Annotated in this window: 52 protein-coding genes (2 of these 52 only partly in view); 16 read left to right on the top strand and 36 right to left on the bottom strand. The window is 37.2% G+C overall.

The window, feature by feature from the left end:
- Positions 1-1,553: the 3' portion of a DNA topoisomerase IV subunit B gene (locus BM207_RS12320; RefSeq protein WP_090994398.1), read on the top strand. The gene continues 340 nt to the left of window position 1, outside the view; the window shows 1,553 of its 1,893 coding nt (coding positions 341-1,893); the start codon falls outside the window, past its left edge; the stop codon is at positions 1,551-1,553.
- Positions 1,554-1,789: 236 nt separating this feature from the next.
- A complete protein-coding gene (locus BM207_RS12315; protein ID WP_177217112.1) occupies positions 1,790-3,046 on the top strand; it encodes an ATP-binding protein in 1,257 nt (418 codons plus the stop codon).
- Here the strand turns inward: BM207_RS12315 and BM207_RS12310 are convergent.
- From BM207_RS12310 to BM207_RS12300, 3 genes are read right to left on the bottom strand one after another with little or no spacing between them, the layout of a single operon-like run.
- Positions 3,043-4,038 carry a YihY/virulence factor BrkB family protein gene (locus BM207_RS12310; protein WP_090994444.1) on the bottom strand — a complete coding sequence of 332 codons (996 nt, stop codon included), beginning with the start codon at positions 4,036-4,038 and terminating at the stop codon, positions 3,043-3,045. The two genes, BM207_RS12315 and BM207_RS12310, sit on opposite strands and share 4 nt — an antisense overlap.
- Before the next feature lie 7 nt (positions 4,039-4,045).
- Positions 4,046-6,337, bottom strand: a complete 2,292-nt coding sequence (tamL, locus tag BM207_RS12305) for a translocation and assembly module lipoprotein TamL (protein ID WP_090994394.1) — start codon at positions 6,335-6,337, stop codon at positions 4,046-4,048.
- A complete protein-coding gene (locus BM207_RS12300; RefSeq protein WP_090994392.1) occupies positions 6,324-11,324 on the bottom strand; it encodes a translocation/assembly module TamB domain-containing protein in 5,001 nt (1,666 codons plus the stop codon). The genes tamL and BM207_RS12300 overlap by 14 nt, the downstream gene beginning before the upstream one ends.
- A gap of 161 nt (positions 11,325-11,485) precedes the next feature.
- On the opposite strand from BM207_RS12300, the gene BM207_RS12295 reads away from it, so the two are divergent.
- Complete coding sequence (locus BM207_RS12295) at positions 11,486-11,977, top strand: cytidine deaminase (RefSeq protein ID WP_090994390.1); 492 nt, start codon at positions 11,486-11,488, stop codon at positions 11,975-11,977.
- Here the strand turns inward: BM207_RS12295 and BM207_RS12290 are convergent.
- Together BM207_RS12290 and BM207_RS12285 are read right to left on the bottom strand one after the other, a co-directional pair.
- Complete coding sequence (locus tag BM207_RS12290) at positions 11,974-12,987, bottom strand: Atu2307/SP_0267 family LLM class monooxygenase (RefSeq protein ID WP_090994388.1); 1,014 nt, start codon at positions 12,985-12,987, stop codon at positions 11,974-11,976. The two genes, BM207_RS12295 and BM207_RS12290, sit on opposite strands and share 4 nt — an antisense overlap.
- A 70-nt stretch (positions 12,988-13,057) precedes the next feature.
- Positions 13,058-13,777 (bottom strand): alpha/beta hydrolase, encoded by a 720-nt coding sequence (locus BM207_RS12285; protein ID WP_090994386.1) that lies wholly within the window; start codon positions 13,775-13,777, stop codon positions 13,058-13,060.
- Between the two features lie 104 nt (positions 13,778-13,881).
- Between BM207_RS12285 and BM207_RS12280 the strand changes: the two genes are divergently transcribed.
- Positions 13,882-16,836 (top strand): DNA gyrase/topoisomerase IV subunit A, encoded by a 2,955-nt coding sequence (locus BM207_RS12280; RefSeq protein WP_090994384.1) that lies wholly within the window; start codon positions 13,882-13,884, stop codon positions 16,834-16,836.
- 99 nt (positions 16,837-16,935) lie between these two features.
- On the opposite strand, the gene BM207_RS12275 is transcribed toward BM207_RS12280, so the two are convergent.
- Positions 16,936-18,783, bottom strand: a complete 1,848-nt coding sequence (locus BM207_RS12275; RefSeq protein WP_090994382.1) for a Xaa-Pro dipeptidyl-peptidase — start codon at positions 18,781-18,783, stop codon at positions 16,936-16,938.
- A 115-nt stretch (positions 18,784-18,898) separates the two neighbouring features.
- Positions 18,899-19,933, bottom strand: a complete 1,035-nt coding sequence (locus BM207_RS12270; protein WP_090994380.1) for a hypothetical protein — start codon at positions 19,931-19,933, stop codon at positions 18,899-18,901.
- 228 nt (positions 19,934-20,161) lie between these two features.
- On the opposite strand from BM207_RS12270, the gene BM207_RS12265 reads away from it, so the two are divergent.
- Together BM207_RS12265 and BM207_RS12260 are read left to right on the top strand one after the other, a co-directional pair.
- On the top strand, positions 20,162-22,243 hold the full coding sequence (locus BM207_RS12265) for a TonB-dependent receptor plug domain-containing protein (protein ID WP_090994378.1): 2,082 nt from the start codon (positions 20,162-20,164) through the stop codon (positions 22,241-22,243).
- Between the two features lie 24 nt (positions 22,244-22,267).
- The gene (locus tag BM207_RS12260) at positions 22,268-23,326 is read left to right on the top strand and encodes an HmuY family protein (RefSeq protein ID WP_090994376.1); all 1,059 of its coding nucleotides are present in this window, start codon (positions 22,268-22,270) and stop codon (positions 23,324-23,326) included.
- 49 nt (positions 23,327-23,375) lie between these two features.
- Here the strand turns inward: BM207_RS12260 and BM207_RS12255 are convergent, their stop codons facing one another.
- The 3 genes from BM207_RS12255 to BM207_RS12245 form a co-directional block, all read right to left on the bottom strand.
- Positions 23,376-24,263 carry an RsmD family RNA methyltransferase gene (locus BM207_RS12255; protein ID WP_090994374.1) on the bottom strand — a complete coding sequence of 296 codons (888 nt, stop codon included), beginning with the start codon at positions 24,261-24,263 and terminating at the stop codon, positions 23,376-23,378.
- A 152-nt stretch (positions 24,264-24,415) separates the two neighbouring features.
- Entirely contained in the window at positions 24,416-25,168 is a 753-nt protein-coding gene (locus BM207_RS12250) for an ABC transporter ATP-binding protein (RefSeq protein ID WP_090994371.1), read from the bottom strand.
- Positions 25,165-25,899, bottom strand: coding sequence for an MlaE family ABC transporter permease (locus tag BM207_RS12245; protein WP_090994369.1), 735 nt, complete (start codon positions 25,897-25,899; stop codon positions 25,165-25,167). The genes BM207_RS12250 and BM207_RS12245 overlap by 4 nt, the downstream gene beginning before the upstream one ends.
- Before the next feature lie 131 nt (positions 25,900-26,030).
- On the opposite strand from BM207_RS12245, the gene BM207_RS12240 reads away from it, so the two are divergent.
- The 5 genes from BM207_RS12240 to ispG are packed head-to-tail and all read left to right on the top strand — an operon-like array spanning position 26,031 to position 30,994.
- Complete coding sequence (locus BM207_RS12240) at positions 26,031-26,726, top strand: SDR family oxidoreductase (protein WP_090994367.1); 696 nt, start codon at positions 26,031-26,033, stop codon at positions 26,724-26,726.
- Between the two features lie 18 nt (positions 26,727-26,744).
- The gene (locus tag BM207_RS12235; RefSeq protein ID WP_090994365.1) at positions 26,745-27,413 is read left to right on the top strand and encodes a PspC domain-containing protein; all 669 of its coding nucleotides are present in this window, start codon (positions 26,745-26,747) and stop codon (positions 27,411-27,413) included.
- A gap of 28 nt (positions 27,414-27,441) precedes the next feature.
- Complete coding sequence (locus BM207_RS12230; protein ID WP_090994364.1) at positions 27,442-28,398, top strand: LiaF transmembrane domain-containing protein; 957 nt, start codon at positions 27,442-27,444, stop codon at positions 28,396-28,398.
- Entirely contained in the window at positions 28,398-29,000 is a 603-nt protein-coding gene (locus BM207_RS12225) for an RDD family protein (protein WP_090994362.1), read from the top strand. Before BM207_RS12230 ends, BM207_RS12225 begins: the two co-directional genes overlap by 1 nt.
- Positions 29,001-29,026: 26 nt before the next feature.
- Positions 29,027-30,994 carry a (E)-4-hydroxy-3-methylbut-2-enyl-diphosphate synthase gene (ispG, locus tag BM207_RS12220; protein WP_090994360.1) on the top strand — a complete coding sequence of 656 codons (1,968 nt, stop codon included), beginning with the start codon at positions 29,027-29,029 and terminating at the stop codon, positions 30,992-30,994.
- Here ispG and BM207_RS12215 read toward each other — a convergent pair.
- From BM207_RS12215 to BM207_RS12205, 3 genes are all read right to left on the bottom strand, one after another.
- The gene (locus BM207_RS12215) at positions 30,991-31,413 is read right to left on the bottom strand and encodes a secondary thiamine-phosphate synthase enzyme YjbQ (RefSeq protein ID WP_090994358.1); all 423 of its coding nucleotides are present in this window, start codon (positions 31,411-31,413) and stop codon (positions 30,991-30,993) included. The genes ispG and BM207_RS12215 overlap by 4 nt on opposite strands.
- A gap of 15 nt (positions 31,414-31,428) precedes the next feature.
- Positions 31,429-32,280, bottom strand: coding sequence for a VOC family protein (locus tag BM207_RS12210; RefSeq protein ID WP_090994356.1), 852 nt, complete (start codon positions 32,278-32,280; stop codon positions 31,429-31,431).
- 218 nt (positions 32,281-32,498) lie between these two features.
- Entirely contained in the window at positions 32,499-32,690 is a 192-nt protein-coding gene (locus BM207_RS12205; RefSeq protein ID WP_218155053.1) for a hypothetical protein, read from the bottom strand.
- Between the two features lie 279 nt (positions 32,691-32,969).
- Between BM207_RS12205 and BM207_RS19275 the strand changes: the two genes are divergently transcribed.
- Together BM207_RS19275 and BM207_RS19270 are read left to right on the top strand one after the other, a co-directional pair.
- The gene (locus BM207_RS19275) at positions 32,970-33,518 is read left to right on the top strand and encodes a LacI family DNA-binding transcriptional regulator (RefSeq protein WP_245768092.1); all 549 of its coding nucleotides are present in this window, start codon (positions 32,970-32,972) and stop codon (positions 33,516-33,518) included.
- Positions 33,519-33,530: 12 nt separating this feature from the next.
- Complete coding sequence (locus BM207_RS19270; RefSeq protein ID WP_245768091.1) at positions 33,531-33,872, top strand: substrate-binding domain-containing protein; 342 nt, start codon at positions 33,531-33,533, stop codon at positions 33,870-33,872.
- A 135-nt stretch (positions 33,873-34,007) separates the two neighbouring features.
- Here BM207_RS19270 and BM207_RS12195 read toward each other — a convergent pair whose 3' ends face one another.
- The 16 genes from BM207_RS12195 to BM207_RS12120 form a co-directional block, all read right to left on the bottom strand.
- Positions 34,008-34,829: a metallophosphoesterase gene (locus BM207_RS12195; RefSeq protein WP_090994355.1), complete on the bottom strand. Its 822-nt coding sequence runs from the start codon at positions 34,827-34,829 to the stop codon at positions 34,008-34,010.
- 255 nt (positions 34,830-35,084) lie between these two features.
- Positions 35,085-35,450, bottom strand: coding sequence for a DUF2200 domain-containing protein (locus BM207_RS12190; protein WP_090994353.1), 366 nt, complete (start codon positions 35,448-35,450; stop codon positions 35,085-35,087).
- 2 nt (positions 35,451-35,452) lie between these two features.
- A complete protein-coding gene (locus BM207_RS12185) occupies positions 35,453-35,839 on the bottom strand; it encodes a hypothetical protein (RefSeq protein ID WP_090994351.1) in 387 nt (128 codons plus the stop codon).
- 89 nt (positions 35,840-35,928) lie between these two features.
- Positions 35,929-36,501 carry a dihydrofolate reductase family protein gene (locus BM207_RS12180; protein ID WP_090994349.1) on the bottom strand — a complete coding sequence of 191 codons (573 nt, stop codon included), beginning with the start codon at positions 36,499-36,501 and terminating at the stop codon, positions 35,929-35,931.
- Positions 36,502-36,864: 363 nt separating this feature from the next.
- A complete protein-coding gene (locus tag BM207_RS12175) occupies positions 36,865-37,446 on the bottom strand; it encodes a YdeI/OmpD-associated family protein (protein WP_090994348.1) in 582 nt (193 codons plus the stop codon).
- Complete coding sequence (locus tag BM207_RS12170; protein WP_090994346.1) at positions 37,446-37,787, bottom strand: hypothetical protein; 342 nt, start codon at positions 37,785-37,787, stop codon at positions 37,446-37,448. Before BM207_RS12170 ends, BM207_RS12175 begins: the two co-directional genes overlap by 1 nt.
- Positions 37,788-37,928: 141 nt before the next feature.
- Positions 37,929-38,501 (bottom strand): dihydrofolate reductase family protein, encoded by a 573-nt coding sequence (locus tag BM207_RS12165; RefSeq protein WP_090994343.1) that lies wholly within the window; start codon positions 38,499-38,501, stop codon positions 37,929-37,931.
- 19 nt (positions 38,502-38,520) lie between these two features.
- Positions 38,521-38,760, bottom strand: coding sequence for a hypothetical protein (locus BM207_RS12160; protein WP_090994341.1), 240 nt, complete (start codon positions 38,758-38,760; stop codon positions 38,521-38,523).
- A gap of 28 nt (positions 38,761-38,788) precedes the next feature.
- On the bottom strand, positions 38,789-39,253 hold the full coding sequence (locus BM207_RS12155; RefSeq protein ID WP_090994339.1) for a DinB family protein: 465 nt from the start codon (positions 39,251-39,253) through the stop codon (positions 38,789-38,791).
- 40 nt (positions 39,254-39,293) lie between these two features.
- Positions 39,294-39,881 carry a hypothetical protein gene (locus BM207_RS12150; protein WP_143095952.1) on the bottom strand — a complete coding sequence of 196 codons (588 nt, stop codon included), beginning with the start codon at positions 39,879-39,881 and terminating at the stop codon, positions 39,294-39,296.
- A gap of 248 nt (positions 39,882-40,129) precedes the next feature.
- On the bottom strand, positions 40,130-41,974 hold the full coding sequence (locus BM207_RS12145; protein ID WP_090994336.1) for a serine hydrolase: 1,845 nt from the start codon (positions 41,972-41,974) through the stop codon (positions 40,130-40,132).
- 55 nt (positions 41,975-42,029) lie between these two features.
- Positions 42,030-42,539: a succinate dehydrogenase/fumarate reductase transmembrane subunit gene (locus BM207_RS12140; protein WP_218155052.1), complete on the bottom strand. Its 510-nt coding sequence runs from the start codon at positions 42,537-42,539 to the stop codon at positions 42,030-42,032.
- A 171-nt stretch (positions 42,540-42,710) separates the two neighbouring features.
- Complete coding sequence (locus BM207_RS12135) at positions 42,711-43,277, bottom strand: hypothetical protein (protein ID WP_090994331.1); 567 nt, start codon at positions 43,275-43,277, stop codon at positions 42,711-42,713.
- 74 nt (positions 43,278-43,351) lie between these two features.
- A complete protein-coding gene (locus BM207_RS12130; protein WP_090994329.1) occupies positions 43,352-43,924 on the bottom strand; it encodes a Crp/Fnr family transcriptional regulator in 573 nt (190 codons plus the stop codon).
- A gap of 71 nt (positions 43,925-43,995) precedes the next feature.
- On the bottom strand, positions 43,996-44,763 hold the full coding sequence (locus tag BM207_RS12125) for a class I SAM-dependent methyltransferase (RefSeq protein WP_090994327.1): 768 nt from the start codon (positions 44,761-44,763) through the stop codon (positions 43,996-43,998).
- A gap of 374 nt (positions 44,764-45,137) precedes the next feature.
- Positions 45,138-45,491 (bottom strand): hypothetical protein, encoded by a 354-nt coding sequence (locus BM207_RS12120; RefSeq protein WP_090994325.1) that lies wholly within the window; start codon positions 45,489-45,491, stop codon positions 45,138-45,140.
- 210 nt (positions 45,492-45,701) lie between these two features.
- On the opposite strand from BM207_RS12120, the gene BM207_RS12115 reads away from it, so the two are divergent.
- Positions 45,702-46,058, top strand: coding sequence for a single-stranded DNA-binding protein (locus BM207_RS12115; protein WP_090994324.1), 357 nt, complete (start codon positions 45,702-45,704; stop codon positions 46,056-46,058).
- 83 nt (positions 46,059-46,141) lie between these two features.
- On the opposite strand, the gene BM207_RS12110 is transcribed toward BM207_RS12115, so the two are convergent.
- The 5 genes from BM207_RS12110 to BM207_RS12090 are packed head-to-tail and all read right to left on the bottom strand — an operon-like array spanning position 46,142 to position 52,354.
- Entirely contained in the window at positions 46,142-46,870 is a 729-nt protein-coding gene (locus tag BM207_RS12110; RefSeq protein WP_090994322.1) for an MIP/aquaporin family protein, read from the bottom strand.
- A 22-nt stretch (positions 46,871-46,892) separates the two neighbouring features.
- On the bottom strand, positions 46,893-48,386 hold the full coding sequence (gene glpK / locus BM207_RS12105) for a glycerol kinase GlpK (RefSeq protein WP_090994321.1): 1,494 nt from the start codon (positions 48,384-48,386) through the stop codon (positions 46,893-46,895).
- Positions 48,387-48,436: 50 nt separating this feature from the next.
- On the bottom strand, positions 48,437-50,494 hold the full coding sequence (locus tag BM207_RS12100; protein WP_090994319.1) for a TonB-dependent receptor: 2,058 nt from the start codon (positions 50,492-50,494) through the stop codon (positions 48,437-48,439).
- Positions 50,491-51,798 (bottom strand): PQQ-dependent sugar dehydrogenase, encoded by a 1,308-nt coding sequence (locus BM207_RS12095; protein ID WP_090994318.1) that lies wholly within the window; start codon positions 51,796-51,798, stop codon positions 50,491-50,493. The genes BM207_RS12100 and BM207_RS12095 overlap by 4 nt, the downstream gene beginning before the upstream one ends.
- A gap of 49 nt (positions 51,799-51,847) precedes the next feature.
- On the bottom strand, positions 51,848-52,354 hold the full coding sequence (locus BM207_RS12090) for a GNAT family N-acetyltransferase (protein ID WP_090994442.1): 507 nt from the start codon (positions 52,352-52,354) through the stop codon (positions 51,848-51,850).
- A 103-nt stretch (positions 52,355-52,457) separates the two neighbouring features.
- On the opposite strand from BM207_RS12090, the gene BM207_RS12085 reads away from it, so the two are divergent.
- Both BM207_RS12085 and BM207_RS12080 read left to right on the top strand, forming a co-directional pair.
- Complete coding sequence (locus BM207_RS12085) at positions 52,458-54,677, top strand: NADP-dependent isocitrate dehydrogenase (RefSeq protein ID WP_090994316.1); 2,220 nt, start codon at positions 52,458-52,460, stop codon at positions 54,675-54,677.
- 110 nt (positions 54,678-54,787) lie between these two features.
- Positions 54,788-55,201 (top strand): hypothetical protein, encoded by a 414-nt coding sequence (locus tag BM207_RS12080; protein WP_090994315.1) that lies wholly within the window; start codon positions 54,788-54,790, stop codon positions 55,199-55,201.
- Here the strand turns inward: BM207_RS12080 and BM207_RS12075 are convergent.
- Positions 55,191-57,029: a DNA polymerase III subunit gamma/tau gene (locus BM207_RS12075; protein ID WP_090994313.1), complete on the bottom strand. Its 1,839-nt coding sequence runs from the start codon at positions 57,027-57,029 to the stop codon at positions 55,191-55,193. The two genes, BM207_RS12080 and BM207_RS12075, sit on opposite strands and share 11 nt — an antisense overlap.
- A gap of 68 nt (positions 57,030-57,097) precedes the next feature.
- Positions 57,098-57,671, bottom strand: partial view of an AraC family transcriptional regulator gene (locus tag BM207_RS12070; protein ID WP_090994440.1) — the 3' portion only. 299 nt of this gene lie beyond the right edge of the window; 574 of the gene's 873 nt are visible here — the last part of the coding sequence; the start codon falls outside the window, past its right edge; the stop codon is at positions 57,098-57,100.

Raw genomic sequence — 57,671 nt, 5'->3', positions numbered from 1 at the left:
TGGGTACAAAAGCGGTAAATGCTTTATCAACAAATTTTGTGGTGCAGTCGTATCGTGACGGTAAGACAAAAAAGGTTGAGTTTTCTAAAGGAGAAATTCAGATCGACCATTCTATTATTGATACTACACAGCGTAACGGTACCGCGATTACATTTTATCCTGATGAGAGTATTTTTAGAAATTATCACTATATCCCCGATTTTGTAGAGAGCATGATTTGGAATTATGTTTATTTGAATACGGGGTTGACGATTAATTTTAATAATGAAAAATATTTCTCGGAGCGTGGTTTGTATGATTTACTTTCTAAGCAAAATAAGCCGGAAGAGTTACGCTATCCGATTATTCACCTGAAGGGGCAGGATATAGAGGTGGCAATGACGCACGGACAACAATATGGCGAAGATTATCATTCTTTTGTAAATGGGCAGCATACAACCCAGGGAGGTACGCATCAGGCCGCATTTAGGGAAGCGGTTGTAAAGACCATCCGAGAATTTTATAAAAAAGAATTTGAAGCTTCGGATGTTAGGGCATCGATTATTGCTGCAGTTTCGGTGAGGGTTCAGGAACCAGTTTTCGAATCGCAAACAAAAACTAAATTGGGCTCGCAGAATATGGGGCCGGAGGGGCCATCTGTTCGTACTTTTATCCTTGACTTTGTAAAAAAGGAACTGGATGATTATTTGCATAAACATACTGATGTTGCCGATGCACTGTTAAAAAGAATCATCCAGTCTGAAAGAGAGCGTAAAGATATTGCAGGAATTAAAAAGTTAGCCAATGATAGGGCAAAGAAAGCATCTTTACATAACAAAAAACTAAGAGATTGTAAGGTTCACTTTAATAGTACGCACGATAAAAGGTATGAAACCACTCTTTTTATAACAGAAGGCGATTCTGCATCTGGCTCAATCACTAAGTCTAGAGATGTGGATTGTCAGGCAGTATTTAGCTTAAAAGGTAAACCTTTAAATTGCTATGAGCTGACTAAAAAAGTGGTGTATGAAAACGAAGAATTTAATCTTTTGCAACATGCGTTAAATATTGAGGATGGGCTTGAAGGCTTGCATTATAATAATATTGTAATTGCAACCGATGCTGATGTGGATGGTATGCACATCCGTTTGTTAATGATGACTTTCTTTCTACAGTTTTTTCCAGATTTGGTAAAGGCGGGCCACGTTTATATTTTGCAAACTCCTTTGTTTAGGGTAAGGAATAAAAAGGAAACCATTTATTGTTATAGCGACGAAGAGCGAAGAGATGCTATTGCAAAATTAGGTAGCAAGCCAGAAATAACTCGATTTAAAGGTTTAGGGGAAATTTCTCCAGATGAGTTCGGTTTGTTTATAGGAAAAGATATTAGATTAGATCCGGTAATATTAAAGGAACAGACCATTAAAAAACTGCTTGAATATTATATGGGCAAGAATACTCCAGAGAGGCAACAACATATCATCAAAAATTTAAGAATAGAAAAGGATGATGTTAAAGAAGTTGAAGAGTTGACAAAAGAGGGAGTAGACGATGGAAATTTAGAGGTGGCATAAGTCGGCATCCTCTTTAAGCGTGATTTTCTCCCTTTCATGTTATTTGTGAGGTTAATTATATGAGAGACATAGTTTTTACAACTATTCTTGCTATATAAAAAAACTAATCTCATATGGTTGCCATCTCTTTCAAAAGTCCCTTCATTCGATACGGTTTAGTCGTATTTTTGGTGCTTTCGCTTTTTCTTAGTGCACTTTTTTTTTACCTCCGCAAAATTAAATCTGCAGATTCTCCATTGGATATTGATAAAATTTCCTTTAACATTATTTTACTTATTCTAATAGTCGCCCTTATCTTTTATAATCTATGGAAGATCTATCAAAACGAAAATGATCTAGTTATTTCAAATGATAAGGCTGCTGAATTCGCCGTGGCAAAAACTAGGTTTCTGACAACGATGAGCCATGAAATTAGAACTCCTCTTAATTCAGTAATTGGCTTTTCGGAACAACTTAGCCAAAGCGCACTAAGTAAGGATCAGGCCGCACAACTCACCGCAATACGAAGTTCATCCGCCATGGTGCTTGATCTGGTGAATGACATTTTAGATTTTTCCAAATATGAAGCTTATCGGGTAAATCTTGAAATCGCTCCGTTTAGCCTAATGGATTGTATCAGTGAAGTAGTGCATATTATGGCAATTCAAGCTGTCCAGAAAGGCATTGAACTAAAAACCGATATTTCATTTGGTAAGGATTTTTGCGTTGTGGGAGACACTCTTCGTTTGAAGCAACTCGTGATGAATTTGCTAAGTAACGCAATTAAATTCACTGAAAGAGGGTCAGTAAAGCTAAAAGCAGACGTTAAACTGACTAAGGGGAATCAATTGATATTGAAGGCATGGATTATAGATACGGGGATAGGGATAGATGAAGTTAATTTAGGTCGGATATTTGATGAGTTTGCACAAGTTAATTATCTGCCATCACAATTTAGACACAAAGGGACAGGCTTAGGCTTGGCTATTTGCAAAAAGATTGTTGAATTTCAAAATGGAGAAATCAACGTGGTGAGTGAGTTGGATAAAGGGTCAATCTTTAGTTTTTCAATTCCATATGAAATTTGTGACAACAAGATATCAGCAGTTGAAAGTCCACCCACAATTGATCTGGCAACACTTGTGGGCAAACGTATTTTGTTGGTGGATGATAATATAATGAATATTTTGTTGGCTCAAACGGTGATATCAAAACATCAGTTATTTGCTGATGTTGCCTATAATGGACAAGAGGCACTTGCATTATTTGAGCAAAATCAGTACGATCTTATTTTAACTGATATTGAGATGCCAATCGTTAATGGCGTTGTTTTATCAAAAGCAATTAGATCATGTAGTGACGCTGTTAAACGCAACACGCCTATCTTGGGGGTAACCGCTCATCTCTTAGCCGAAGATCGACTGCTTTATAAGAGCGCCGGCATGAACGATTTAATCTCAAAACCATTTTCAGAAAAGGAACTTATGGATAAGATCGCATTGCAATTTACTTAATCTTGGGGACAGTCGACCGTATCTTCTGGATGCTGAGGAGGAAGCACAGCTACCTTTTTCTCGACTACTATTGTTTTTAAATGTACCGCATATTTAGAGGGGGTAATGCCAGTGTCAAATTTCTCGGTATAGGCCTGCGTAAATTCTGCGCCGAAATATAAGATAATAGACGTGTAATAAACCCAAAGTAAAATTACAATGATAGAACTAGCAGCACCAAAGGCCGAGCCTGGTTCCCCTTTTTCAATATAGATACCAATCAAATATTTTCCCAAACTAAATAGTAAGGCGGTGAATAATGCACCTACGAGGGCTGGTTTCCACTTTAAATTTACATCAGGAAGAACCTTGAAAATAATGGCAAAGATCGTAGTGACGACCGCTAAGGTTAGCAAATTCGTAACGGCTAGCATTAAAAGTTCAGAAACCTGTTCTATCCCAACCTTGGCAGCATAAACTTCTAATTTACTTCCAATGCCAACTACTACACTGTTTATCACAAGCGATACCAAAAGTAGAAAGCCTAATGATGCGATAAGGGAAAAGGATAATAATCTGTTTGTAATGAGTTTCTTCCATCCTTTTTTTGGGACAGCTTTCACTTTCCAGATCAAGTTAATACTATCTTGTATTTCAATAAATATAGCAGTTGATCCGATAATTAGGGTGCCAATTCCGATGATTAACCCAAAGGAACTTTTGCCTGAAAGATTGGCGTTTTTAACAAACTCTCTAAGCTGGTTAGCTGCATTAGCACCGATCATTTCGCTGATTTCTCCAAATAATTTGGTATTGGGATCCATATTGTCGCCCAAGAACAAACTGGCGGCAGAGATAATAATAATGATGAGGGGAGTGAGCGAAAATATCGTGTAATAGGCAAGCGCAGCACTTAACTTCATTACGCGATCTTCAATAAAACCTTTTCCAGCTGCTAGAAATAAATGATATACGTGTACGGCAAAATTTCTGGTTTTCTTAATTAGATTTATCATTATGTTAAAACGGATATCCTATACCAATGTTTAAAATAAAATTTTCTCTTCTCCAAGTTTTACTTCCAAAATCTACTTGATTAAGGACCCATCTTTCACCGCTTGGCAAGTAGGGTTTGCGGATCGGAAATGCACCGTCCAGTCGAATTACAAAAATCGTTGCATCAATTCTTATACCTGCACCTGTGCCCACTGCTAACTCACTAAACGCATTTTTAAACTTGAAAGCAGAGCCAGGCCTATCGGGGTCTTCTTTTCTCAACCAGATATTACCAGCATCAGCAAATACTGCCCCGTGTATAATGCCCGAAATCTTAAAGCGTAATTCCGTGTTTAATAGCGCTTTAATGTCGCCGGCCTGATCAGCAAAGGTTTGCTCTTCGGGAACCTTATAGCTGCCCGGACCTAATGAACGAGCTCTAAACGCACGCACATCATTACTGCCTCCAGCAAAAAATTGCCGTACAAAAGGCAAAGAAGTACTATTGCCGTAGGCATGACCGTAGCCTAGATTTAGACGATTGGCCCAGATTAAATTTCTGTTAATTTTGTGGTAATTACGTAAATCGGTTTCTAACCTTACAAATTGCGTTAGCGGAATATCGAATATGGCCCGCTTTCCGTTTTCATCTTTTGACGTAAATAGACCCCACACATTACCTCCAGTTTCTAAACTTCCATAAAAATAAGTGTTATTTCTACGCGAATCTTCCATTTGGTTTGTAAAAGTGAAGTTATAGTTACTTCCAATAATGAACTGTTCCTGAAGAGTGTTTTCTAATCCTGGCGTTTTATCGTATAATTCCTGAAGATCCGCAGGGTCACGCTGGGTCGGTCTCACAAGGTTAATGGAAATGGGATTTAGATTGTGTTCTTTATATAGATTTTCTTTCCAATTATAACCATACTCAGCTTTAAACGAGTTCAATTTATATACAGTATCCCTACTTAATAGCTGATAGGACAGGGAGGCAACTGTTTTAGGAATGAAGGCGGTAGTACTTTCCGGTTTATAAAAAGGAACAATAAATTGGGGGAAAGTAAGTTTCCCTTCCGCTGTAAATGAATAGGAATTTATCCCTTTTGATTGTCCGCTATATTGTGTTTCAAAGCCCCCACTTGCGCTAACATCTAAAATTTCTGCTCCCCTGAATAAGTTTCTCGTAGTTTGCGTTATTTTTACTTCTGAACCTACGAAGTTGTTCGATTTATTAGTTCCTGTAACGGAAAAAGATAGCGAGTTTTTCTTCAATGGAGTGAGGTAAATATTGAGGTCTAGCTCATTGTTTCTAAAACTATCCAATGGTAAGAACTCTGCCCTTACATCTTGAAAAGCTCCAATGTTTACCATTCTATTCAAAGATTGATTGTGGTCTCTTCTGTTGTATTTTTCTCCTTTCTTAAAAAACACTAATCTCTCGAAAACTTTCGGTTTAAAGGTTTTACGGTTATCGTAAATATTAAAATCCTTATAAACAAGCGGTTCTAAGCCCCGCAACAAACTATCTCTTCTCAGATTATAACTTGGATAAATATTGATGTTTTTGATGGTATAAGGTTTTAATGCAGCAATAGGGGTAATGTCTTTAACCTTGACCCAGGTGTCTACTAAATTTTTTCCAATGGTGCTATCTACTTGAACAAGTAAATAATCTGGACTAAAATAGAAATATCCATTCTCTTTCAGGTCATTATCAATTCTTATGCGTTCACTTTTATAGGTTTCCAAATCGTAAAACTCGCCAACTTTAATGAGTGATTTATCTTTATTTACGTTTATATTGCGGGTAAGCGTTCCAGTATCTTTCGGGAAACTTATACTGTTAATTTTATATCGTAATCCCGTATAGGCGGTGTAAATTGCTTTACCTTTTTTATTTTTCACAAGGGTGTCACCTGTAACTTCGGCTTGTAAGTACCCCTGGCTAATTAAATAGCTTTTTAAAACGTTGTTATTGTAGCCGAGTTTAACTTCGCTTAGCAAAACGGGAGCCTCGCCGACTTTATTTTTCAACCAATTGCCCAAACCTCTTGGTTTTACCGTGTCAGGGGCCAGATTATAAAGCTGCAATTTCCATTTTATGCCCAGAAATGACTTATTAGGTCGAGGCCTAGTTTTAGTTTCAAGGGTGTTTTTGATATCTTTTTCCCGATCAATGCGCCCCGCCGAATCTGGATTTATTTTTACATCAGCACCGGTATATAAAACCTGACCAGGCTTTAGCCTTCTGGTTGTGCTACAGCTTGCCGCAATTAAACAAGCAAATAAAAGAAAGTAAATTTTAATTTGCTGCATTGGTTTGTTCTTGAGTTTGTCTTCTTTTTCTTCTTTCCTCGCGGATGGCTGCTCTATCTCTCTTCTTTCTGAATATTTCCTTGAACTTGTTGTAGTCGACAACCAAGGTAAATCCGAGCCCTGTTTCAATAATCTGCCCTTCAATTACTCCTTCATTCTGGTTTCGCCTGTATGCTCGTATGCGGTATCTTCCATCGGCAGACAGCGCATATTCTACATTCACGTTACCTGCAATATTTGTTGAATTTTGACCTGGCGTTTTCGGGCCCTCCAAACCAAACGAGCTACCAACAGTCACAATTAGCCGATCATTTAGTAGTTTTTTAGACAAGCCAACTTCAAGATCTGTTTTTTGTGCTAAGGCACCGGAAGAATAATCTTCTGATGAGTTGACATCGAAATTTAGATCTACGCCTTGAATTAAATCGGAGGCCAGGTTATTTAATTGCTCAGTTAATAATTTACTTACGCTTGATCGTGCCAGGGTAGAAACTCCTCCGCCTCCGCCAGCTAAGCTTTGGAAAGGATTGTTTGCAATAAATCTGTTCAACGCCAGTAAAGCAAAAACCTGTTTGTTCAATTCGCTTTCATCGCGATTTACCTTTTGTATTTGCGTATAAACAGTTCCTTCAAGTGCGCCGCGTTCGTTTTCTGGTAAATCAATTTTAAAGGAGATGGTGGGTTTTAGCAACTCATCTTTCATATATAAATAAACCTGAAATGGTAGTTTGGTTTTAGCCTGAACATTTCCCGGTTCATTGATCAAATCAATTGGCGCGGCATTAACTTCATATACTGCAGTTAAATTAACGGTCGCCGCCGTAGGTTCGCCAGTCCAAATGATAGTGCTGCCTTTTACAATCCTAAATTCTTTCTTGCCTAAGGGGCCGACGGATAAATTATAAGAACCATCTATGACTTCATAGCGTCCTGTCAAGCTAATTTTTCCACTCGGATCAACCGTAGCGTTTAAATTGGCATCGCCTTTAACCATCAGCGCATCACCGTTGGCTGGGTCAACGACTACATTTAATTCCGCCTCCGGATCAACGGTAATGTCGGCAACAAGATTTAAGCCCTTTAATGGTGCCCTACTCAAACTGTCGGCATTTAATGCTTTTTGTCCATTAAATGGAGGCGCATCTGCATCGATAAATTGGACAATGCCCTCCTGGTCAATCACTGATGGATCATTGATTGGTAAGGAGTAAAAGAATTTGGTTCCCTTATTTATCTTAACGTTCATATTTACATCAGGTTGATTCAGATCGCCCCTAACTTTTATGGTACTTGTTAGGAAAACAGTACCATAAATTATTTCATTATCTGCCGCCGTGGAATGGATTGCTCTGAAATTGTTTGTTCGAATATCTAGGGCGAACTTTACCGATTTAAAGTTCGTTGTATTAATCATTCCGTCTACCGTTGCTTTTTTACCCAGCGAGTCTATCAGTGTAAATTCATCAAATCGTATACCTTCATTCGTAAAATTTATTTCTTGAGTAGGCATGGTGAAATAAGAGTTTACATATGCAATGTTGAATGCTGCATCATTAAACTTTAGCGAGCCTAAAATTTTAGGCGCGGTTAATTCGCCTTTTACAGAAAGTTCGCCACTTAGTGTACCTTTTCCTTGCCTGATCTGCCCCAAGCTAACGCTCTCAATTTCCTTCAAATCAATCTTATCTATGTTTAGCGCCAGATTTAATGCACTTTGAGGTGCCGTATAATAATAGCCACTTGCCCTCAATTCGTGTACCCCTTTTAGTTGCGCGTTAACCTCAAAAGCATTTTCAGTATTGTTGTTCACTTTCAAGCTTAAATCACCAAACTCATCTTTTTGGTAACGTAGGTTGCTAACATTTAAGTTCGCTTCGAATTTCGGTGTTGTCATTAAATCTTTCACATCAACCGTTCCGTTAATAGTGCCTCCTACCAAAGTTGTATCTGTTTCGGCAAATTTGGTTAGCGTTTCGATTTCGAAATTTTTAAATTCTGCTCTTAAAGGAGAATTCGGCGTGCTGCTGATACTGTTGATGCTTAATAATTGCCCCCCTCTGCTTAAATTAAATTCGTTGGCAAGTATGCCCGACTTTCCAAATTGAATGTAATTTTGTGGTGAAACGATCCATTTTTCATAATCTAATAGGATTTTATTAGGATCGATGCTAAAGCTGAAATCTTGGTTCAATGATTTGAAAATTCCCCCTATTACATATTTGTCTTTTCGCTGCCTATCACGCAGGGATATGTTGACATCTAGCTGATTATTGGCTGCGGCACCGTTGATTTGAGAATTAAATAAGGCAATAGATGAACTTTGAACCGCCTTGACAGAAATATCGTAACTTAATTTTTGAGCAGTATTATTTACCGCTAATCTCGTGCTATCAATTTTGAAGTCTCCGTAAACTACTTTAGGGAAGTTGCCTTTTACAATCAAGCTGTCTTTTTTGGTGTCTAATAAACCATTGATGGTTGATGGAGTAAAAGTAGTCAACTCAGGTACAAGGTCTTTCAAAAACTTAGGGTTGTAGATGTTGATGGAAAATCTAATTCTTTGTGCATCAATAGGCACCACTTCCCCAAAACGATAGTATTTATTAATTTGATTGATGACCGCAGTGCCAATCTTGCTTAGTTGATATTTACCCTCAATTTTAATACTTACTAATTCGGATTTAAGGTCTATACTATTGGAAGTTGCCGTTGAAGCAGCATTTATCTGCACGGTGTCGACATTAAATTTTTTACCTTCTTTGACTACTTGTAGTCCGGTTGCGAGGACATTTCCGTTCAAATAATCAACATCAACTGTGGTCATATTTGCTTTAATATTGCCAGCAATTACGAAGGGAGTTTGACTAAAATTGAGTTTTTGGAGATCAATCTGCTTAAGTGCTATATCTCCTATAATCGATGGATATTTCCCCGCTAGATTTATTTGGGCATTTAAGTTAAAGTTAGCATTGCTGTCGGCCATGTTGCTTTTAACTGTAACTAATTGCTTAGCATAATTCCCGGTTATATCTAGGTTCCTATAATTATATTTATTATAAGTTGCACTTAATATTTTTGCGTTGAACTGGGCAGAAAGTGTTTTTGGGTCTAAGCCTGTTCCTGTTATAGCTGCTTTTGCAGAAACTCTACCTAAAGTCTTTTGTTGTTTTAAGAGTTTGCCTACATTGAAATTTACTAAACTAACATTTGCTGTATAGTTTTCTTTGCCTTTTGGTCCTTTCATATTGGCCACTATCGCCGCACCGCCCATATCTGTTTGGATGGTTAAATTTGTTCCGAAATTATTCATGGAGCCGGTGAATTTCCCTTTGGCATTTACAACATTTGGCAATTCGATGCTTGGAGGAAGTGATTTTTTTGGAACTATTAATAACACATCTTGTTTAGTGAGGAATAGTTTCTTGATGTTTAGATCTACATATGCCTTATTGATATCGGGCAATCCCTTGGCCTTTCCAGCAATGTTAATTTGGGTGTTCTTTAGTCCTGAAACTTGTAATTGAGCAATATTTAAATTGTTTAAATATCCATTGATATTGGCGTCGATTTTGATTTTTTCATTCCTATAATTCGAGGGGATTGCCTCACTAAAGAAAACGGCATCTTTTAAGCCAATTGTTGTGTTTTTAAAGTTTACGTTCATCCTCACTCTTTCCGGATTCTTAGTGAGGTCATCCAAAGAGCTGAAATTTAAGGCTGTTGAGTTATTAATAGTAGTACTTGGTGTTTTTAAAATTAATTTGGTCAGCTTAATTTGTTTGTCGCTATAAACAACGTCACCTTTCAATTCATTTAAAACCAATCCACTCTTATCTTTTAAGGATGCGTTGTTTAATTTAACTGTTATAGCTTTATCAGTAAAGCTAAACTCTTCTGCACCTAAATTTAAATTTGTGATATAGAGATGGTTAAAATCTAAACCTTTCGATGGTTTGGCTCCCAGGTTATCGAAACGCAGGCTATTGTCTTTAAGCTCTATGGCTTTCAATACTAAGCCAAAAGGCGATTCTTTTGATAGTACGGTATCTTTAACTGGGCTTAAGTTATTAGTAGGTGCTGGTTTGAATGCGAAAACTATTTTCGATTTACTGAGACTGGCTTTATCTGCCATGTATTTACCATTGGTTAAATCAACTTTTAAATTGACTAAGCCTAAGTCATTAAGGTTGGCGATTGCTTTTGTAGTTGTCAATCTATCATCGTAGTTGAGATTGACGTTGTTGAAAGTTAAGTCTTGAATTTCTATATTAGGTAGTTTGCCTGTCGATTTATGCGCGCTATCAATACTATTGGTTAAGTGCTGCACTAATTGTGTTAAAGGTTTTTGTTGTAAATAATTCAACGAGGTGTTTTTTAGGCTAAGCGTTTTAATTACATAATGTTGCTTAGCGAGCTCAAATTCTTTGATCTTTGTTTTTAATTCTCCCAGTTGCAGGCGCATGTCGTTTCCGGCAACGTCATCCCGGTAAGTAAGACCAATATCAGTAAATAATACTTTGTCTATCCTAAATTTAAGTGGAGCCGTTGTGTCTGCTTCTGGGTTTTTCTTCTCTTCTATCATAAATGCATCAACCAGAAAAGAAAAATTAAATGAAGTATCAGGATTGACTCTTTTAATGTTGGCACGTATGTTTTTTAGTTCAATATTGTTTATTTCAACGGTATTTTTTAAAAGTTTAAATAAACTTATGTCTACTTGCAGTTTTTCTGCAAATAGCAGGGTATCGTGTTTTAGATCTTCAATATAAAACTTATTAAGTACTACATCCTTGGGGAAGGTAATCTTTATACTTTCCAGGCTGACTTCAGTTTTAGTCTTGTTTTTGAGATAAGCGATTGCTTTATCTTTAACGAAGTTCTGGACTGCGGGAATATTTAACGAAAGCGCCAGCAGAATTACCAGCATAATAATGCTCGCAATAATCCATAAAAATATTTTTAAGCCTTTACGTAGATTCCTATTCAAGCAAGATAAATTTGAGGTGACTTATTGATCTAACCAATTCCATGCCATAAACATGTGCCTTTTAAACAAATGAGTGGTAGAAAAGTTCTATATGCCAGGGAAAAAACCTAAGGCATTCATCTTGCGTTTATATTGCGATAAATTATCTGTAAGTTTAGTTTATGAATACACAAGATTTTACGATTAGCTATGAGACCTATGATTGTATAGAGGAGCTATCGGAATTAGACAAAATGCTTTGTGAAAAAGCAGTGGAAGCATTGGCAACCGCTCACTCCCCTTATTCAAAATTTAGCGTTGGTACAGCCGTATTATTAGCTGATAATCAAATTGTTTTAGGAAGTAACCAAGAGAACGTTGCTTACCCTTCTGGTCTTTGTGCAGAGCGGGTGGCGTTGTTTACCATAGGTGCGAATTATCAACATGGCAGTATCAAAATGATGGCCATAACAGCACATACAGATAATTTTAAGATTACTAGTCCGGTTACTTCTTGCGGGGCCTGTTTACAAGTAATGATCGAAGCGGAGAAAAGGCAAAGCTCTCCAATCGAAGTATTATTTTACTGTATTGATGGAAAAATCTTAAAAGTGAAGAGTATTAAAAGTTTATTACCTTTTGGTTTTGTAGAAGACCGATTGGGGGATAATTAAATTAGCGCTTCTCTAATCTTAGGGGCAATTTTGGTTCCAAAGATTTCAATCGATTTCATCATTTCGTTATGTGAAGGGGCGCCAACATCCATATGCGCAGAGAAACGGGTTAGTCCGAACATTTCCTGCGCGGCCAATATCTTATCTATTGCTTCATTTGCATCACCAATAATTAAGGCGCCTGTTTTACCTCTCCCTAAATCAAACTGATTTTTTTGGAATGGTGGCCATCCGCGTGAGCGACCAACCCTGTCCATTTGGGCCGAATAAAGTGGGTAATAGTAATCGGCTGTTTCGGTACTGTCTTCCCCAAAAAAAGAATGCATGTGTACACCCACTTCAAATTTGGCAATATCGTGCCCGTTTTGTAGGTAAACAGCTTTATAGTACTCAAATAAAGGCTTAAATTGAGCAGGATTACCGCCAATTATGGCAAAAATAACCGGTAAGCCCAGTCTGCCAGCTCGTTCAACAGAAGCAGGTGTTCCGCCTATCGCAACCCAGATTTTTAACTGATCGTTTACAGCTCGAGGAAATATTTCTTGATTGTTTAAGGCGGGTCTAAATTTCCCTTCCCAGCTAATTTTTTGGTTGGCATTAATTTTCAAGAGTAGTTCCAGTTTTTCTTCATAAAGCTCATCGTAATCTTGCAGATTGTAACCGTATAAAGGGAATGATTCGATGAAGCTTCCTCTGCCAGCCATTAATTCAGTACGACCATTTGAAAGGAGGTCGACTGTTGCGAAACTTTGGTACAGCTTAACTGGATCTGAAGAACTTAATACCGAGACAGCGCTACCTAGTTTTATATGCTTAGTGACCGTTGACGCAGCGGCCAAAATTATCTCTGGAACAGAAACTGCATAATCGGGGCGATGGTGCTCACCAATGCCAAAAAAATCCAGACCGACTTCATCCATCAGTTTAACTTCTTCGATAATCTCTTGTAAACGTTGTTGAGTGGACTGACCAATTTGGAGGTCGCCGAACATTCCTATGCCTAGTTCCATAATCTGTTATTTTAAACAAAGTTAATACATTCTGGTTTCGGACAGCTTGATGTAGGATAAGAAAGTATGCCTATTTTTTTAGATATTGGTCCATCAGCTTTGAGTAATCAATTTTCATTTCTGCTGAAATCTCATGTCCAACTTTAGGGTAGGTAAATAATTTAATATTCATTTTATTGCCAATTTCCCCTACTTTCTTTTTAGTTAACAAATGAGGTATGATTTGATCACTTTCTCCCTGAAAAATATAAATAGGTTTTTTGATTATCGCTTGGTGTAGTAATTCTTTGTTGATAAAGGAATGAATTACTGCTGCGAATGGAAATGATGCTTGAATTAAATGGGGATAATGTTTTGCTAGTAGAAAAGAAATATCCCCACCTTGAGAAATACCACTCACCACAGCAACGGTATTGTACTTTTTTTCAATAGCTGCTACAAATTTAGCAATGCTATCTACCGATTTCATGGCTAAGTTATACTGGGTTAAGCTATCTTGTTGATAGTAATTTGTTGGGTAGTAAGAAAATCCACTTCGTTTAGGGAAGTTTCCTTTGGGGATGATTATACGTACTGCAGTTTTTAAAAGGTCATAATCTGCTAAAGTTTCGATTGGATTTCCTCCCGAATAATGAAAAGCGATAAGCAAGGGCATTTTCTTCTTTTTTCCGCCTTTTACAACATCAACATATTCATAGTTTGCTAGTTTTTCATAAACAGCAGTTTTTTCTTGGGCACTAGCAAGGTTTGTGAAAAAGGTAGTTAAAAATAAAAGTATACAATATTTCATCCGTAGTAAATATAAATAAATCTTAACCAACCTTTGTGTAAAACTTCTCTCAAAAATTTTAATTCCAACTGTTATATTTACGCATCCCAATACATTGAAAGCGAATGAGCGAAGAATTAGACAATAACTTAAATGAGACAAACCAGCCGGATGGCGTTGAACATAAACATACAGTTATTCCTATCAATGGACTGTATGAAAATTGGTTTCTCGATTATGCTTCTTATGTAATTCTGGATAGAGCGGTACCGCATATCCACGACGGCTTAAAGCCCGTACAGCGCCGCATTATGCACTCTTTGAAGGAAATGGACGATGGACGTTTCAATAAAGCTGCGAACGTGATTGGAAATACCATGAAATATCACCCGCATGGTGATGCTTCCATTGGTGATGCAATGGTACAAATTGGGCAAAAAGATTTGCTGATCGATTGTCAGGGTAACTGGGGAGATCCTATTACTGGCGATAGCGCTGCGGCGCCGCGATATATTGAAGCCCGCCTGTCTAAATTTGCCAACGAAGTAGTTTTTAATGCAGATACTACCGAGTGGCAGTTAAGTTATGATGGTAGAAATAATGAGCCAATAACTTTACCTGTTAAATTTCCACTATTATTAGCGCAAGGAGCCGAAGGTATTGCAGTTGGATTAGCCACCAAAGTAATGCCCCATAACTTTGTAGAGCTTTTGGATGCTTCTATTGAGATTTTGAAAGGGAATAAATCTAACATTCTGCCAGATTTTTTTACTGGGGGGATGGCCGATTTCTCTAACTACAACGAGGGAATGCGTGGGGGCAGAATTAGGGTGCGAGCTAAAATCACTGAAAAGGATAAAAAGACTTTAGTGATTACCGAAGTTCCGTATAGCACTACAACGGGATCTGTAATTGATAGTATTTTAGTTGCCAATGACAAAGGTAAGATCAAGATTAAAAAAATCGAAGATAATACGGCTGCTAATGTGGAAATTGTTGTGCAATTGGCCCCGGGTATTTCACCTGATGTAACCATAGATGCTTTATACGCTTTTACGGCCTGTGAAATTTCTATTTCTCCGAATACCTGTATCATCAAAGACGATAAACCACAGTTTTTAACTGTGAATGATATTTTAAATCAAAATACACTTTTTACCAAGCAGCTTTTAAAGCGTGAATTAGAAATTAGGCTACACGAATTGCAGGAAAAGATTTTCTTCAGTTCTTTATTGAAGATTTTTATTCAGGAAGGAATGTATAAAAATCCTGAGTACGAGAATGCAGCTGATTTTGAGGTGGTAAATACAGTTTTAAATATTTTATTCGAGCCATTTAAACCTTCATTATACCGGGAAATTTTACCGGAAGATTTCAAAAAACTAATCGATAAGCCGATGAGTAGCATCACTCGTTTTGATGTGAAAAAGGCCGATGAACAGATGAAAGCTTTGGAAGACGAAATTAAAGTTGTAAAAGGTCATCTCCGCCATTTAACTGATTATACCATTGCATGGTTTCAAAAATTGAAGGATAAATATGGTAAAGGTAGGGAGCGAAAAACTGAAATTAGATTGTTCGATAAGGTAGAAGCTTCAAAAGTTGCTTTGGCAAATGTGAAACTTTATATGAATAAAGAGGATGGGTTTATTGGCACAGGGTTGCGTAAAGATGAATTTGTTGGTGATTGCTCTGATATAGATGAGATTATTGTTTTTAGAGAAGATGGAAAGTGTATTGTAACGAAAGTTGCCGAAAAAACATTTGTTGGTAAAGGTATTATTCATGCCCAAGTGTTCAAGAAAGGAGACGAGCGAACCGTTTATAATCTCATTTATAGAGATGGAGCGAGTGGAACAAACTATATTAAGCGTTTTGCCGTATTAGGTGTTACACGAGATAAGGAATATGATTTGACCAAGGGTACAAAAGGGTCTAAAATTCTATATTTTACCGCCAATCCTAATGGAGAGGCAGAGGTAATCAATGTGCAGTTAAAACCTCATTCGAAATTAAAGAAATTGCAATTTGATGTTGATTTTGCGGATATTGCGATTAAAGGGCGTGCTTCTCAAGGTAATATCGTTTCTAAATATCCTGTAAAAAAGATAACACTCAAAAGTAAAGGTGTTTCTACTTTATCTGGTTTGAAGATTTGGTATGACGAGCTTTTGAAACGCCTAAATGTTGATGGAAGAGGAAAATATTTAGGGGAATTTGATGGCGATGATAAAATTTTGCAGGTGAATGCCGCAGGATGGTATGAACTCACCTCATTTGATTTGAGTAATCACTTTGATCCGGGAATTGTTTTAATGCAAAAATTTGATCCCCAAAAAGTATATGGCTTGGTACATTATGATACCAAGGCAAAAAATTATTATGTAAAGCGCTTTACCTTCGAAATGCAGCCTGCAGGTAAAGAAGTGAGTATCATTAGTGAAGAACCTGGTTCGAAGATGATTTTTATTACCGGTAAGCCCGATGCGCAAGTAAAGGTTGATGTAGAGAAGGGAAAATCAAAGACACCGGAAACGTTGATATTAGATTTGGCAAATTTAATTGATGTAAAGGGATTGAAAGCAAACGGCAACCGACTCTCACAACATGAGGTTAAAAATGTTAGCCTGGTTGATGCTGAATCTGAAATTGGGATTAAAGTTGTTGAATCAGTCGTTGTAGATGATGTAGAGCCAATAGCGGTTGAACAACATGATTTGGAACGGGCAGAGCAGTCGTTAATTAAAGAGGAAACAGTTAACGAGGTGATTATAGAGGAAGTTGTACCAGAAGTGGTGGAGGAATCTACATTGCCGGAAATTAAAACAACAAAAGAGCCTGTTGTGGAGTTGAAGAAGAAGCCTGTATTTAAGACGGAGAACAGGGGGTTGGAAAATCAGGAAGGCCAAAGTTCTAAACCACATCAGGAAGAACCGGTGCCAATCGTCGAACAACCAGCAAGCAGCAGTGATGAACCTAAGAAGAAAGAAGAACCTAAACCAGTAAAGAAGATAGATTTAGAGATTACTAACCCTGAAGATATTAAGATTGATGATAAAGGACAATTAGGGTTTTTCTAAGATTGTATGCGAATCCTAATCCGTCATTGCGAGGTACGAAGCAATCTGATTGTAAGATTGCTTCGTACCTCGCAATGACGGAAGTGCCAATAACCTGGTTTATTTTATAGCCTTGTCAAACGCACTGGCCCCGCCAACCACTGGTAAAGTAAGCGAAGTGCCGTTTAAGTCAATTGTTATTTCAGTACCTGCTTTAGGCCAAAGCGTAAATTCTCTATCGCTGGAGAAGATCATTAAAGCGATCTGTTTGCCCGCAGGAATAATTTGATCATCTGGCTGAAGGTTAAATTTCAATTCAACAAACTTACCTGGTGTTAAAGGGGAACTTTTGCTAATCGATTTGCTGTTCTGGGGATCTGCCCAGCCGCGTGTAATTACATTGTCCATTAACTTTACACCCGTGCCTTCACTCCAAGGTAAAGCTACCAACCACACCGAAAAATTCGCTGCAGGTTTACTACTGGCTAACTTCACAGTCAACTGAGCAAGACCGGACAAATGAATGGCTTCTTTTAAAATGGGACTAACATATAGCAAACGATGATCAGACTTTTCGGCTTTAGCCAAGTCTTTTCCTGCAAAAGAAACATCATCAATTAACTTTTCTGAAATTTGTTTCGCTGGTTTAGTTGTCGACAGATTCCCATGTGTATTTCCTCCAGCTCCAAGATATAATTTTACATCGCTAGCATTTGGGTTTGGATAGTTTGCGTATGAAGTTGGATTAGCATTTGTTTCTTTCTCCCTTACGATCCATGCTTTTGGATCTTTCTCAACGTCATTCTGAATTCCAAATAAGTAGCGTGTAAACCATCTGTTCATCATTTTCATTGGTGGTGGACCGCCGTGGCCACCCTGATGATAATAGATCTGTACTGGTAAACCTTTCGCTTCAGCTGCCTTGTAAATTCTGTAGCTATGCTCTGGCATTACATTCCAGTCGTTAAATCCGTGCGACATCAGTAAAGCTGCTTTCATAGGTTTCATGGCGTTTAGATAATCCCTACCAGCCCAAAAATCATTGTAATCTCCTGTTACGCGATCCATTCCTTTTGCCATTTCCTCATCTCTCACCGTTTTATTGTTATAGGCTCTTTTATCTTCTGCTCCACTATGGATGAAATCATATAAAACATCAATGTCCTCGCCTAAGTAACCTCCAGGGTTTCTAATTAAACCGTTTGAACGATAATAATGATAGTAAGAAGTATTTGGTGCAACTGGTATAATTGCTTTTAATCCTTCTACACCAGTAGTTGCAGCGGCAAGGGGAAGTGTGCCATTGTAAGACGTTCCCGTCATACCTACATTTCCAGTACTCCAGAATGCTTTCACTTTTTCATTTCCATCTGGACTAGTAAAGCCATTATCTTTTCCAGACAACCATTCAATTACCGCTTTTGGAGCAAGCGATTCATTAAGTCCGCCTACTGTCGGTGAACCTTGCGAAAGTCCTGTGCCCGGCGATGAAGAATGTACAATAATATAGCCTCTTTTAACCCATTCTCTAATTAAGGAGTTAGAGATAATTGGTCGTTTACCAATACGCTTTACGTCAGGGTGTATACGCGCAACTGGCGGTTTTTCGCCTACTTCATGTTTTACATCCCAAAAAGTGCCGGGTGCGGTGCCTGCAGTTCCGGCAAAATATGGACTTGTTTCGTAAATGATTGGAAGTTTTAATCCTTCAGTTTCTGTCTGAAATGGTCGCGTCACGCTCACATGCATACGATCTAGTTTTCCATCGCCATCGGTATCGAATGTGGTTTCAACCCAAAGGTCATGGCGAAGCCACTTATCGGGTGTATCAAAAGCAGGTACAATTTGAGCTTCTCCATCTTTAAATACAGGCTTTGCTTTTTCTTGTGCAATAGCTGAAGAAGTAGCGGCAATGAATAAAAGTGAAAAACAAATAGCTTTTCTGCTTCTTAATTTAATATTTATCATGTTTATGAGTTTGGTTAGTCATATTAGTTTATTATTTCTTAAATATAAAAAATCCCATCCTATTAATTTACAGGATGGGATTTTCTATCTTAATTTTTACTTAATACCAAAGGTATTATTGGTATTGAATATAAACAGGTATTGGTTTTAACTTCATTAACTCTTCTGGAGTCATTAAACGATTTGGTGCTTTTTTCAAGTCGTTTTTGTAGAATATTTTAAAGCCTGTAAATTGTACCGGTTCACCGTAAATAAAATGGCGATAAGTACCGAGTTTCAGATCCGGCTCGCCCCAGCCATCCATGTGCATTACGATTTGTACTTCTGGTCTGAGTTTGATGCTAGGTGAATTGCTTACCATCTTACGGGTGAAACGGTGAATGACAAAAACTTTGGGAGGCAGATTATATTTTTTCACCATGTCTGCCAAATAACCTGATACATAATTAATATCAGCGGCATCATAGGTTCCGATTTTTTTGCCAGGTAATGAACCATCCTTCATAGAGAATTCTGGATCTATGCCCAAATGGACGTGAGGCAATTGAAGATATTTTTCAATATGAGGTAACTCTGCTTTTAGGTTACTAAGGGCAACTTGTAAATCTAAAAATACAATGGTATTAGGTTGCATTTTTGCAATCTTTAACACAGAATCGATCTGCTTATTACCCATTCTATTGATATATTTTCCATCTTTTCCCGGAGTTCCACTGGCAACAGCAGCGATATAATGTAAGCCCACTTGTACGGGTGTGCTAGGATCTACTTTTTCCCAATGCTTCACTTCTTTATTTAAACGTTCCCACATTTCTTTTGGAGCATATTCTCCAAGTGCACCCATTTTTTTCGAATGTAGGTTTCCATAATAAACAATGATACGCTTAAAAGGAAGTATTGCTCCATCAAGCGGGTAAGGATGTTTTTTTACCGGCCATTTTCCAGTAGTATCACCGTTAGCCAGTTTTTTCATAATCGCATCATACTTTGCCGTATCCACTGGGGCACGTAAATTTTCTTCTTCTACAACTTCGGCAGTGTCTTTAACGGTAGTTTTCTCAACATTTTTCTTTGTATCTGTAGTACAAGAAAAGGTAGAAAGAGCAGCGATAGCAAGTAATAGGGGAGCTGTAAGCTTAATTAGTTTCATACTGGTAGATTAAATCCAACATCAAAAATACATTATTTCAAATACTAGCTAAGTTATAATTATCAACACCCTGATGTTAAAGTTATAAGGTATTTATAGTCAGTTATTTATGTAAATAAATAAGTCAAACGACTTAACTGCTAATTAGTTAATTGTAATATTATTTGTAATTAGTCTAAATAAGTCATATCATTGCTTCGTTATTTGAAATCATTCTAAATAATAAAAATGAAACGACTTATACTACTATCAATTTTTTATTTATCTGTTACTATCTCTTTTGTGTTTGCTCAAAAGGAAGATTCGACAAAACATATCGCTAGCGAAAAAGTTGATCAATTAAACGAAGTTGTAGTTACGGCTCAATTCGGACCGCAATCGCTTAAAAATTCCGTTTACAATGTTCGGATTATAAATGCGGAGAAAATTAGACTAAGAGGGGCCACTAACATCCAACAAGTGTTGAACACAGAATTAGGTTTTCGTTTTAGCAATGATTTAACTTTAGGTACAAACGACGTAGAGCTGATGGGGATGAGTGGTCGGAATATCAAGATACTTTTGGACGGTGTTCCTATGGTGGATCGTTCAGATAGCCGGGAGAGCTTAAATCAGATAGACATCAATACGGTAGAACGAATTGAAATTGTGGAGGGACCGGTTTCTGTAGTATATGGCACAGATGCTCTTGCAGGTGCCATCAATATCATTACGAAAAACGTTGGGAAATCATTGGTTAACGTCTCGGCACGTATACAAGATGAAACAGCAGGAAATGAATATGGTTTATTACGCGGTAAGGGAAATCACAATAAGAATATTAGCGCGAATTGGCAAAATAATGGCTGGAATTTACTGACAGGGTTTACCCATAATGATTTTGGAGGTTGGAATCTAGCGCCCCGAACTGCAACGATAGCAGAAGTAAATTCCGTTGCAAATAGATGGAAGCCGAAGGAGCAATTTTTGGTAAATACTAAAGTCGGATATCGAAATGATAACTTCAATATTTGGTATCGTTTTGATGGTTTAAATGAAGCCATTGAGAGTAGGGGAGGTATGAATCCCAATAACTACAAGAGAGAGTTGCAAACTTATACTACCCATCGTTATACGCAACAACTTCAATCGGCATGGCAAGCCGCAGAGCGGTTGCAATTTACCGCGATAGCAGGTTATACGAACTTACAAAGATCAACGAAAAGCTTAATTCATGATTTTACAAACAACAGCGAGGTGTTATCGACTGAAGCAGGAAAGCAGGATGTCGCCAAATTTCATGCTGCCATAATTAGGACGACTGCTATTTACTCGCCTTCAAAAAGTATATCTATCCAGCCTGGTTTTGAACTGAACAGCGATGTAGCAAGTGGAGCTAGGATTAAAGGAGCACCAATCATTAACGACTATGCATTTTTTGTTTCTTCAGAAATTAAACCAACGGAAAAGATAAACATCAGACCCGGATTGCGTTTTATTAAGAACTCGGTATATGATGCACCTTCCGTAATTCCATCGCTCAATGCCAAATTTAGCTTATTGCATGCACTGGATCTTCGCTTAGCTTATGCCCGCGGTTTCCGTGCTCCGGCTCTACGTGAGTTGTACTATGATTTTTTTGATGCCAGTCATTCCATTATGGGTAACACCAATTTAAAGGCAGAGGAATCGAACAGCTTTAATGGATCATTAGCACTTCATGTTTTAAAGTTACGGACTACCTTATCTGGTTTTTATAATCTATTTAAGAACAGAATTGACTATGGAGTTGATGCTTCAAATCCATCGGTTACTACGTTAATCAATATTGCTAAGTACAAAACAACTGGCGCAACCCTTGATAATAGCTTGATTTTAAATAATCTTCAAATGAATGTAGGCTTCGCCTATATTGGGAGGTTTAATAGTTTAGGTGATAGTGAACCAATCTTAGAACTTCCAGAATTTGTATGGTCGCCAGAGCTCACTACTAACCTAAGTTACACTTTTACAAAAATGAATGGCAATATAAGTTTATTCTATAAATACGCTGGTTCCCGACCTAGTTATCAATTAAGTACAGAGCATAATGCACAAAATGCTAAGCTGGTAAAGGTTGGTGCATTTAGCTGGGCAGATTTGATGTTGAACAAGAATTTATATCAGAACATTACGGTTACAGCAGGGATTAAAAATCTTTTTGACATCACACAATTGACAAACAGTTCTACAGCTAGTGGTGGTGCACATAGTATAGGCGGTGCAACTCTGCCTTACAGTTATGGACGCTCTTATGTGCTTGGTGTATCATTTAATTGGAATAAAAATTAATAAATAATATATATAAATAATATCATGAATAAATTAAATTCAATACTAGCCGTTACCCTTCTGGCGATCACATTTACCTCTTGTAAAAAGGATGATGAACCAGTTTTAGTTATTCCACCATCTGATGGAAGCATATTAACCTTAAATGCTGAAGCGGCAATAGGAACTGGTGCAGCAAATTCAGTATTTGTGGACCTAAGTGCAGATGAGCAGACGAAGGTGCTGAGAACAAGTTGGACATTGGGTTTCTATTCAGGTAGTGATTTTAAAGTGATTTTAAATAATACCGCTGGCGCTACGGCCAAAAGGATCGAGAAAACAGATTTGAATGCAGTAACCGCAGCGGATTTTGTTCAATCGGAAGTTGCGCTTGATTTAATGAATCCAAATGTGAATGAATTTGTAAAAATTGATGACCCTAGGGAGTCGAGTATTTTAAATAAGACAGCTATTGCTGCAGTGTCTGCTATCGAATCAGAGAATAAAGTGTATTTGGTTAGTCCTAGTGGCGGAACCCATACCTCAGTAATTACTGCCGAAACGGTTTACAAAGTGCGGATTTTACGGAAGGGGGATGGGTACGCCTTACAGTATGCTAAATTAAATGAAACTACTTTTAAGACAATAGATATCAGGAAAGACGTAACCTATAATTTCGGATTTGTATCACTTGACGAGGGGAAAGCTGTAACCGTTGAGCCTCAAAAACACCAATGGGACCTCGTATGGTCATGGTCTATCTATTTTGGAGGGGGTGGTGCTTATCCTTATGGGTTTTCGGATGTAGTTTTTATCAACTCTTTAGGCGGTACACAAGCTGGTGAAGTACTTAGTTCGACAATTAGTTACGACGATTTTGCAGCGGCAAATATTGCCAGTGTAACCTTTAGTGGAGCTCGTAACGCAATAGGAGATAAATGGAGAAGCACCCAGCCTGCTACCGGGATAACAGCCCGTTTTTATGTTATTAAAGATGCTAGCGGCAATGTTTACAAATTAAAATTCGTAAGTATGGGTGTAGGTGGAGATGGCGGTGAGCGCGGTAAACCCGTAATCGAATATAAGTTGATTAAGAAAGGATAGGGTTGTTTTGTTAAGAATAGGCTTTCGTGGATGCGGAAGCCTTTCTTGGCTAACTTTTAAACTTATTAAATTTTCCAAATACACCTAATGGTAACTTGATACCCGAAGTTGCCTGTAGGAAGAGCTCACCAGTTTCTAAATTTTTAACCTGTGGGAAAGATGTTTTAATCAGATTTTCTACAATTACGGATGAAAACCCAAGTGAGTAGGTATTAAGAATCAAGAAATGTTCTTCTTCATCCAATAGCTGAACCACGTCTTGCATCATTTCCTGAATATGGTCTTCCAATTTCCATTTCTCCCCGTTTGGTCCATGCCCGAAAGCAGGTGGATCTAAAATAATGCCGTTATATTTTTTACCTCGCTTTAGTTCTCTTTTTACAAACTTTAATGCATCTTCCACTACCCAACGAACATCTTTTAATTTTGAAAGTTCTTGGTTTTCGTTTGCCCAATTTACAACTTGTTTGATCGAATCAACGTGTGTAGTATCAGCGCCTGCTGCTTTGGCAACCAAGGAGGCTGCACCTGTGTAAGCAAATAGATTGAGGACCTTTGGAGATTGTTTTTTAAATTTTTTAATGCTGGATGAGATATAATCCCAGTTTACAGCTTGTTCTGGAAACACGCCAACGTGTTTGAATGAAGTAAGTCCCAAACGTAAATTGATGCTAATATCGTCATTCTGATATTTTACATTCCAGCGGTCAGGCGCACTTTTATCCACTTTTAGCCATTCTCCAGAAGTAGCAGAGCGGCCTTTAAAGTTAATATGTGTTTTTTTCTTCCACTCTTGTGGTGATAAAATCTTTTTCCATACAGCTTGGGGTTCAGGTCGGCATAAAATCAAATCGCCGAAACGCTCCAATTTCTCGAAATCACCACAATCTATTAATTCGTAATCTTTCCAGTGTGTAGGGGTTAAAAGTTGTATCATGATAAGAAGAGAGGTTAATTGGTTAAGCGTATAAACTGGTTAATTGTTTCCTTTTTGTTCCCGTCATTGCGAGGAGTTGCGAAGCATGAAGCAAAGCAATTTTAACAACAATGCTTTGAGGAGATTGCTTCGTATCTCGAATGACGGCCCGACTAAAACTTTCCTTTTGCAGCTTTCATAAATCGGCTTGCAAAAACAAAATCATTTAATTCTTCAATATCTGTTTTAGCGATTTCTTTGTTAGAGCCTTCCCAGAATTTTTTGCCTTCGTGCAAAAAGATGATATAATCTCCGATACCCATTACTGAGTTCATATCGTGGGTAACTACAATGGTAGTGGTATTATACTCCTCGGTTAATTCTTTAATTAACTCATCAATTACGATTGATGTCTTAGGATCAAGTCCAGAGTTTGGCTCATCGCAAAAAAGGTATTTTGGATTCATGGCGATTGCCCGGGCAATTCCAACTCTCTTTTTCATTCCTCCAGAAAGTTCTGCAGGGAAGAGTTTATTTTTTCCTTCAAGATTTACCCTGTCTAAACAGAAATTTACTCTGTCTAATTTTTCGCTATTGCTTTGCTCGGTGAACATATTTAGCGGAAACATCACGTTTTCTTCAACGGTCATTGAATCGAATAAAGCAGAGCCTTGAAAAAGCATACCAATTTCTTTTCTAATTTCAATTCTTTGCTCGAAGTTAAGTTGAGTAAATTCACGACCATCATATTCTACACTACCTTGCTCGGGTTGATGCAAGCCGATCATGCATTTCAATAATGTGGTTTTACCTGATCCTGAGCCACCGATAATCAAATTGGTAACACCAGCTTCAAATTTACCCGAAATTCCCTTTAAAACCTCATTTTCGCCAAATGATTTGTGGATGTCTTTAATCTCGATCATAATAAAAGCTGGGTTACAATATAATCACAAGCTAAAATGCTAATACAGCTTACTACAACCGCACGGGTACTTGCTTGCGCAACTTCTAAGGCTCCACCTTTAACATAAAATCCTTCATACGCGGGCACCGAGGTAATGATAAAACCAAAAACAAAGGCCTTTGTTAAAGCAACATTAATAGTATAGGGATTGAAATCGGTAGTGATACCTTGAATATACTCAGCTGCTGAAATGGCTCCAGACAATGTTCCTCCTAAATAACCACCCCCAATACTTAATACCATTGAAATAATTACCAAAACCGGAACCATGGTAATTCCGGCAATAATCTTTGGAAGTATTAAGTATCCAGGAGCATTGATCCCCATAATTTCGAGCGCATCAATTTGTTCTGTAACGCGCATAGTACCAATTTCTGAAGAAATAGCGGATCCAATTTTTCCTGCTAAAACGATCGCACTAATGGTTGGGCTTAACTCTAAGATACTTGAATCACGATTAACTGAGCCAATAATTGTTTTCGGAATAAAATCACTTACCAACTGGAACGCAATCTGTAAAGTCATTACTGCCCCTATAAAAGTAGAAATGATGCTAATTAGCCCTAAAGAACCGACGCCAATAAAATCCATTTGCTGAAAAATGGCCTTTATATATATTTTAGTTTTTTCTGGTCTTCTGAAAACAGCTTTTAAAAGCAGAATATATTTGCCAAAATTGGTAAAATTCATTATTTATAGTTTAGCTGGTAAGTAACATAATATACAAAGAAACAACAAAAATGTTCTCCCATTAAGTATTTATGCAAAAATATTATTGATTATGGATATAAATACTCTTTTTTGTGTCAAAAAATAAAAAGATGAATGCAGTTATTACAGGGGCTTCGAAAGGAATAGGAAGGGCTATCGCTTCGATTTTAGCGCGAAATGGCTATAATTTGGCGATATGTGCGAGAAATTCATCGGAGCTAAAAACATTTCAAAATGAGTTGCAAGATTTTGGCGTTACCGTTTTTGCTCAGGCAATAGATTGCAGCAAAAAGGAGGAAGTAATTTCTTTTTTTAATTCTGTTAAAGCTAAAATGCCGACTATTGATGTACTGATAAATAATGTTGGTACTTTTATACCGGGCAATTTTTTGGACGAAGAGGATGAAGTGTTTGAAATACAGCAACAATTGAATGTGAATGTTGCCTATTATATGAGCAAGAATTTCGGTAAAATGATGCGTGATGCAAGATCTGGACATATTTTTAATGTATGCTCCGTTGCCAGTCGGCAAACAGTTGAAAATGCAGGGAGTTACTCTGTAACAAAAACAGCGATGCTAAGTCTTAATAATGTATTACGGAAAGAGTTAGCACAATTCAATGTAAAAGTTACTGCGATTTTACCAGGTTCTACATTAACTGCTTCTTGGGAGGGAACAACGATAGCAGCCGAAACATTTGTACAGCCTGAAGATATTGCAAATTCAGTTTACTCCATTTTAAGTTTAAGTAGTGGAGTAAATGTTGATGAAATAGTACTAACGCCGTTAAAATTTGACAAATAAATAATAGGAGAAATAGAAATGGAAAAGAAATTATATAGAAACGAACACGATAAGGTTTTCTCTGGCGTTTCCAGTGGTTTAGCAGATTATTTGGGATATGATGTATTATTGATTAGGATCCTATTTGTATTGTCAGCCGCTTTTACAGCTGGAGTGATGTTATTGGTATACATTGTTTTTTGGATAGTGCTTCCAGCTAAAAACGATCCTTCTGCCCGTTTTTCTCAATTTAACAACTATTACCAAAAGCAGGGCCAATCCTTTAATGACCCTATGTTTAACTCTCCTAATGCTTTCAGCAATCCAGCCAATAGTGATGCGCAAACAAAATGGAATACACAAAATGCAGGGCCAAATTTTACGATGCCGAATAATGCAGATTTCAACACTGTTCCAAAAGGCAATGATACTGGGCGGACTGTTGCGGGTTTAATAATTTTACTATTAGGGGTTTACTTTTTACTTAAACAATTTATTTTTATACCAATTTGGTTCAGCATTTATAAGTTATGGCCACTAGTAATTGTCGCTGTGGGTATTAGTTTGATCTTTAAAAACAAAAGAAAAACAGAATGGGAGCAGTTTAAAAGAGAAACTGAAGAAGCTAAAAAGCCCTCGGCAGAGACGCAAAATGAACCGGTTGTTGTGAAAGATGAAAATAATGACACAACCGCACCAATTGTATAAGTTTAACAAAAAAAAACACATAAATACGATGAAACTTGACAGAGTAATTTGGGGTGTGCTCCTATTATTTATAGGCGGTGTACTATTATTAGATAACTTCGGGGTTATAGAATTTTATTGGCGAAATGTATGGAGTTTTTGGCCGGTATTTTTAATCATACTGGGCGTAAATATATTGTTCAATAAGAACAACTCGCAAACGGGTAATATTATTTCATTAGGAATTTTAGTAGTAACCTTATCATTCTTATTTGTAAAAGGGCAAACGAAACCAGCGCACGGTTTGTGGTGGGATAGGGATAGTATTCACATCGACATTGATGATGATGAATGGAAAAATGCCCAACATTCAAAGCTTAATTATGCCGAACCGTTTTTACCTGGAGATGCAGAGAAGAGAACAATTTTAAATATAAGCGGAGGTGCAAATACCTACGAATTAAAAGGGGAAACAGATAGTTTGTTCGCTGCTGATGTGAGAGAAAATAGAAAAGGTATGAAGTTTATGCTTCGTAAAGATGTGGCTGATTCGATGAATACGATTAATTTTAAAATGAATGGGAAGTCGAAAAGTCCATATTTTGGAAATAACGGAAATTCTGTAGATTTTTATTTAAATGTACAGCCAACATGGGAAATGAATGTAGCAATGGGAGCTGGAAGTGTTGATTTTGATTTGACGAAGTATAAAGTTAGAACATTTAAATTTGATGGCGGGGCCGCTGATATTGATGTAAAGATTGGTAATTTATTGCCCATTACTGATGTGAATGTAAAGGTTGGTATGGCCGATATAAAAATCGAAATTCCGGAGAGCTCAGGCTGCCGAATCGTAACCAGAACTGGTTTTTCTTCTAGAGATTTCGATGGTTTTACCAAGTTAAAAGATGGCACCTATGAAAGCGCGAATTACCAAAACTCTACTAAGAAAATATTTATTAACTTAGATGGAGGATTTAGTAATTTTGAAGTGAAAAGGTATTGATGAAATACACAGTTGTTATCAACGGTAAGCCCGAAGGGCCATATGAATTTGAGGAATTAAAAGCATTAGCTATCAAACCCGAAACCTTTATCAGGAAGCCGGGAATGGACGACTATAAAGAGGCTCACGAGTTTGAAGAACTACGTGAGCTTTTTGGTTTTCGATATCAACAAACTGCGCCGCAATATTTTGCTTCGTTTGATCAGAGACTATTGGCTTCGGTAGTTGATTACTTCTTTATAACATTGGCATATGTGATTTTTATGCTATTGATTTTCATAGTTGTTGAGCATAAAACCCAACGTATTTTGGTTGGGGTAACTTTGTTACCATTAATTCCAATCGTTAAGTTTGTTTATAGCAGTTTTGCCGAAGCTTCTGCAAAGCAAGCAACAATTGGAAAAAGATTACTAGATATTAAGGTGACTGATATGCAGGGCAGCAGGATTGAGCTAGGTGTGTCGTTAGGTAGAAACCTGGCAAAAGTGTTATCGGTTTTGCCATTGTTTTTTGGGTATTTGTATAGCTTTTTAAATAAGAAGCAACAGTGTTGGCATGACATCATTGCGAATACATTGGTTGTAAAACAGCGACTGATTTAAGGCGTTTTTAATTATCTTTGTACCGCATGGAAAATTTATCGGTAAATCATGAATTAAGTGGCGGTTATTGCAATAGTTTAACCTCGTACTCACGATTTTTAACTAAAGAGATAACGATTGGTCATCTACCAATGGGAGGGTTAAATCCGATCCGGATCCAATCAATGACCACAACCGATACGATGGATACTTTGGCAACGGTGGAACAGACCATTAGAATGGTACACTCGGGCTGTGAGTATGTGCGTATTACAGCTCCTAGTATTAAGGAAGCCGAGAATCTAGCAAATATCAAGAAAGAATTACGTGCAAGAGGATACGATGTTCCCTTAATTGCAGATATACATTTCACACCAAATGCAGCAGAATCAGCCGCTAGGATAGTTGAAAAGGTTCGCGTAAACCCAGGTAATTATGCAGATAAAAAGCGCTTCGAGAATTTAGCTTATACAGAGGAGTCTTATCAAGCAGAACTGGAGAGAATTTATAAAAAGTTTACCCCTTTAGTTAAAATATGTAAAGAGTACGGTACTGCTATGCGCATTGGTACCAATCATGGTTCTTTATCTGACCGAATTATGAGCCATTATGGCGATACACCACGTGGAATGGTCGAGTCAGCGATGGAATTTATCCGCATATGCGAAGACCAAAATTACTATAACCTTTGTATTTCAATGAAGGCCAGTAATACGCAGGTAATGGTACAAGCCTATCGATTGCTCGTTCAAACGATGGTAAAAGAAGGTATGAATTACCCACTTCATTTGGGTGTTACAGAAGCTGGTGATGGTGAAGACGGTAGAATTAAGTCCGCAGTTGGAATTGGCACCTTGCTGGCTGATGGCTTGGGAGATACCATAAGGGTTTCTTTAACCGAGGATCCAGAGTTTGAAGCCCCTGTGGCTAGAGCATTAGCAGATCGGTTTGAACGACGGGCAACGAGCATTGAAAGTTCAAAGTTGAAAGCAGAAAGTTTAACATACTCTCCCTATGCGTATGCTCGAAGAGTAACCCAATCTGTAAATCAAATTGGCGGGCATCATCACCCTGTGGTAATGATTGATGTAACCAAACAAAATTTAAAAGATCCTTATTTCTTAAGTCAGTTAGGCTATAACTACAGTGCGGGCTTGGATAAATATAACTTAACCGATTTGGCATGTGACTTGGTTTATTTAGGGGATGAATTGCCTTCTTTTTCTTTCCCTGGAAATTTAAAACAAGTTTATAATTATGCGACATGGCTTAAGTTAAGCGATAAGCAAAATTGTTATCCATTACTTACTACAGAAGATTATAAGCACGCCCAATTAGGCGACAATGAACTGAATTTTCTAGTGATCAACGCTGACGAATTCGAAGTTACTAACCTTCCAGTTTTTCAGCCTTCAACAATAGTTGTGCTCGAAACCAGCCAAGAAATGGGGATGCAACAACAACGCGCTTTTTTTGTAGCCCTGCAAGCACAAAACATCCAAGTACCGGTTATTATTAAAAGAACTTATTTAAATGTTGATGCTGATCAATTGATGTTGTATGCAGCAAGTGATTTGGGAGCATTGTTAACAGATGGTTTTGGTGATGGTGTATGGATTAATGCCCCAACAACTATAGGTTTATCATTGGTTAATTCAAGTAGCTTTGGGATTTTACAAGCTACCCGAACGCGCATCAGTAAAACAGAATATATTTCCTGTCCAAGTTGTGGCAGAACGCTTTTCGATTTACAGGAAACCACACAATATATCCGTTCAAAAACCGACCATTTAAAAGGTATTAAAATTGCCATTATGGGCTGTATCGTAAACGGACCTGGAGAAATGGCCGATGCTGATTATGGTTATGTTGGCACTGGCCCTGGGAAAATTACCTTGTACCGTGGTAAAGAAGTGGTGAAAAAAAACGTAAATACTCCATCAGCATTAAACGAGCTCATAGAGATTATTCGTGAGGATGGAAATTGGGTTGAAGTTGCTGAATTAGCAAATTAAATACCCCAAGCCGTTATTACCACATTTCTACTACCACCATAATTTCTGTGCTCGCATAAATAGATTCCTTGCCAAGTTCCGAATGCAGGTTTTCCGTTAGTAATGGGAACGAGTATGGAAGTATCTAACAATGCCGATTTTAAGTGAGCCGGCATGTCATCCGAACCCTCATAATCATGTTCATAATCTGGATCGTTTTCTGGAACAGCTTTATTGAACCACATTTCGAAATCCTCCCTTACTGTTGGATCTGCATTTTCGTTAATCGTTAAAGACGCTGATGTATGTTGCATAAAGACTTGCAACATTCCCGTAGTTAAACTTTTAATTTCTGGAATTTCATTTAAAATCTCTGTAGTAACGAGATGAAAACCTCGGCTTCTAGCTTTTAGAGTTAGTGTTTTTTGAAAAATATTCACCTGATAAGAAAGTGTTTACGAGATAGAAGCTTGTACAATTTGCTCAATGTTTAATTTTCGCATCGACATGAATGCCTTAGCCGCCTTACCTGCTTTTGCGGGGTCGCTCATTATTTTTCCTAGTATAGTCGGAATAATTTGCCATGATACGTTAAATTTATCTTTCAACCAGCCACACATACTTTCCTCGCCGCTTTCACTTAGTTTATTCCAGTAATAATCTATTTCTTCTTGTGTTTCACAATAAATTGTTAGCGAAACGCCCTCTGTGAACTTAAAATCATGAGCAGCCGCACTTTCCATTAACATAATTGCTTCGCCATCTAATTTAATTTGCGCATGTTTTACTTTGCCTTCCTCATCTGGTTGTTCGTTTGCCTGGTAACGAAGAATGCCGTCGGTAATTGCATTTTTAAAAATCGAAGAATAGTGCGCAATTGCCTCATCAACCCGCCCATATTGTTTGCCAGTGAACATTAAACAAGGAGTTATTTTCTGTCCTACATCACTTATTTTTCCTACTGAAAGCTGCCATGAAACGCCAAATTTGTCTGTGATCCATCCATATTTCTCTGCCCACGGATATTTCTCTAGCGCCATCATCACTTTTCCCTCTTTTAGAAACGCACTCCAGATTTGATCAAGTTCTTGTTCCTCTTCGCAGATGTAATAAAACGAAATGGAGGGATTAGGCTGAAACATCGGGCCACCGTCTAATAAGACAAATTTTTGTTCCATCACCTCAATTTCGGTTACTATATGCGACTGAGATGTAATTTTAGCCTGCGCAAAAACGGAGCAGTACATAGTTGCTGCTTCCTTTGCCTGGTTATTGAACCATAAGCAAGGGGTAATTTGTTTATTCATCTCAATATTATTTTGGGTTTATTAAAAATCCTTTCGAAAGTAATCATTTTTAGTGGTTTGCATTATTCTGAGTTTATCAATTGTTTTACCGAATTTATTAAACAATTTATATAAAAAGAAAGAGGCTGCTTCATTTCTGAAACAGCCTTTGTGTAATATTAAACTTTTTTAATACCCAGGGTTTTGCACTAAATATCTAGGTAAATTGGAAGCTCCATCTATTTTAACCTGTAAAATTCTTTAACCGTATCTCTGGCCGGCTCTTCATAATTACGGTATTCCTGAGTTGCTTTTGCAGTGGCGATGCCATCCGGATTTGGATAGCGTAGCAATAAATCATCCTCCCATTCATCAAGATTGTTTAAAGGATTTGCTTCCTTCGCGGTGAAGTCGTTTTGATTTGTACTCATCCTCTTACATAAAATTTGGTTATTCTAATTTTGAAGTTTTTTTAACATACTTGACCTATAATGGCTTAGGTTTATTTACGAAACCGTTTTCGTTATAAAACCGTTTTTTAACAAGAAATTTTGTATGTTGTATCCAAAAGCACGAATAGCATTGATTTTAGCCAAATGAAGAGTATCAATATTAAGGAACTTGCTGCTGAGCTGAATCTTTCTGTTTCAACTGTTTCAAAGGCTTTAAACGACAGTTAGGAAATAAGTGAAGAAACCAAGCGTCGCGTATTGGAAACAGCAACAAGGCTCAACTATGTTCCCAATCCTTATGCCAGCAGTTTGCGTGGCAGGAAAAGTAAAAATATTGGCGTAGTTATTCCCGAGGTGGCAGATAGCTTTTTTTCCTTAGCGATTAATGGTATTGAATCGGTAGCTAAAGAGAAGGGCTACCATGTATTGATTTGCTTAACGCATGAAAGTTTTGAAAATGAACAAACGATCTTAAAGGAATTTCAAGGAGGAAGAGTAGACGGTGTACTTTTATCAGTATCGAGAGAAACCTCACAGTGCGATCATATTAATGACTTGATTTCGAACGGCTTGCCGCTCGTCTTTTTTGATAGAGCTTGCGATGAAGTTGACACGGCGAAAATCATTACAGATGATTTTGAGAGCGGTTATAAAGCAACTGCACACCTCATACAAGAAAATTGTGATCAGATAGCTTTTTTGAGCATTTCAAGCAGCTTATCGATCAGCAATAAGAGATTGGAAGGCTATTTACAGGCGTTGAGTGATTATAAAATAAGCGTAAACACGAAGCAAGTTGTTCAGTGAACCAATGATGCAGTGCAAAATCATCTTTTAATTAAAAAGCTACTTCAGCAAAAAAATAGGCCAAATGGTATTGTAGCATCGGTTAAAAAATTAACAACCCCTATTTACATGGCTTGTGAGGCATTAAAATTAAAGATGCCGGGCGATGTGAAAGTTGTTTGCTTTTCTAACCTCGAAATGGCAGATATGCTTAATCCATCTCTCACTACCATTACGCAGCCTGCTTTTGAGATGGGAAAGGCGGCAGCCACTTTATTGTTTAAAGCACTCGAGAAAAGAAATTTTAGTTTAATAAAAGAAGATTATATGATTCCTTCCACACTAGTGGTAAGAGGATCAAGCGGATGGCGATAATAGTCCTTTCATTTTAATAAGGAAAATTTAATTTCCAAGTCAGTTAGCCACGTTTTTCGTTTAGAAACTTCACCCTCATTTAAAAGAATTGTCTTTGCAGAGATTTCGTGTCGTCATTTGGTTGTATGATTTAGCTTATGAGAGATTAAAAATTGCTATTTCTGCCCTTGCGCCGAATCTTATGGGCAAGATACTCGTTCCAATTCCTTTGGAGACATACACTTTGTGGATACCTTCATTATACCATCCCTTTACATAATTTCCACTGCCTTGTGGTAAAAAAGGGGCATAACCGAATAAATTAATTTGTCCCCCATGCGTATGGCCGGCAAGTATAAAATCTACAGGGATATTTTTATCAATTTGGGTAGAGATTTGATTACAATATTGTGGACAATGATTTAGAATGATATGATGATCGCTAGCTTGATAATTTCCGACAGCGGTATGAATATCAGCGTTGCCACCTAAAAAGTCATCAATCCCGGTAATAGAAATTGTTTTGTTCCTAAAAGTATATTGAGCAGTTTGATTGATCAGTAATTCGCAGTTATTAACTTTATATATTTTAGTTAATTCAGTTAAATCCACTTGCCCCCAGTACTCCCAATTACCCAAAATGGCTACTTTTTTGATCTCATGATCAATCAATTTTAGAAAATCATTGAGCACTGGAATATTTGTTGCCTTGTCTATTGCATCTCCAGTGATTAGAATCAAGTCGGGCTTTAGCGTATTTAGCTTTTTTGTTAATTGAGTTAACTGATAATTTAAAGATTGGAGATGCATGTCCGATATTTGAACAACCCGTATGTTCTTAGATTCTTTTGTAGCTGAAGCTACATAAAATTCTTTCGTTTCAATAAAAAATTTTTCAATCCAAAAACCATTAGTTAAGACTAAGCCGCTTGTTAATAATAGTCCAGATTGAATAAATTTCCGTCTTGATATGCGCATGTTATACTAATCCTTTAATCTTTCAGTTTTTCTACTGTCGTAGATCCCAACCGCATAGGATATTAATAGCGGTATAGATGACAATGTTCCAAACAGCTAAGCCTGTAAAATGCTTTAAGAAATATTATGATCCAAGCCTCCAAGCTGCTACAATAGTCAAAAACCATAAATTCATCCTATTCGCTGTTTCCAATGAAAAGTAAACCCTAACTCCGCTCATTGATAGGAAGATTACTTTAAGCCCCATCAGCAATGCTAGGCTTTTCGTAAAATCTTTTCCATCTTACGCCCTTTGGCTAACTCATCTATGATCTTATCTAAATATCGAGCCTGTTTTGTTAAAGGATTCTCGATATCTTCTATTCGATAGCCGCAAATTAGGCCTGTGATGAGATGTGCATTGGGGTTTAGTGAAGCCTGCTGAAAAAAAGTTTCAAAGGTTACCTTTTTGTCAATAAGTTCTTGCAGTTTTTTTTCGTCATAGCCAGTTAACCACTCAATGACTTGATGTAACTCAGCTATCGTTCTGCCTTTCCGCTCCACCTTGGTCACATAATGCGGATATACCGAGGCGAATGTCATCTTCGCGATCCGTTGGTTGTGTTCGTCCGTGACTTTCATAATTAAGTTTGTTTTCTTTTATTTAATAAATATAGCATTGCCGATGAAACAATACACATTACTATGGCGCTTATGATAAGTGAATTTTCTTTTTGGAAGATTCCTATTATTAGATCACCCACAAACATCACCAAAAAGAAAACATACGCAGTGGTTAGCATGGCGATTGATTTTTTATAGGTTGCAAAGGCAAAAATAAAACCTAACGCAAATTGTCGGGCAGCCCACATACGAATAACGTATTCAACTCCCTTTGCGCTAAGGTCAACCGTTGCTACAACCGACTCTGGTTCGATACATAAAGCAATGCTTACCATAACTTCAAGTAGTGCAAAAAGTCCAGATACGATCAGTATCCATGTTGACAAAGATTTTTGAGTTTCGTTCATGATTTTAAATTTATTTAGTTGGTAATATAAATTTACAATTCATCTTCATACTTTTCTCGATAATATTTTAAAAGGTCAGCTGTCTAAATTTATTTTTTTACTTTAAAAAAAAGATGTGTTGCGCCTTTTGTTTCTATTGCATTGAATTTTATTAAATTAGGTGGTGGTGCCGCCAACGTTCCAAAGAGCGATGCTCCCTTGCCCAACAACACAGGCGCTATCTGAATATGTATTTCATCGAGCAAATTTTGCGAAAGAAATTGTTGGGCAACATTTGCACCACCCATCACTAAAATATTTTTACTATTTGCCGCAGTTTTTGCTTTGTGTAGCGCGTTTGTAATTCCTTCTTTAACAAAAGTAAATCCTGCTACTTCCATTATTGGGGCTGCATTCACCAACACAAAAGCCGGAAATGGAAAGGGGGATTTTCCATCCCAAGCTTTCCTAATTGCAGTATTATATGTTCTACTTCCAAGTATAACGGCACCAGTGTTTTCAAAGCGTTCGGAAACAATTCGTTTGTCGGTATCGGTGCTATCGCTGAATAGCCATTTATGAAGTAATTCTCCGTTTTCTCCAAGGGGAGTATCTTCTGAAATGCTGTGCCCAGCCGTGAATCCATCTAAGGACATAGAGATGCTTAAAATTATTTTCGCCATAAGTTAGTCGTGTTTAATTTCGTTCATTATATCAAATTTTAAGATACAAATGTCGACTGGTTTTATTGCCATAAAATCCGTTACTTGCTATCTTTTTATGCACCAATTGTGCCAGTTTCCACATCGCCAGCTCTCTACCGGAGTTGGTTCGCTGGTAGAGCGTTAGCCACCCACCATATCAAAATCTCCAGAGGGGTCTTCATCTGGGCTACCTGGAGCCTGCATCGTTCCATCTAAGGAAGTCATTGTTAATGCGATTATTTTTCTCTTGATCGTTTGATTTAGAAATTTTCTAAGACACCTGGTTTAAATACGAATATCGTTAGAAAAGTTTTTTTAAGCCGGGAGAAATAACTTTATCCTTTATGTTATATGTTTTGGTTTTTTTTGTTGATTTGCGAGTTCTATCACTTCCGCTATGCGTTTTATCCGTGTTTCTGGCCGTTTAGCGAGAACAAGCCACTGTAAAATAGCTTTCTTACTGGATTTGCTTAGCTGCAAAAAAAAATCTTTTGCCCTTGAATTATCGTTAAACGCTAATTCAAGATCTGCGGGGATAACTAAGTCTTCCACACTATCTAAAATATTCCACGAACCATTTTGTTTGGCGACTTCAATAGTTTTAAAACCGGCGTCTGCCATAAGTCCATCGGCTATCAACTGCTCTACTTTGGTTTTGTTTATTTTAGACCACGTGCTGTTTGGTTTTCGTTTACTAAAAAACTGATGTGATTTTTGTTCGTCTATTTTGATTTTCTTACTGTCTATCCAACCAAAACAAAGGGCAACATCTACGGATTCGCTCCAGGTGATAGACGCTTTCTCTGCTGCTTTTTTGTAAAAAACTACCCATACAGCCTGTTTAGAAAGGTGGTTTTTTGCTAACCATTTTCGCCATGCCGAAACGCTTTCCGGATAAAATATTTCTACGTCTTGCTTTTGCATTATAGAACGCTCAATAAGGATTTTCCGCTAAACTTTAAGCCATTTCCCTCAATATTGAAATTATTGTCAGTGATTGAACTTATCATCTTACCATTTTCACCCTTTGAATTGAAGTATTGCATATTAGCCTTGTCTAATGCGCTATCTAATTTGATCATTTCAAAGGTTTGGCTGCTTTCGACCCCCATTTTCACATCTGCCTTATGCAAAATAAAATGTCCATCAAGTGTTAATTCGTAACTGTCAATACCTGTTAGATTTAGGTTTCCATGTTCCGATTTAATACTGCCTGAGGTGGTCCAAACACCTAAAAGACGTTTAAAATTGCTGTTCTTTATCATTTTCTAAATCTTTATAAACTGCAGGGTCTTTTTCTCAACCATTACTGAGACAATGAAATCAAATCCTCATTTCATTTTTTTGCTTCAATTATCGTTATTACTTAAAGCTAACATTCCAGATCATCCCCTTAGTAAACGCTGCTATTGCTTGTTTACTATATAATCCAATTCAGTTACTCCACAAGAGAATTGATGTGTATTTAATAAGGTAAGCTTTGTTTTATCTTTGATGTCTTTAAATAGTGGAATTCCTTGCCCAAGAATAACTGGATTAACAAACAGCCAGTAACCATCAATTAGGTTTTGTTGAATAAGTGAGTGTGTGGCTATTGGGCTGCCGAATAATAAAATATCTCCGCCTTCAGTTTGCTTTAACTCATTTATTTCATTTGAAAGGTTATCGCTGATGATTTTTGTATTAGTTAACGCTGTTTCTTTCAACGTTTTTGACAAAACAACTTTGTGAACTTGGGCGTACCATTTTGAGTGTTCGATGTCATGTTTGGTAGCTGTTGGACTGTCGGCTGCGGTTGGCCAGTAACTTTCCATCATCTCATAAGTTATGCGTCCATATAATGCTGTGTTGCCTTTGTTGATTCGTGTGCCCACATAATCAAAAATTTCTTGATCAACTTTAATCCAATCCATTTCTCCATTTGGCCCCGCAACAAAACCGTCGAGCGATAGGTGCATAAATGATATTATTTTCCTCATAGGATGCTATTTACAGTGTTTATTTCAAATTTCGAGATTTTAATTCATTTTCAAGTTCTTTATTGTCTTTCTTCCTTTTTAAAAAGATAAATACGAAGAATAGCGGGAAAAATGTAAAGAATCCCGCACCATGTTTTATGGTACTGTAGCAAGCGATCCCTACAAATGTGCCAATTAAAGTTGCATTGATTAAATCATTAGTTTTTACTTTTTTATGTTCGCTTAGTAGTTCTTCGTCACTTAATTTTTTGTAGTCCATTTGTTTTTGTTTAATTCATTTTAAGCTTTTATCTCATTATATCCGTATCGACAGGAATATATCCAAGATGTCTACTTAGGGATAAAATTTGTCCTTTATGATGGTATTCATGTGTAATAACATGTGAAAAAAGCTTGAAAGGCTCTACCATTTTTTTCATTCCATTAATTTTACACTCGATTTCACTGTTCGGTGTTTCTATTGTTTCTAGAAATTCGGACATAAAATTATCTACATGTTTAAATAATTCAATAATATCTAGAATATTTTCATTTGCCCCATATTCAGCATACATGACATTTTTTTTTAAAGCGGTGTTTGCGATCCAAAATTCATAGGTATTTGCAATATGGACCAGTAAATTCCTCAAGCTACCACCTCTACCAAAAGACGAATTTTCATTCACAAAGTCTTGCGGCGCAATTGTTTTACAATATTCAAAAAGAATATCTCTGGACTCTTTAACGAATTGATATTGCTTTAATTCATACATATTAACGCTTAAGTATCTTTCAAATTTTCATTTACTGTTTTCATAAGTTCTGCATGAAGTTTACTAAAAGATTAAAATGGCACCCCATATTAGGTTTTCGTTTTTTGTCCGGGTAAAATATTGGCTGTGTCATTTTAGGAATCTTTAAATCTCCACTTAGGTTGGGCAATACTTTTTTCATCGACGAAATATCTTTGCCAGAAGTGTCTACGAAATACCAGTTTTTACCCTTATTAATTGAAATTGCTATGAGTGTTGATTGGGTTGTCAACCTTCCATTTGGAACTTTCATTTCAATTGTCTGTGGTACTGTAAATTGAAGCTCATTTCCGACAGCAATTATTTTGGACGGGTCTCCAAAGGTTACGTCAACGAATGTCGTCCCTTCTGATTGCATAGCTATTGACCCCTTTTCCATTATTTCAACCATTTTCTGCTTTCCCCCCATCATGTCGATAATACTGGGATATGTGTATCTACAAAATGAATTAAAATCCTTTTTAAGTAAAAGATGTCCCATTATTCCTGCTTGCTCTTTAATTGTGGTTGAGTAGTCCACTGTTTTTGTTTGCCCTTTACAAACTCCCAAAAACAGTAAAAAAAGGAACATTGCCGCTATTTGTTTCATGGATAATTGCATTAAAGATTGTCAACGCTTAAATCTGAACATACAAATACGTCGAGCACAATTATCTACTAATATGGTTTTTTTCCTAATATTTTCCAAATAGGTTGCACCCCAATTGCAGAAGGTTTTGTCCTTTGAACGAAAAAGACCAACTCCTTTATTGGCATTATTATGTGAGTTTAGGAAATCATCTTCGCCTTTTTCTAAAATTGTATTTTGAACAAACTGGTTGTATGTGTCAAAGATTTTTATTCACTAGTAAAAGTAAAAAAAGGCTTTATGTTTATAGGTTTTTCCAACATTGGGGTTTTGTACATCGTCGCTCTTCCGCCTATTATATTATTTCCCTTTATTTCAATGTTTAGATAATAAATACCTTGATTGCTAATGAGTGAGTAAATGTTTTCACTTACATGGATAAGAGCATACACGATGTCGTTTGCTAAAGTTATTTTGCCGATGCCTTTTTCAAAATCAAGCTTACCTTTAATTTCCGTTTCTTTACCTTTTTGCATAATTTTAGCTTTAATTCGATAATTTCCGCTAAGCTTAGAGCTATTTTTTATCTTTTTAAGAAAAGGTAATGCTAACATATGGGCTGTTTCTTCTATTGAGCTTACCCAGTCAGTGTTTGTTATGACAGAGATGGCAATATCGTCATCAGGGAAATAACTAATGATCGACCTTGTCCCTTCTGTAACACCAGCATGTTCAATTACATTTCTTTCTTCCATATCAGCACCTATCCGCCAGCCTATACCAACATTTGTTTTTTCACCTGACAACAAAGTCTGGCTTTGAAACATCTTTTTCACAGTGTTATTGGTTAAATAACCGTTAGCATATGCTTTTGTCATATTTACTAGATCGGTTGGTGTGGTTACAAATCCACCTGCCGCCCAAATAGAGCTCACGTCTCTTGGATTTTTTATAACGACATAATTGTCACTTTTTTTCTCGTAATAGTTAGTCAAATTCGGCATCACTCGATATTTTCCCATATCTGGCTCTGTGCTTTTCATCCCCATTGGATTAAAAACTTTGTCTTGCAAGTAGTCTAAAAAATTTATACCAGAAGCACCTTCCATTGCAGCCGATAATAATACAAATCCTGCGGAGGAATAGCTGTATTTTGTTTGTGGTTTAAAAAGTAGCTTATGATGCGAAAATACTGTCAATGCATCTTTAGTACTCACATAGAACCTGTTTTCAAGTTTGTCACTGCCTAAATAATGTGGCATTCCTGAAATATTACCTGCAAGTTGTTTCAGGGTAATCGGGTATTCTTTAAAAGGATAAGATGGAACATATTTTTGAACCTCTGCATCGATATCAATAACCCCCTCTTGCATCATTACTGCTAAACCTGTTACTGCAATAGCCTTAGAAGTTGACGCTGCTCGAAATTGCGTATTTGATGTTATTGGTATTTTTCTTTTCGTATCAGAATAGCCAAAGCCTTCAGCAAAGATAATCTCGTTCTTTTTACGAATGGCGATAGACAAACCTGGTAATTTAGCAACATTTAGGAGTTCGTTTGCCATTTTTCTCACCAAGTTAGATGCTTCTACATTTGCATTATTTGTAATTTCAAATTCAGGTTTATACATTTCAAGCTCCATGGAAAAAATAACACTGGCTATTTTCCATTCTCCACTCTCTTTAATTAAATGCCAAAACTCTTTTCCCCAATTTCCTTTTTTCTCATTTACCCAAAAACTATAATCAAAAGTAACAGATGCTATATTGCCATCTTCGATTATTTGAATGTTTGTAAAATCTTCTCTTCGGGGTTCTACTTTTGATGTTATATTTCTAAACCATGTTTTGTAATCAGAAATCTTATAATTTAATGCTGAACTATCTTTTTTCTGTCTTTGAATTTGAGTAACTTCCGCGTAAACGCCTACCCAAGTTACTGGCCCTTTATGAAACAAGTTGTACATCTTAACGCTATCTTTAGTTTCTATACACTGCATAAATTCAGTCAAAACAGTATTAATTTTGTCTTTTTCTGAACTCGATGTTGATTGGCAAAATGCAAAATTCGCAAAAAAGGAATGGATGATTATTAATATGGTAACTCTTTTCATGATTATTTGTGTTTTTATAAGTTTTTTGAGTTGGTTTAGTGCAATAGTTTATTGTTCAATACTTTCCAATAAGTACTTCGTAGTCTTTGGGTATTTTTACGCCTTTAAACTGGTTTGTCAGTCCGTAAAATATTGTAACTGTCAACATTAGCCCGAAAATTAAAATTGCTTTTGCTTGCTGGTTTGGTGTCAGATTTAGCCAATTCGACTTTATTTTCTTGTTGTGAATTGCCGCAACGTGTCCAAAAAAAGATAAAATGGCAAGTCCATAATATGGAATAAAAAACAAGTTTAAAGGAAATGAATTTAGTCCCGCAACACCGAAATAAAAATTTGTGTCAAGCTGTAAAAAGAGTCTTCCTCCCAAGACGGCACTTAAATGTATAATTAAAAAGATTGCCAAGTAAAGTCCAGTCCAAATTTGCAGTTTGTCAAATTTAGAGTCTGCTATTTTTCGATTACTTCTAAAGAGTTTTAGCCCTGAAATAATTTGCACAATTACCACAAGTAATAAAATTGTCTCCGCAAAAATGTTGCGATAGAAATGGCGTAAAGTTTTCATCACTTCGATATGTTTATCAGCACCGAAAATGCTACAGAAATGATTGAATAGATGTAGTCCAATGAAAATCGTTATTGTCAGTCCTGAGATGTAATGTATCTTTTTTATGCTCATATTTCTATTTTGGTTTGCGTTATTTAAAATAATGTCAGAAAGGGATGAAAGCTTCGCTAATTAGCAACAAGTTATTTTACTTCTTAAATTATTCCAATATTCCTTAGTTATATTTATGCTCGTATAAATATGTAATAAAGCCAAAATAATTGCTCCTGGCAAAAGGTTTAAAGCAATAAATTGGAACAGTCCAAAGTTTTTCAGGTGGGAAAGGGTTTGAATTACCTCAATCCCGTTTTCTGTAAATGTTAATTTTATAGCAAAAAAAACAGCAATTGAAGCGAAGTGAAAGCCATTAACAAACAAATGTAAAATGTATTCCCATCTTGGAAGTCCACCCATAAAAATTCTGCTATCTTTTTCTAAGTAAGCATCTGTGCCAAGAACAACAATGTCGGTAACTACAAATAAAACACCTAAATAAAAACTTGTCGGGCAATTTTGAGTAATGAATAAAAAATACACAATCAGAGGAAATAAAATTGCCCGAATCGTATGCGTTAAATGTTCAAATTTACTTTCCTTATGATTGAAAAGTTGGTACTTGAAAATATGAAGGTAGAAACCATCAATTACTGCTAATAAAGCAAATGCTAAGAGTAAAATTGTTAAGATTAAAAATCCCATATGGTAAGAAATTAAAACTTTATTCAAATCTCGGCACTTAGCTTATTGTCGTAAAGGACAAATGTCCTCAAATGTTATTTGGAAATTTGTTGGCGTATTCTTGATAATGTTCTTCTTGTAACGCCTAAATAAGAAGCAATGTCTTCAACTGGCGCTTTTTTAATTACATTTGGTTGTTCTCGTAACAGTCGTAAATATTTTTCTTTTGCAGTTTCATTATTCATCACAGAAGCATATTTTTCCATTACAATATATTCTTGTTCTGCCACTGTTCTACCAATGTTTTGCCATGTTGGACTTGATTTGTACAGCTTTTGAAGGTTGTTATAATCAATAACTAAAAGTTCTGTGTATTCAATTGCTTGAATAAACAAATTTGAAGGTTGCTGTAAAATGAAACTTTTATAGGAAGTTGTAAAGTTGTTTTCAATACAAAAGCAAGAGGTCGTTTCTTGCGCTTTGTCGTTGATATAAAAAGTTCGTAAAGTTCCTTTCATAATAAAAGCTGCATATTGGCAAACTTTGCCTGACTTCACAAAAAAATCGCCCTTTTGTAAGTTCTTTTCCGTAAAAAAACTAAGCGTATCTGCAAGCTCATGGTCTGTAATGGCTGCAATATTTTTTAGAAATTGTTTGAATTTATCCACTGTGCTGTGCTGAAATTATTTGCCGAAGTTAATTGCTTTCTGTTTGTTTGTTTTTTTGACGTTTTTTAGTTTTATTCAATAGAATTCTCTTTTTTCTTAATAGCTCTGATACAGAGAAATGCAGGAAATTCATTAAGTTCTTTATAATGTCGTGGATCTAACTGCTCAAACTCCTTTGTTGGTTTTGGTTCTACTAATTTGTCAATGTAAAAACCATTGTCTGTTAATGGGGATATGCACTCGCCTAAAGATCTTCTAAAACTGTTAACTTCAATTGGTTGTCCAAAGCCTTTCCAGGTGCATTTCACGTGCTCAATGTCAAAATATTTGTTTGATTTGAAAAAAATATAGTCATTAAAAGGATGCTCAATTGATATTACCAGGGTGCCACTATTTTTTAAAACTCTATAAAATTCTTTTATGGTAAAAGTCCAATCTTCAATATATTGAAGTGCTAATGCGCAAAGAACTATGTCGCAAGAATTATCTTCTACCATAGAAAAATGGTTTGAAAAATCGTGAACAAAAAACTCACCTTTACTATTGTTTCTTTTAATTGCTAACGCTATCATTTTAGGGCTAATGTCAAAACCTTTAACAGTCGCTCCTTTACTAATTAAAATTTCAGCATATTTTCCTGGACCGCAAGCTGCGTCAAGGATTGTTTTCCCTTTTACATCTGGTGGTAATAATTGAAGTGTATTGGGTCTGTCATAATATGCGTTGTGAGGCTTATGGTCAATAAGTTCATTGTACTTGTCGGCCATTAGTTCATAAGCTGAAATTATTTTTTCTTTAATCATTTTGTTTTTTATAAAATGTCTTTTTAAACTTTCCATCACATTGATGGCTTAGTGAAGTTGATGATTCTGTTAGATTTTTGGGCAACGCGAAAGGTTTAAAACCCTTGTTAGGTGCAGATTTATTAATTCCTTGCAAAATCCAGCGACCTTAGGATGTTTCCTTGCCATTCGCGGTATTTTTATTTTGTTTTAATTTCTGTTTTATATTTCGTTAATCGTCCAAATAAAACAATTGGAGCAATAAGTGTCGGCAGCCAGCTAAACGGTAAATTGTCAATCATTTATTATTTGTTGAATGTACATAAAACGTTTGGTAGCTTGATGTCGTGTGGCAAATCAAAAAACTGTACCCGAATTTAAGTGTATCACCCCCGCATGACGCCAAACCGCTGTTCGCGGTTTGTTGCTTTTCATTTCTCCTCCTGTTTTACCACTAGCAACTCATTGTCTTTTAGTATTAAGTATCCAAATTCATAACAAAAGAAATAAGTGTCGCCTCTTTTATTAAGGTAAGTATGTGTACGGAAATTGAAATTGAAACCTTTGATTAAGAGCTTATCGCGGTTTACTCTGATTTTACCATTGGGTATGGTTTCTTTCAATATACTTCTATTCTTTTTGAGAATTTGATTAACCTGATTAACAAAACCATGGTCTCTGGCATTTAATCGATGGTGGTGACTACTGCGACATTGATCATCGCAGAACTTTTTATCAGCCCTACCTTGCAGCAGGGAATTGCAGTCTAAACAAAAACGTTCCATAATTATGAGTTTTTAATTATGGGATGATTACCCTAAGCTACAAAAAATAATTAGATAAACAGGAAATAATGCAGTTTTTCATTTATTCGTTATTAAACGGATGTATATGTTTATCATACGAATAACTCATTTTTTAAGCACCACCTTTGTTTTGTCGGCGGTCGGAGGGCAGCTGGTCGTTAATAGTTAGAAACTTTAATCTTTAAGAGAATGAGCAATTTAAAAAACAGCGTACACCTAACAGGATTTGCAGGTAGTGATTTAGTCGTAACACCTTTTGAAAACAACAAAAAAGTTGCCAGGGTAAGTGTTGCCATTAATGAATACTACAAGAACAAAAATGGAGAGGAAAGCAAGCAAACACAATGGTTTAATTTAGTGTTCTGGAATGGAAAGGCTGATGATGCCGTGAAGTTGATTAAAAAGGGTTCAGAAATTGCTATTGTTGGTAAGTTAGCTAGTCAAACCTATACCTCTAAAGAAGGCTTAAAGCGCTTTATAACCGAGATTGTAGTGAACGAGGTTGAGTTGGTGGTGAGAACTGTTGCAGCGGTAGCTGAAGATTGATTGCTTAGTGCGACGAAAATGCCAGCTGTTGGTTGCTGGCATTTTCAATTATTTCTAAAATAGGATACTTGTGGCGTTTACAATTACTTCAACTGTAAATACAACAACGCAGCCATACTAGCGCCAATTATCGGTCCTAAAATGGGCACCCAAGCATAACTCCAATCAGTTGCACCTTTATTTTTAATCGGTAAAACTGCATGCATAATTCGAGGCCCTAAGTCCCTTACAGGGTTAATTGCATAGCCTGTCGTTCCACCTAAAGCCAAACCAATTACCCAAACTAAAAAAGCTACTGGAATAGCGCCTACTGCCCCTAATCCAATTGGTGTTTTTGGTTCGCTTAATTCCGCGCCAGTAATATAAAAAATACTAAAAATTAATACAAAAGTGCCAATAATCTCACTTACTAAATTAGCTGATAGGTTACGAATAGCAGGTGATGTTGCAAATGGTGCAGCAATCAAACCTTTATCGGTCGTTTTATCAAAGTGATCTTTATAAAATACCCATACTAAGGTAGAACCTAACATAGCACCCACCAACTGCGCGCCACAATAAGCAGGTACTTCTGCCCAAGCAAATTTGCCACTAATGGCTAAACCCACGCTAACAGCAGGATTAAGATGTGCACCACTGTATGGCCCAGCAATAGTTACACCTATAAACACTGCTAAGGCCCAGGCAGTAGTAATTACCATCCAACCACTGTTATTCCCTTTGGTCTCGTTTAATACAACATTGGCCACAACCCCGCCCCCTAAAAGGATCAGGACAGCCGTGCCAATTAATTCCGCAATATAAGGTGTCATTTTTTACGATTTAAATGTTAATTTAAGAATTACTCCAACTTTGGGTCGCATACACAGCCCTTTTCCATTCAGCAAATCCTTTCTCGGTTTCTACCGATTGTGCTACTGGGTTAAACTCTTTGTCGCTTTCCCACAACTGTTGGATTTCTGCAATATCTTTCCAATAACCAGTAGCTAAACCCGCTAAATAAGCTGCGCCCAAAGCTGTTGTTTCCACTACTTTAGGTTTAATTACTTTACAGTTTAACAAATTAGCTTGAAACTGCATCAGAATATTGTTGGCTGTCGCACCGCCATCTACCCTAAGTTCCTGGATTTTTACACCTGCATCAGCTTCCATGGCTTTTAATACATCGGCAGTTTGATAAGCTATAGATTCAATAGCCGCACGAGCAATGTGACTTGCGGTAGTGCCCCTACTTAAACCAACAATTGTTCCTCGCGCATTCGAATCCCAATAAGGAGCACCCAGACCGGCAAACGCGGGTACAAAATATACGCCACCGGTATCTTCAACTTTTAGCGCTAACTCTTCAATATCCGCTGCGGTTTTGATAATCCCCAAACCATCTCTTAACCATTGTACCACTGCGCCAGCAATAAAAATACTGCCTTCTAAAGCATATTCTGTTACACCATTTACCTGCCAGGCCACAGTGGTTAACAGATTATTTTTAGAAAGCTTAGGCGTTTTGCCAATGTTCATCAACATAAAGCAACCAGTACCATAGGTGTTTTTTACCATCCCTGTCTTGGTGCACATTTGCCCAAATAAAGCAGCTTGTTGATCGCCGGCAATGCCAGCTATAGGTATTGGATGGGCAAAGAGGGTAGATTTGGTTTCACCATATACCTCACTCGATTGCTTAACCGAAGGTAGCATGCTTTTTGGAATGGTAAATAATTCCAGTAATTCATCATCCCAAGCCATGGTATGAATGTTAAAAAGTAGCGTACGAGACGCATTGGTCACATCGGTAACGTGCAATTCACCCTTGGTAAAGTTCCAGATGAGCCAAGTATCAACGGTTCCGCAAATTAAATTTCCAGCCTCGGCCTCCGCTCTTGCATTGGGTACGTTGTCCAACATCCACTTTATTTTGGTAGCAGAGAAATAGGCATCGATAATTAAACCTGTTTTGCTACTAATCAACTCTTCTTTTCCAGCCTGCTTTAATTCATCGCAAAAGGTAGCAGTTCTTCTATCTTGCCAAACAATGGCATTGTAAATGGGTTTACCAGTATTTTTGTCCCAAACAATTACCGTTTCTCGCTGATTGGTAATTCCCATTGCAGCAATATTTTTTCCATTAATTCCGGCCTTTACCGTAGCCTCTGCAGCAACACTGGCCTGCGACGACCAGATCTCTAAAGCGTCGTGCTCTACCCAGCCAGACTGAGGAAAAATCTGTGTGAATTCTTTCTGTGCAACGGCTATAACTTCACCTTTTTTATTGAAAATAATGGCTCTTGAACTTGTAGTTCCTTGATCGAGGGACAGGATATACTGCGACATATTTGGTTTTAATAAAATTAGAATTGAAGATAACTATTTTAACAAGAAAATCAGAATTTTAGTAAGAAACCAAAATAGTAGTTAACTTTCGCTGCTGGGTTAAAATATCGACTACCTACCGCATTGAGATCATTGCCCAAACTATAAGTTGCATTAAAAAGGTTATTTACACCAGAGAATAATTCCGCCTCAACTTTTCCCAACACCAAATTTCTCAACCCTGCTTTAAGCTCTGTTAAATGATAAGCTTTGGCTTCTGCTGTATTCGCGTCATTTAGGGGGATAGCCGCAACATAATTATGTTGAGCAAAAAGAAAAAAGCCTTTATTAAATGTAAATTCTGCACTATTTGCCACCGTATGTGCTGGTACGCCAGTTAACTTATGGCCGTTATAATTGTTATTGGCATTCGTAAAGTTTTGAAACCTAAAATGGCTATAAGTATAATTGTTTCTCAGTTGTAAGCTGGTCAAAAAGTGCGCTTTCCGATGCGGAACCAGCCATCCACTAGCCTCAATTTCTAAACCTTTTTGTTTAGTGCCGCCAGCATTGATAAAGTATTCGGTATCATTTTCATTTAACCTTCTTACAATGGCGTCTTTTAAATGGTAAGAAAATGCATTTACATTAACATAGATCCGGTTATCCGATGTCTTTAACCTAAGGCCCAACTCATAGTTCCAACCGTATTCTGCTTGTAAGTTGGTATTGATCACATTGTCTGACGATCTTACTTCGGCAATGGTAGGAGGGGAATAGCCTTTACTTACTGTACTTCTTACAGATAATATGGAATTTATCAAATAAGATAAAGCTATTTTAGGCATGAGCTGATTGGTGAACTTTTCCTGCTTTCGCGCCAAAGCAGTGGGGAAATAGCTTTGATAGCGATAATTATAAAAGTTTAAACTGGCACCCAATTCTATTAATAAGCGTTGATGGAGATCAAGATCGAGCTTTAAAAAGGCAAAGGTTTGATTTGCCGTTAAATCGTCTTTGGCCTGTAACAAACCAGCACTCCCACTATTATTGTTAAAATTGTTAATCTCACTGCCCGAAGAGGCGGCTTCTAAACCAACTTGTGTGCTTACTCTTAAATTTGTTCTGTTGAATGAAAGATCCAGAAAGGTTCTTGAGCCCAGATTATATTCATATCGTTCTTCGTAATTGGTAATGAAAGGGTTTTTAAAATCAGTAGAAGACCCAAAGATTGCAATCACATGCTTAAGATTAGCATTAAATGCATATGAATGGGATAGGCCACCAAAAATAGTTTGATTATAGATGGCAGCTTTTTGAGTAACTGCGCCTGGTAAAGTAGGAGTGGCCGGTCTCGCCATTTTTGGATCTTGCAACAATTGGGCACCTGTTAAACCGCCGGGCGTTTGATAAGATAGATCGCTCATAAAAAGCAGGGCTTTGAGTTGAGCTTTTGGCGCATAATCCCAAAGTTGTGTAGTTTGGATAAAATTTCTTTTAAGCGCACTATTTACCCGATAACCGTCGCTTTTTTGGTAACCTTGAATCAAGTTGAAACGGTAGTTTTTGTAAGTGTGGGTTATACTTGCATGTTGCTTAAATAAACCATACGAGCCTAAAAACGCGCCTAGTTCGATGGTGTTTTTATCGAGCGCTGTTGTATTGATCAATACTGCCCCACCAGTATTTGCTCCAAAAATACTTGCTTCGGGGCCTTTGTATACTTCCATCGCAGCCACGCTTTTTACATCGAGTAAATTTAGATAAGTGTTACCACCGGCATCCGTTAGCGGAAAGTCATCTACGTAAACTTTTATGTTCCTAACGCCAAATGGCGAGCGCAATAAACTTCCCCGGATAGAGAACCGGTAGCTGCCTGGCGATCGTTCTTCCATCCTTACACCGGCGATTGAATTGGCCAGGCCGACGAAAGAGGCTGAATTTTGATTATTAAATTGAGCGGAGTCGATTAAACTAACGGCACTAACGGCTCTTAATAAAGGCTGGCGATTATAATAGCCTTTGACTGTGATCTCATTTAATTTTTTTACCGTATCTGCATTACTTTGGGCAAAACAGCCGAAAAGTGATAGGGAAAATAAGAAGGTTAAACTCGATTTTAAAATCATTTGGCAGCAACTCTCCAAATAATGCCGCTAACGTCATCGGCCACAAGTAATGCGCCATCTTGTGCTACTGCTACTCCAACAGGCTTACCGTAAACTTCCTTATCATTTATCACAAAGCCAGTTAAAAAGTCTTCAAGTGGCCCTGTTGGTTTGCCGTTTTTAAAAGGGATAAAGGCTACTTTGTACCCAACAAGCTCTGAACGGTTCCAAGAACCATGTTGACCAATAAATGCACCGCCTTGATATTTGGCAGGGAATTTTTTATCCGTGTAAAAAGCTAGTCCCAACGAAGCAGTATGGGCACCCACAGGAATATCTGGTACAATAGCTTTTGCCACTAATTCGGGATTCTGGCCTTTTAATCTAGGGTCTTCATTTTGCCCAAAATAAGAAAAAGGCCAGCCATAAAAGGCACCTGGTTTTACACTGGTAATATAATCGGGAACAAGGTCGTCGCCTAAGCCATCTCGTTCATTAACTGCTGTCCACAGCACATTTGTGCCCGGAGCCCAGGCCATACCCACAGGATTGCGTAACCCACTGCCATAAATTCTTTCGCCAGAACCATCTGGGTTAAATTCTATGATATTCGCTCTTCTTATTTCGTTTTCTAATCCTTTTTCTGCCACATTACTTCCTGAACCTACTGAAACATAAATTTTGGTTTTAGCAGGGTTCACAATCAAGTTCCTGGTCCAATGGTTATTGTATCCCCCAGCAGGCAAGTCTAAAATCTTTTGCCCTTCGCCGGTAATTTGTGTGTCGCCCGCTTTATAAGGATATTTCCATACGCCATCTGTATTGGCAACATAAAATGAATTATCTATAAATGCTGCACCATAAGGTTGGTTTAAACCGGTTAAAAATGTTGATACAACTTCAGGTTTTCCATCCTTATTAGCGTCTCTGAATAACATTACTGTGTTTACACTTTTGCCTTGTACCTCAGATTGCGCTTTTCCAGTAATAATATTTGAAGCCTGCTCAATTTTAGTTCTTTGCGAATTAGACAACACCACAATAACATCGCCATTTGGTGCAATTACAATATTTCTGGGACTTTTCATCCCTTCCGCAAACTTAGTAACCGTAAAGCCTGGAGGAGCAGTAGGTGTTTTTCCCTCTGGCCAGGCCACTACTTTACTGAAATTTATTTTGCTAGCTTTGGTATCTGCCTCTGGTAAGGTAATCGTTTTTCCGGCACCGGTTTTAACCGTTTTTGCAGGGGTAGTCTGGCCGCAAGCACTAGTACCAAATAACAATGTTGCAGATAGCAGTGATAGCCTAAAAAAATGAGTTTTCATATCGTAAATTTAGCTAATAAACAGAAATTTAGCTAAGTTGTTTATAGATTTATCGCAGTATTAATCTCCAATTAAACAAATTATCATCTTCACCTACTTTTTCAAAGTTATTTTTTACCAGTATACTATAAGATGCTGGATTGTCTTTCGCTGTTTGTGCAAATATAGACTTCACGTTATTTTGTGTTTTTGTCCATTGAATAAGGCATGCAACTGCTTCGGTCATATATCCTTTTCCCCGGAAATCTTCATAGGTCCCATACCCAATTTCTACCTCTCCTTGATTGTCAGGTTCCCCTACAAAACAAATATCCCCTATCATTTTATTTTCTATTTTTAAGATAATGCCCCACAAAGTAGAAAATAAATGATTTTTTAACGGGTCGGCAACATTGGGCAAAATGGTTTCTTCAAGTGCCTCCCTTAATTCTGGAGAAATAATTTTTCGACTAGGATTTAATTTTAGTGCCGTCTCTAATGAATTATCATTTTTAATATACATGATTAACTGATCATGAGAGAGCGGTTTTAAAATCAGGTGTTCGCTTGATATCATAAGGTTCTTTTTTAAGCCGATTTCTTGGCGAAAATACAAATCAATGGCTTTAAATTCATTGGTTTCTTTTATCTTTAGAGAATTTTAAGAAACACAATAAATTATGTCCAATACTTCGAAAATAATCTACACCAAAACAGATGAGGCGCCAATGTTGGCTACATATTCACTACTACCTATCGTTCAAGCTTTTACAGCTTCAGCCGGAATTGATGTAGAAACCAGAGATATTTCGTTGGCAGGAAGGATTTTAGCGAACTTTCCAGAATATTTAAAAGACGATCAAAAAATAGGAGATGCCTTGACTGAACTTGGTCAGCTCGCTACCACACCAGAGGCCAATATCATTAAACTCCCAAATATATCTGCATCAATCCCTCAGTTGATAGGAGCTATTACCGAATTGCAATCACAAGGATATGCATTGCCAAATTATCCTGAAAATGCACAAACGGAAGAGGAAAAAGGCATTAAAGCTAAATACGGTAAAGTATTAGGTTCTGCAGTTAACCCGGTTTTACGTGAAGGTAATTCTGATCGTAGAGCACCTAAAGCGGTTAAAAATTATGCAAAAGTTAACCCACATTCAATGGGAGCCTGGTCGGCAGACTCGAAAACCAGGGTTGCAAGTATGACGGAGGGCGATTTTTATGGTTCTGAGAAATCGGTAACAATTAACGTAGCTTCACAGTTTAAAATAGAATTTGTTGATGCTAATGGCGCAATAACTGAATTAAAAGGCTTAGCTAATTTAAAGGCAGGTGAAGTAATCGATTGCTCGGCAATGAGCCTTTCGGCACTAAAAGCATTTGTTGCTAAAGCAATTACCGAAGCTAAAGAAGCAGGTGTATTATTGTCGGCGCATTTAAAAGCAACCATGATGAAGGTTTCCGATCCCATTATTTTTGGTGCAATTGTAGAGGTTTATTTTGCTGAGGTATTCACTAAATATGCTGAGCTATTTAAAGAACTTAATGTTGATACAAGCAATGGTTTAGGTGATGTTTATGCGAAAATTACTGGACACCCGCAACAAGCAGAAGTTGAAGCGGCATTAGCTGCGGCGATAGCAAACGGCCCGGCCTTGGCAATGGTAAATTCTGATAAAGGTATTACCAACTTACATGTTCCTTCAGATGTAATTGTTGATGCTTCAATGCCTGCCATGATCCGTACTTCGGGCCAAATGTGGAACAAAGAGGGGAAAGCGCAAGATACAATCGCTTTAATTCCAGATCGTTGTTATGCAGGTGTTTATACAGCAACAATTAACGATTGTAAAACCAATGGAGCATTTGATGTAACCACAATGGGCTCAGTTCCAAATGTAGGTCTAATGGCGCAAAAGGCCGAAGAATATGGTTCTCACGATAAAACTTTTCAGGCTAAAGCAATGGGAACAATCCGTGTAACAGATGCAGCTGGTAAAGTTTACTTTGATCAACAGGTAGAAAAGGGCGATATTTTTAGAATGTGCCAAACTAAAGATGCACCTATCCAAGATTGGGTAAAACTAGCGGTTAACAGAGCACGTTTATCAGCTACACCTGCGGTTTTTTGGTTGGATGAAAACAGAGCACATGACCGTGAGATTATTGCTAAAGTGAAAACTTATCTGACTGATTTTGACACCAATGGTTTGGATATCCGTATCCTAGCGCCCGTTGAAGCCACCAAATTTACATTGGAGCGCATCCGCAAAGGCCTAGATACTATTTCGGTTACTGGCAACGTATTGCGTGATTATTTAACAGATTTATTCCCGATTTTAGAGCTGGGTACGTCGGCCAAAATGTTATCGATTGTGCCATTAATGAATGGCGGTGGTTTATTTGAAACTGGAGCTGGAGGTTCGGCACCCAAACATATTGAACAATTTATTCAAGAAGGCTATTTGCGATGGGATTCATTAGGTGAGTTCTTAGCTTTGGGCGCTTCGTTAGAGCATTTAGGGCAAACTCAACATAACGAGAAAGCGTTGGTGTTAGCTGAAACTTTGGATGTTGCTACAGAGAAGTTTTTAGCCAATGATAAATCGCCAGCACGTAAAGTTGGACAGATTGATAATAGGGGCTCACATTTTTATTTAGCTTTTTATTGGGCTGAAGCTTTAGCTGCGCAATCGAAAGATGCCGATTTACAAGCCAGGTTTACGCCATTAGCGAAAGCACTTGCTGAGCATGAAAGTAAAATTGCTGCGGAGTTAATAGGAGCTCAAGGTAAGCCGCAAAATATTGGTGGTTATTATCGTCCCAATGATGAGTTAGCTTATCAGGCGATGCGCCCTAGTGAAACATTTAATACTGCTTTAGCAGCGCTGTAACAAGTTTTTATGTTTTTTAAGCCCATCTGGGTTACAGATGGGCTTTTTGTCTAAAACAATTATTCTATTATTCCTGTTGTTCCCATATAAATTTCCTAAATTTAATTATCATGGATACAACATCAAACCACAATCCGTCTAACGATAAATTGCACCCTACCGATTTAGGTGAGACAAAAGATTTTAATGATTTATCATTCGATAAAGAAAAACAAAGCTACGAGCTCGATGTAAAAGGCAACGATAAGGATTACGATCACCCCATGCCTTATGAAACTGTTGCTACAGGATCTGTGGATGATGATTCAACTTATGATGAAGCTAATCCGTATGTAGGGGACGAATACGCATCAGATGTGGAGAAAGCAAAAGATAAACTTGATGAGTTGGGGATGCATATCGATGATGATGGAGATAGCGTAATGGTAAGTCCTGAAGATGAAATTTTAGGAAGAACTGAAGAAGATTATAGAGATGATCTTGATGAAGAGGGCTATCCTAAGAACGATCTACCTACGGGTTGATATCCAAGTTAAAGCGGCGCCTCATTTCTTCTAACTGAGGATTCTTATCAACCATATAGGTATACTTATCTTTATTGGTGTAAATGCGTTTTTTCTGGGTGTTTTCGGCTCTTCTGGAAACAATTTGTAAATCAAAATTGCGGAGTGCAGAGCGTAAGAAATTTAACAGCTCGATTTTCTCATCCTGAAGGGTGCTTTCTAAAGCTAAGTTTTCTACCAATACAGTAATTTCGGTTCCATTGATCAACGGATCGTTATTCATTAATGTAAAAAGATGGATTTTATCTTGATCCTTAGCTTTTTGGGTATATGCTTTCCAAAGCTCCAAAAACTGCTCGGTGGTGAAATCTTGCTTTTCGTCCCCATTTAGGTATTGGGGACCTTTTTCTTCTTCGCCATTCGCCACTCTTTCCAAATCAGTTAAGGACGGAATTAGGGAAGCTCCTGTGTGTGCACCCAAGGGCTGTATTTTAATCGATCTGCTGGTAGGCAGTTGTGGCTTTGGTCGAGGGGTAGGAACTTCGATAGGAAGCTCAACGTTTAAGTGGTCTGGAAGATCTTGTAAATCCTCTTTGGCAAGGAAATCCTTTAAGTCGTCAATTGTTGCGGTTTCAGGTTTTCGCCCTTCAGGCTCGGCTTCTTTGGTCTCAACTTTATTAACTAAAGTTTTTTTTTTATCCTGATCTGTGTCAGTTGCTTTTAGAGTGGACGAAGGTGATTGTGCCAGTTGAATAACGGAATGGATGTGGCACATTTTAATGAGCGACAACTCTACCTGTAAGCGTTGATTTTTGCTGTTCTTATAAATTAAATCACATTGATTTGCCAGGCTTAAAGCGGTTAATATAAAACCGAGATCGGACTGTTTACTTTGTGCAAGATATTTTTGCTTAATATTCTCGCTTACTTCAAGCAACTCAATGGTTTGCGGATCCTTGCCTACTAATAAGTTTCTGAGGTGACTGGCTAGCCCATTGATAAAGTTATTTCCATCAAAACCATTGTTTAGTATTTCGTTAAACAATAATAAAGATTGGCTCACATCTCCACTTGCTAAATAATCTACCAGTTTGAAATAATAATCATAATCTAAAATATTAAGGTTATCAATTACTGATTTATAAGTTAAATTTTTGTTGGTATAACTTACAATCTGATCAAACATAGAAAGTGCATCGCGCAAACCACCATCTGCTTTTTGCGCAATGATATGTAAGCCATCTGTTTCAACACTAATACTTTCGCGAATGGCAATTTTATTTAAATGCCCAGCAATGTCCTCGACTTGAATTCTATTGAAATCAAAAATCTGACAACGGGATAAAATAGTTGGCAAAATTTTATGTTTCTCCGTAGTGGCTAAAATAAAGATGGCATAACTAGGCGGTTCTTCTAAAGTTTTTAAAAAAGCATTAAAAGCATTTGCCGAAAGCATGTGAACCTCATCAATAATATAAATCTTATATTTTCCTGCTTGAGGCGGGATACGTACCTGTTCAATTAAACTCCTGATATCGTCTACTGAATTATTAGAAGCCGCATCAAGCTCATGGAAATTAAAAGAGTGACCCGTTTGAAATGAGATGCATGATTCGCAAGTACTACAAGCTTCCATGTCGGCCGTAAGCGCAGTACAATTAATGGTTTTAGCCAAAATACGTGCACAAGTAGTTTTGCCTACTCCTCTGGGGCCACAAAATAAAAAAGCTTGGGCTAATTGATTGTTCTTGATGGCGTTTTTTAACGTGCCGGTAATATGCTGTTGACCAACTACAGTTTCAAATGTAGCCGGACGATATTTACGTGCCGAAACGATAAAGTTTTCCATCGCAGCGAAAATAGGAAAATTTTAATTGTTGTAAGGTTGGAAAATTGGAATGTTGAAAAGTTGTATGGCTATTTTATAACAGACTTGAGTTCTTTTCGATATTGTGAAGCGCTTTTGCCAGTAAATTCTTTAAATAGTTTATTAAAGTGGCTGAAGTTTTTAAAACCACTTTCGTAGCTAATATTAGCGATGCTGGTTGGTTTTTCTGCCAATAGTTTTGAAGCGTGTACCACCCTGTACTCATTTACAAATCGGGTAAATGTTTTTTTGGTAATCTTTTTAAAGTATCTGCAAAAAGAAGGGACTGTCATACTCGACATTTCTGCAATGTGCTCCAGACTAATTTCTTCAGCAAAATGATCTTTCACATAATTAAAAATCATATTAATCCGATCGTTATCCTGAAGTTGCATTTCCATAGAAAAGCCAGCAGCATTTAAGGTGATATAATCATCAGATCCTTCTAACTCTTTTAAAATGCTCAATAGGGTTAAAAGTCTTTCAAAAGGTTGCTGTTCCTCCATCAGTTCAATCCGGTAACCTACTGCAGCTTTTATTTTACTGCCAAATGCAATGCCGCCTTTTGCCTTGTCGAACAGTTCAAAAATCGACTTTGTTTCTTGAAGTTGAAAAAAGCTTTTT

This window comes from Pedobacter insulae (genome assembly GCF_900113525.1).
Classification (GTDB): Bacteria; Bacteroidota; Bacteroidia; order Sphingobacteriales; family Sphingobacteriaceae; genus Pedobacter; species Pedobacter insulae.
This window is presented reverse-complemented; position numbering and strand designations above follow the sequence as displayed.

Coding starts and splice junctions, on each gene's coding strand:
- tamL (WP_090994394.1), bottom strand. CDS start 6,337: ATGCAGCAAATTAAAATTTACTTTCTTTTATTTGCTTGTTTAATTGCG.
- BM207_RS12295 (WP_090994390.1), top strand. CDS start 11,486: ATGAATACACAAGATTTTACGATTAGCTATGAGACCTATGATTGTATA.
- BM207_RS12290 (WP_090994388.1), bottom strand. CDS start 12,987: ATGGAACTAGGCATAGGAATGTTCGGCGACCTCCAAATTGGTCAGTCC.
- BM207_RS12285 (WP_090994386.1), bottom strand. CDS start 13,777: ATGAAATATTGTATACTTTTATTTTTAACTACCTTTTTCACAAACCTT.
- BM207_RS12280 (WP_090994384.1), top strand. CDS start 13,882: ATGAGCGAAGAATTAGACAATAACTTAAATGAGACAAACCAGCCGGAT.
- BM207_RS12275 (WP_090994382.1), bottom strand. CDS start 18,783: ATGATAAATATTAAATTAAGAAGCAGAAAAGCTATTTGTTTTTCACTT.
- BM207_RS12270 (WP_090994380.1), bottom strand. CDS start 19,933: ATGAAACTAATTAAGCTTACAGCTCCCCTATTACTTGCTATCGCTGCT.
- BM207_RS12265 (WP_090994378.1), top strand. CDS start 20,162: ATGAAACGACTTATACTACTATCAATTTTTTATTTATCTGTTACTATC.
- BM207_RS12260 (WP_090994376.1), top strand. CDS start 22,268: ATGAATAAATTAAATTCAATACTAGCCGTTACCCTTCTGGCGATCACA.
- BM207_RS12255 (WP_090994374.1), bottom strand. CDS start 24,263: ATGATACAACTTTTAACCCCTACACACTGGAAAGATTACGAATTAATA.
- BM207_RS12250 (WP_090994371.1), bottom strand. CDS start 25,168: ATGATCGAGATTAAAGACATCCACAAATCATTTGGCGAAAATGAGGTT.
- BM207_RS12245 (WP_090994369.1), bottom strand. CDS start 25,899: ATGAATTTTACCAATTTTGGCAAATATATTCTGCTTTTAAAAGCTGTT.
- BM207_RS12240 (WP_090994367.1), top strand. CDS start 26,031: ATGAATGCAGTTATTACAGGGGCTTCGAAAGGAATAGGAAGGGCTATC.
- BM207_RS12235 (WP_090994365.1), top strand. CDS start 26,745: ATGGAAAAGAAATTATATAGAAACGAACACGATAAGGTTTTCTCTGGC.
- BM207_RS12230 (WP_090994364.1), top strand. CDS start 27,442: ATGAAACTTGACAGAGTAATTTGGGGTGTGCTCCTATTATTTATAGGC.
- BM207_RS12225 (WP_090994362.1), top strand. CDS start 28,398: ATGAAATACACAGTTGTTATCAACGGTAAGCCCGAAGGGCCATATGAA.
- ispG (WP_090994360.1), top strand. CDS start 29,027: ATGGAAAATTTATCGGTAAATCATGAATTAAGTGGCGGTTATTGCAAT.
- BM207_RS12210 (WP_090994356.1), bottom strand. CDS start 32,280: ATGAATAAACAAATTACCCCTTGCTTATGGTTCAATAACCAGGCAAAG.
- BM207_RS12205 (WP_218155053.1), bottom strand. CDS start 32,690: ATGAGTACAAATCAAAACGACTTCACCGCGAAGGAAGCAAATCCTTTA.
- BM207_RS12195 (WP_090994355.1), bottom strand. CDS start 34,829: ATGCGCATATCAAGACGGAAATTTATTCAATCTGGACTATTATTAACA.
- BM207_RS12190 (WP_090994353.1), bottom strand. CDS start 35,450: ATGAAAGTCACGGACGAACACAACCAACGGATCGCGAAGATGACATTC.
- BM207_RS12185 (WP_090994351.1), bottom strand. CDS start 35,839: ATGAACGAAACTCAAAAATCTTTGTCAACATGGATACTGATCGTATCT.
- BM207_RS12180 (WP_090994349.1), bottom strand. CDS start 36,501: ATGGCGAAAATAATTTTAAGCATCTCTATGTCCTTAGATGGATTCACG.
- BM207_RS12175 (WP_090994348.1), bottom strand. CDS start 37,446: ATGCAAAAGCAAGACGTAGAAATATTTTATCCGGAAAGCGTTTCGGCA.
- BM207_RS12170 (WP_090994346.1), bottom strand. CDS start 37,787: ATGATAAAGAACAGCAATTTTAAACGTCTTTTAGGTGTTTGGACCACC.
- BM207_RS12165 (WP_090994343.1), bottom strand. CDS start 38,501: ATGAGGAAAATAATATCATTTATGCACCTATCGCTCGACGGTTTTGTT.
- BM207_RS12160 (WP_090994341.1), bottom strand. CDS start 38,760: ATGGACTACAAAAAATTAAGTGACGAAGAACTACTAAGCGAACATAAA.
- BM207_RS12155 (WP_090994339.1), bottom strand. CDS start 39,253: ATGTATGAATTAAAGCAATATCAATTCGTTAAAGAGTCCAGAGATATT.
- BM207_RS12150 (WP_143095952.1), bottom strand. CDS start 39,881: ATGAAACAAATAGCGGCAATGTTCCTTTTTTTACTGTTTTTGGGAGTT.
- BM207_RS12145 (WP_090994336.1), bottom strand. CDS start 41,974: ATGAAAAGAGTTACCATATTAATAATCATCCATTCCTTTTTTGCGAAT.
- BM207_RS12135 (WP_090994331.1), bottom strand. CDS start 43,277: ATGGGATTTTTAATCTTAACAATTTTACTCTTAGCATTTGCTTTATTA.
- BM207_RS12125 (WP_090994327.1), bottom strand. CDS start 44,763: ATGGAAAGTTTAAAAAGACATTTTATAAAAAACAAAATGATTAAAGAA.
- BM207_RS12120 (WP_090994325.1), bottom strand. CDS start 45,491: ATGGAACGTTTTTGTTTAGACTGCAATTCCCTGCTGCAAGGTAGGGCT.
- BM207_RS12115 (WP_090994324.1), top strand. CDS start 45,702: ATGAGCAATTTAAAAAACAGCGTACACCTAACAGGATTTGCAGGTAGT.
- BM207_RS12110 (WP_090994322.1), bottom strand. CDS start 46,870: ATGACACCTTATATTGCGGAATTAATTGGCACGGCTGTCCTGATCCTT.
- glpK (WP_090994321.1), bottom strand. CDS start 48,386: ATGTCGCAGTATATCCTGTCCCTCGATCAAGGAACTACAAGTTCAAGA.
- BM207_RS12100 (WP_090994319.1), bottom strand. CDS start 50,494: ATGATTTTAAAATCGAGTTTAACCTTCTTATTTTCCCTATCACTTTTC.
- BM207_RS12095 (WP_090994318.1), bottom strand. CDS start 51,798: ATGAAAACTCATTTTTTTAGGCTATCACTGCTATCTGCAACATTGTTA.
- BM207_RS12090 (WP_090994442.1), bottom strand. CDS start 52,354: ATGATATCAAGCGAACACCTGATTTTAAAACCGCTCTCTCATGATCAG.
- BM207_RS12085 (WP_090994316.1), top strand. CDS start 52,458: ATGTCCAATACTTCGAAAATAATCTACACCAAAACAGATGAGGCGCCA.
- BM207_RS12080 (WP_090994315.1), top strand. CDS start 54,788: ATGGATACAACATCAAACCACAATCCGTCTAACGATAAATTGCACCCT.
- BM207_RS12075 (WP_090994313.1), bottom strand. CDS start 57,029: ATGGAAAACTTTATCGTTTCGGCACGTAAATATCGTCCGGCTACATTT.